Here is a 57,671-nt window from a genome sequence, read left to right on the forward strand (position 1 = left end):
CTGCCAATGAACTAGGGCATTGGTCTGGAGTGCCGGCTAAGTTCCATTTTGTTATTAATCCTCCATTCTGGAAGACCTGGTGGTTTACACTTATTATTCTTATTGCTTTAACAATAGTATTGTGGTTGGCAACTCGGTATGCGCTAAGTCGCTTACATGAACAGAATGAAAGAGAGAGATTAAAACTTGAAACCGACAGAAACCTGCTGGAACTTGAGCAAAAAGCTTTGCGTCTGCAAATGAATCCTCACTTTTTATTTAATTGTCTGAATTCTATAAAAGGCCTTATTGCAGAAGGTAAAAACAATGAAGCAAAGATCTATCTATCTAAGTTTTCCAAGCTTATGAGAACCATGCTGGATAATTCAATGGATTCGATCGTAAGTTTGGAAAATGAAATAGCTTCATTACAAAATTATGTTGAGCTCGAAAAGCTTAGCAGGGAAGATAGATTTGAGTTTAAAGTTGAAGTAGAAGATTTGATAGATAAAGAGTTTACAGGATTACCACCAATGTTAATACAACCATTTGTGGAAAATGCTATTATCCATGGTCTATCGGTAAAGTTAACAAAGGGACTGGTGGTTGTTTTATTTAACATGGAGGGGGAGTATTTGAAATGTTCGATCGAAGATAATGGGGTAGGAAGAGAAAAGGCAAAGATGCTGGAAGATGAATCAATCACGAAGCACAAATCTGCAGCTATTTCCGTAACTCAGGAGCGCTTAAATATTTTGAATAGGAACTTGAATCAGAAAGAAACTAAAATTCTGATTACTGATCTTAAAGATCAGAATGACCAGCCTTCAGGCACCAGAGTAGAATTATTTATTCCATTCCAGCAATTATGATAAAGGCTTTAATTATTGATGATGTAGAGAAAGCCAGAGTGGCTTTAAGAAGTGATATTAAATCATACTGCCCTGAAGTTGATGTAATAGGAGAGGCAGACGGTGTCGAAATCGGCATGAGGTTGATTAAAGCAGTATCTCCTGATGTTGTTTTTCTGGATATAAAAATGTCAGATGGCAGTGGTTTTGACCTGATAGACAAACTGAAGAAAGAGAATATCATTAATTTTCAAGTCATATTTACGACAGCATATAACGAATTTGCAATCAAAGCTTTTAAGTTCAGCGCTATAGATTACCTTCTTAAACCTGTGGATCCGGACGATCTTATGCAGGCTGTAAAGAAAATTAGAAAAAGCGAATCTAAAGATCAGCTCTCTGAAAATCTTAATTTGCTTCTTGAGAATATAAAAGGCATGCAGACTGTCGGTAAAAGGATTGCTTTGAATAGTATTGACAAAGTTCAGTTGGTTAATGTTTCAGATATTATTCAGTGTGAATCACAAAAAAACTATACAATATTTTATTTGCAGAATCATAAACAAATCCTTGTAACGAAGACTCTAAAAGAGTTTGAAGAAATGCTTGAAAGCGATGGCTTTCTACGTGTTCATCATTCGCATTTAATCAATCTAAAACATTTAAAGGAGTATATAAAAGCTGACGGAGGCTATGCTGTCATGTCTGATAGTTCACAAGTTCCTGTTTCTGTAAGAAAAAGAGAGCAGTTACTCCGAATTTTAGGGGTATAGACCCTAAAGGCAGGCGGCTTATGGGGGAAAGTAAAAGATAAAATAGATTCTATTTTTATTGTAACAAAATTGGATATTGAGCGACTATATATAAATAATGTTTTCTTTACTTTTTTTCGAAAAAAAATAATATGAAAAAAAATACTTTTTTATCAACCGTTTCATTAATAATGTTTTTGATTGGTGGTTTTATTTCTTGTAAACATTCTAAAGATCCGATGCCCGAAAATGATCCTGGCGTCGAAAAAAGATTTCTGACAATAAGGCAAGATGCTTCAAACGATGGTGATGCCTATATATATAAGGCAATTCCCGACATAAGTGCTTTTCAGTCACTATACAATATTCAGGCAAACTGGACCCGCTTTGGAGAACCAACTCTATATCGTTCTCTCTTAAAATTTGACCTTTCCTCAATTAAGAATAATGAAGAAATTAAATCAGCCAAACTAATCATAACAACCAGACCACAGCAAGCTGAGGATGAGGTTTCTCCTGATATTACAAAATCTGTAAATAACAATTTTCAACTATGTCTTATTAAAAATTCATGGGACATCAGAACTGTATCATGGAACAACCAGCCTGTATTTTCGGTATTACCAGATGAATCACAAGTTTTTTTAATACCCCAGGCAATTACGTCAATAATGGAATTCGATGTAACTGATTTACTAAAGCAAACAGCTGGTAAAAAGAAAAAGTTTGATAATAATGGCTTACTGATGAAAATGGCAGTGGAGGCAGAAGCACCGCCATACGAAGCTTTTGTATTTTATTCTATGAATGCAGAACATTCAAAACGCCCATATTTAAAGCTTGAACTAGAAACGGTAAAATAACAAGAAATTAACCTTCAACTTTTATTTTTAAACTTTTAACTTTAAAAATACACTTAATCATTTTTTCCATACAGTTAATAACCGGACTATTCCGGTTATTTTTTTGCCCCTGATTTATAGAAGCCATTTGTATAGTTTTAGGTTTTACTTAAAAGATAAACATATGAGTAAAACTATTAACTTCTGGTTTGCAATTATATTTTGTTTCTGCTTCAATAACGGATATTCCTGTATTAATGAATATGAAGAGGATTATACAACACTGAATGGTTCTTATAAGCATATTACCAAAGAATCAGAAGGGTCCGATGGTTATTACTTTTATAATGAAACAGATAAGTTTGCTTTATATGATCGGATACGTGCATTAAAAGAAAGAAAAGATTTTAAAGGCAAATCAGATTACGCTGTTGTATTAATGAGGCTGGGCGAGCACAAAGAAGCCCTGAATGTTTTGGAGTCCTTGATTAAAGATCATCCAAATGAATATAACGTTGTTGTAAACTTGGGAACAGCTTATGAACTGAATAATAAACCGGAACTCGCTCTCAAATATATAAGCAAAGCCGTCAAGCTAAATCCGCTTTCTCACAATGAATCTGAATGGATCCATGAGGAAATACTTAAGGCAAAGATAGCTTTGAAAACAAATCCGGATTATTTGATGCAAAATAGCATTCTTAATCTTCAGATACCACATGACATTAAAGCATATTATAAATCATTGGATGAAAAAAAGAAACTACAGTTATTTGAAGTAAAGAATCAATTGTTATGGCAGTTGAAGGAGAGGATTTCTTTAGTTGCTCCTCCTGATCCAATTGTAGCTGACCTCCTTTTTGATTTCGCCAACCTTATAGCTATAACAGAATCTATAGAGATTGCTATTCCCCTTTACAATCAATCATTACGATATCTTCCCGATAACTTTAATGAAATCCTTGAAAGACGTGATTCATTAATCCGCATGACCTATTGGACCGGTCTACGAAGATATGCTTACCTATTGTCTGTGATCTCATTTCTGGCTATGGTTTTATTCTTTTTCATTAAAAGAAATAAGAAGCTGAAAGCTAAGAAGGAGTTGACAATGCAAGCTATAGAAACGTTATGAAGAGAAAGCTCTTATGTGAAATTCATCCTTTTTTGTATTACTTATCAGTAAGGGAAAAACGATTAAGAAGATATATAGACTGGCATTTTGGTAAAAGAGAATATGCTGGGATATTATCTCATTATAATCTTCCATACCGTGTGAAAAAGCATCAGTCTGTACTTATCAGGAAATTGGGTGATTCTGAAATGGTATTGCAATATAATAAAGTCGAAAACATTAGAATTGCAATTAGGAATATCAATGGAGTTGTAATAAGACCTGGAGAGACATTTTCATTTTGCAGGCTTGTAGGTAATCCTACATCAAAGAGAGGTTTTCTTAAGGGAATGGAGCTTTCAAGAGGGGAGGCCAGGGCAGGAGTTGGTGGAGGGATTTGTCAAATAGCTAATTTGATTCACTGGCTTGTGTTGCATAGTCCACTTACTATTACTGAAAGACATCATCATAGTTTCGATCCTTTTCCTGATGATGGGCGTGTTTTGCCTTTCGGAAGCGGAGCCTCCGTGTTTTACAACTATATCGATTATCAGTTTGAGAATAGAACATCGCATACTTTTCAGTTAAAATTGTGGCTTTCTGAAAAGCTTCTTGAGGGTGAACTAAGAATAGATGAAGAACTTCCTTTTGCCTATCACATTTATGAACGAAATCATGAGTTCTTAAAGAAGGATAAAAAATATTATAGAAAGAATGAAATATGGAGAAAGAAAATCGATAAGCATAGAGGCGGCGTACTTTTGCATGATGAACAGTTATATCAAAATTTTGCCGAAGTAAAATACATACCTGAAATATTTAAATCTGAAAGTAGCTTATGAAAATATTAATAATGCCTTTGATCTTGGTCTCTACTATTCTTAGCTCCATGTTTTTTATTGTCAAAAATAAAGGTCAGGATAAAATCAAAAATATCAGGATTGATAAAGTTCTTGTGTTAAAGTCCAAACGAGAAATGTATTTGCTTAGCAATGGCAAAAAGATTAAAACTTATAAGATAGCCTTGGGAGATAATCCTATTGGTCATAAAGTGCAGGAAGGAGATGAGAGAACTCCGGAAGGAAATTATGTACTTGACTGGAGAAATAATAAAAGCTCCTGTTATAGATCCATTCACATCTCTTATCCCAATGCAGTTGATGTAAAAAATGCAAAGAAGTTAAAAGTATCTCCAGGGGGAAGCATCATGATACATGGACTGCATCCTTCCATTAATTGGATGGGAAGCTTTCATACAAAGCAAGACTGGACAGACGGTTGTATTGCAGTATCTAATGATGAGATGGATGAAATATGGGATTTGATTAAATATGGAACACCAATAGAAATAAGAAAGTAATATTTTTTAGGGGATCTGTTGATTTAAGAGGTTCTATTTTTAGAACCTCTTATTTTTTTGCTTTTAAGATTTCAAATTCATGAGCGACATAGCCACCATTATTATCAAATAAGGTGAGCTTATGTTTACCTTGTAGAGGATTTACAGCTATTTCATGTGCATCATTTGTTGTGCCGATAAATTCTTCATCGAGATGCCAGTACAGAGTTTTTCCAGAACCTTTTATGTTAGCCTGAAGTACTACCTTTTCGGTGCTTCCATCAAGATTGACGGGAATGTAAATCTTGGAATTTTTATTAGGGTAAATGATTTCAGGTCTTTCTTCATCTGAAGATATTTCTGAGCAATCTGTTTTATATGGAGGAAGAGTGATATAATCTGCATTCTTATTTTTATAATAATATTCTTGAATCGGGGGCAAAACAAACCAGGATTTAGTCATCATCTCTGAGGGTGAATAACAAGATCCTTTTACCTGATAATGTTCAGTATTATCCATAAAAATTTGTTTGTGATAAGGACAGGTGCCTGTTCTGGTTCCAGCTTCCGGAGCTGAAATAGAATAGGAATCTGTGCAGTACTCACTTGCCTGATAGCCACTTTTTTTGCATACCTCAATTTTGACCATTTCTTTCTCAGGCATGTCAAACCAGTTGTGGTCAGTTTTTAAAGCATTAAATAAATCGAACAATACCGGGGCAGCGGCTGTAATGCCGGTGAGCATAGGTCGTCCTTCTCCACTTGCGTTTCCAGCCCATATAACAATAGTGTATTGAGGAGTGCATCCTACTGCCCAGGCATCTCTGAATCCAAAGCTTGTTCCTGTTTTCCATGCAATCTTATTTGTATTCTCATATGCCTGCCAGTTGCTTTCTATTGCAGGCCTCACCACATCCGCCATTGCTTCAAATGTATACCAGATAGCAGGTGGGGCTATTTCATATCTTTTATTATTTGCTCTTGAATCTGAGATTTCTTTCTTGCTATAGTTGATTGTATATCTATTTGCATAGTGACTATTATAAAGCTTATTAGAAAGATTGGAGTAAATCAATGCAATGTCTTCAATGCTCGCTTCCGCACCCCCAAGTATCAGTGACAATCCATAGTGTGACGAATGCCTGTTCAAAGTTCCCATCCCTAAAGCTTTAAGGTTTAGCATGAACTTTTCTGTCCCATACTGATCGAGCATATGTACAGCAGGAATATTCAGAGATTTGTATAATGCAATATTGGCAGGTACTGCACCATCATAATTTTTGTCAAAATTTTTGGGAGTAAATCCCCCGAAATTACATGGAATGTCAGGAAGGAGCGTGTGAGGCAAGATGTATCCATCATTCAGCATCATAGCATAAAGCAAGGGTTTTAATATGCTACCTGTACTTCTCTGAGATGTAATCATGTCTACAAAGCTACCATCTTTATTTAAGTCTGCACCTGAATTCCCTACATAAGAAATCACGCTACTGCTCTTGTTTTCAATTATCAGTGCAGCAATATTTTCAATACTGTTTTCACTTAATATTGCATGATGTTTGTCAAGAATTTTCTGTGTGCATTCCTGAATGTTTTTGTCAATTGATGAGTGAAAAATGGAAGGTTCACTTTTAGTATATTTATTTTTTATTCTGATACGTTCAGCAAAATGGGGAGCTCTGTCCACAAGCCTGACAGGCTTTTCTGGTAATGTTTCCTGTTGAGAAAGTACGCATGTCAGGGAATCAATTACTCCGTTTTGCTTGAGTTTCTCAAGCAGGCCATCTCTTTTTACTTTCAGAAGTTTTCTGTTTTTTCCAGGATGTATCAATCCAGGAGCATTTGGTAATACAGCAAGAGTTGCAGATTCAGCCCAAGTCAGTTGCTCAGATGATCTTCCGAAATATTTCCATGCTGCTGCTTCCACCCCAACAACATTTCCTCCAAATGGTGCATGAGAAGCGTAAAGAGCCATAATTTCACTTTTTGTATATCTTATTTCCAGTCTGGTGGCAAGTATCACTTCTATGATTTTTTCTTTGATGGTTCTGGACTTACCTTTTCTGGATAAACGTATTACTTGCATGCTGATGGTGCTGCCTCCGCTTACAATAGATACTTTTTCGACATTAGATTTAAAAGCTCTGAATATTGCAATGATGTCAATACCTGGATGACTATAAAACCTTTTGTCTTCAAAGGCTATTAATGCTTTGCTGAATTTGTCAGGCGCATTTGCAATGATTGGGAATCTCCATTGCTGATCTTCTGCTATTCTTGCACTTAATAAAAAACCTTTTCTGTCTGTTATTACTGTTGCTACAGGATCAGTGAATAAATCCTCAGGTAGACAGTTGATATAGAGAAATGAGATGATAAGAAGCAGTATAATTAAAATACTGCTCTTCTTTGTTGGCAACTTGGAGTAATTCATATTATTGAATAGAATTATTTTTTACCACTTGTACCCATTTCCCGGCTTTCAATGCCCGTATGGAATGATCATACATGGCTTCCGCATAGACAGAAGGATGATAGTATTTCCCTTCATAACTGGCATTTAACATTACTGTGAATGTTTTAGTCTCCTTTGCTTTTAAATCAAAGAAAATGTTGACTCTGTCATCTCTTATGTCCTGATAAGTATAACTGGAAGATTCTTTTATTCCTGAATGAGACATTCTGTTATTATGAATCTCCCATCCGGATGGGAAAGCTGCAGATAGAGCAATATTCTCATAGTTACCTTTAATGCCAGGGTTCTCTAAAGTTACTCTTGCAATAAAGTCCGTTCCTTGAGTCAGATTCAAAATATTGAGCAGTTTACCATCCATGGTTGTATATTGTATATCCATTTTAATATTCATTGCATATTCAATAGGTTTATCTTCTGATGGAATTCCTTTGGTAGTGTATTTAATGTATAAATTTCGTTCTCCAGAGTTATTTATTTCTAATCCAATGCTGTTGTCATTTTTGAATCTGTTCTGCCATATCAGTTTATTACTTATAATTTTTTCAGTATATCCTGAATGTGTATAGGTAAATCTTGTCATTCTATCCTGTCTGTTTTTCTCTGCATAGTTAGCCAGAGCTAAAAGACAATAAGAAGTTTCCTGGGTATTTAAATCTTGTTTAGAAGACAATGTTGATGTTATTTCTGATGCTAAAGTATTTGTAGACTTATTGTCTTTAATTTGATTCAGCGTATAAAGCATAATGGCTTTATCTCTGATTTCAGATCCATAGGTATATGAGTGTTCCTTTGTTCTTGTAACCTTAATTTCAATTCCTTTTAGCATTTGTACAGCCAGTTCTTTCTGGCCTGACAGATAATAGGCGGAATACAGAAAGCATTTGGCAATAGGTGATTTTGGAGCGTTTATCCTCATTCTATTCATTGAGCCCATCTCAGGTGATTTGCATAATGCAAGAAGGTATATTCTATAGGCTTGAATTTCTTCATCAGAATTATCCGGATAGTTCTTTACAGTTTCACTGATGTATTTGATCCATTTCGTTTTAAAGTTGAGAGGTAGTGTATATCCGGATTTTTCTGCTTCCAGCATAAAATGGCCGGCATAACAGGTCCCCCAATTATTGGTTTCATTCTGTCCTGGCCAGTATGAAAGGCTACCATCAGTCAGTTGAAAACTTTTAAGTCTTTGAATGGCAGCGCGGATATTTCGTTCAACTTCTTTCTTTTGTTCTTTTGTTAGATCAGTAAGTTTATGAAGAGATAATTGAGGAAAAACAGAAGATGTAGTTTGTTCAATACATCCGTAAGGATAATGTATCAGATAGTCCAGTCTGCTTTGGAGGTTTAGAGGAGGCATTGATGATATTTCAAATATACCTTCATTTGTTCCTTTTATTCCAATAGGAGAGGAGCTTAGCTTCCAGGATTGACCTGGTTGTAAGACTTTTTCCCAAGGTTGTTCGACAAGTGGATTTGGGCTTCTTACATTTATTTCTGCTGTATACTCGGCTGTTTCTCTGCCAGATTTTGCAAGTACTTTTATTTTGGCAACTCCTGTTTCATTACTGACTTTTAATGGCAGATAAACCAATTGTTCTCCGGGATATGAAAAAGGTATACTGACTGAAGATTTGGAGGCTTTAATCAGTTCGTTTGTATAGATTTCTAAATTTACATTCTTCAGAGATGCGTCCTTTAAAAATATAGATATCGGGAATGAAGTCTCTTCGTTTGGACTAAGTATTCTTGGAAGTGTTCCCAACAGCATTAATGGTTTACTTACTTCGGATCTAATTTCTGAACTTCCATAAGTACCTTCATGAGCAGCAATTACCATTGTCTTGACCGATCCAATATAGTTTGGCAACTTTACTTTATGGTTTTTAATTTCCCCTTTTGAGCAATGAAATGGGCCAAGAAAAATTACCACAGGTTTAAATCTATTTGCCTTTGCTGCATCCAGAGGACCATTACTGCCATCTCCTCCAATAGATATGATGTTTCTATAATGTAATGCATCAGCTGCAATTACTTCATTATACATATCCCATGTTCTTACATCCAATGCTTGCTTTTGATTAAAGGCAGTCCAGATATCCGGGGTTTTATAGCGTGTAAGGTCTAATAATCCTTCATCTACTATGGCAACAGTATAGGTCATAGGAAGATTATTTTGTTCTTGTATCTTAATATTCACTTCCTGCTCAGGTTTGAGTTTTTCAGGTATTGAAATGATTGGATGCAACTGTGTTAAAGGGTTAATAACTTTAATTGGCAGAATACCATACATTCTGACCGGCAGGTCGTTTGCAGTTTGTCCATGTGGCTGAATCATCGTGATATGCGCATATACATTGGGTGCCATCATACTTTCAGCGGAAAACGTATATTGAGTTATTCCTTTCTTAGCCTTAATCCAGTATGTCTTTAATACTTTAGTTCCTGATTCCAGACTTAGCAATGCAGAACCTGCATATGGAGAGGGAATGCTGAGTGTGATGTTTTCACCTACAGTATAAACGTCCTTGTCCATGCTGAAGTTAAGCATCTTTGTGCCTTCCGGATTATCAGATGATTGTCGGTCAGTCCATCCTTGTGACTCGAAGTAAATGATTTGTCCTGAACTATGTCCACCTTCTGTTGTTGCTTTAATAAAATACCTTCCCCATTCAGGAGCATCCAGATTAAGTTTCCAAACGGAATGACCATTTATTGTAATGAGTGTATCTGTTAGTATTGGTTCAGAAAATAGTTTTCCATTGTAGGAGAAATCATCATTATCTGAAGATTCCCACCACCATCTCCAGCTTGTCTTATAAAGCTGCATGATCACTTTTTTACCTGAAACAGGTGAGCCTGAAGAATTGATTGTTACAATATCTATCAGATTATCCTTATTCATGAAAAGAATCTGATTCTGTTCTGTTTTAGGAATATGAATACCTGTGTATGTTTGGTATGGATAAACAGTTGTGCTGAAGTAGTCTGTACTAAAAGAGCCTCCTGGTTCAAATACTTTCGTCTTAAAGGTAGCACGGAGCACTCCGGTAGCTAATTCATTAGTTTCCAGACGAGCTTTTATTTCTGCCTTGCCATTTTCATCAATGGTCCCTTTGAATATTTCTTTCCTCTCTGATTGAAATTTTTTATAAGGATCGTTGAAATTATATGCTTTATATTTCTCGAATTGTGCATGACTTTCTGATAAGATCATGCTAACATCGGCCTTCATATTTTTAGCAATACTTCCATGAAGCCATCTTGCAGAAAGAGTTCCTTGGATTTCTTTATCTGAAGGGTGAAATGAATCCTTATTCAATTTCAGATCTATTTTTAGTCTGTTGGGAATGATGGATTCTATTTTAATTGTTTTCTCATATATAGAACCACCTACAATTACTTTGGCTGTATAGCTACCAGTTTTTGCTTCATCATCAGTTTTTGTATGAAATGTATAAATGTTATTTAAAGATGACGTCTTTACTATTCTTTGCACCATTTCCAGCTGAGGGTCATATAATTCAAAAACCACAGGATGTCCGGGAGGAAGTGATTTCTGAAGGTCTTCAAGGATAAAGTTCAGAAATAATGAATCTCCTGGTCTCCATACATCTCTTTCTCCGAAAATAAAACCCTTTACACCCTTGATATATTTATTTCCTTCAATATTAAATCTACTGAGTGATAAAGAATTGTTATTGTCTACTTTAAGATATCCTCTTTGTTTACCGTGACTAGCGACAAGAAGAAATGGTTTTCTGTCTGCATTGAGGTTTGCAATGCCATTTATAGTAACTGATGAAGAGATTAACTGTTGTTGATAATCGTATAGTTCAAGTTTTACACCGGAAAGGGGAGCTGTAGAAAGCAGATCATTTGCGGCAGCCAGCATTTTGCCTTCAGATCCTTTTTTTGCTATTAGACCAATGTTGCTTGCCAGAATGTTTTTAATTATAGCTTTATCAGTTGAACAATATTGCTGTTCACAGGGCGTGTATGAATTTCCATAATAATAAGACCAATAATTTTCGCCATATTCATAACCTGGTTCATTCCACGATTCTGACATCTTTAGCATGTCTCTTTCCCCATCATAAGATGTATCGGAAGTGTCTGTACAAGTAAATAATGAATAGGATTTTTTAAATCCAATAGCTACCTGATAAATTGCCCCAGGTTCTGTCCTGAATATTTTACTAAGATCAATTGTATGTTTGTTCCAGTTTTTTAAATCAAGGCATTTGTTTTGATTTAATTTTATTTTCTTTGAAACAATGAACGTTCCAACCCTCTTAAGCTCTTCAGCTCCGCTCAGGTTATTGATCTGTAGAAACTGGGGAATATTGTTCTCAGTTATTTTTATGATTCTTATATCAACTGCCGAAAGGTTGATTGCTTCAAAAGTAAAAGGAAGAATATCTGATTGAGGAAGAATGGTGCCTTGTCTGACTTCTTTTAGCTGAGGGTAGGGTTCTTCAAAGATCAAGTCTTTTGAAACCTTTTTCATAGTCAGCATTCCTTTATTGCTTGTTATGCCAGCTTCAACAGTTATTCTGATATTTCCAGAAATTCTTTTTCTCGGATAAATTAATATCTTGTTATTGTCAATTACAGATTTGAATTCAATGCCGGATATGCTGATGAGGCCTTGCAGATCCTGATTAACTTTTAATGGATCTGTGAATTCAAGCATTACAGATTGTTCTGGATAAGTATGATTTTCTGTTTTAATCAATGCAAAATTATCTAAGGGTTCCAGACGAATTACTTTTCGCCCGCTGATGAGCGTATCATCTTCATATTTATTCCAGGAGACAACAATGTTAGAAGTCTTGTTTTTTCTCAAAAGACTGTCAATGACAAATCTGAATTCGGTGCCATCTGCCGAGTTATGCCATTTTATTTCTCTCGCATTACCATTAAAGGAAACTTCAAAAGCCTCTTTAATCCTGTAAAAACGTTCATAGTCTGAGGTTTTAACAATGCCTTCAATCTTTTGCCAGTGTGGATTTTCCGGATCCATTGCTGTTGGATTTGTAATGTCAACTCTTATGGAGTTCTTTCTGGTTTTGAATTTGAATTGAAAAGCACTGAGAGAATCAGGAATGTTTGGAATGAGTTTTTTAAGGTCAACGGTGGCTTCATAGACTTCATTTTCCATGAATCCATAATCAGGGTTAAATTGAAGTGTTCTGGTGTCTATCCATTTAACTTCGCCATATGCATTAGGTGAAAAACTTAAAATCGAATTCTGGTATTTTGAAGATAGGTCTCCATGTTTAACAACTTCATCCACAAATCGGATTGTGATGGGAGACTTTTTAGAGATTTCACCACCGGTATAAGCGGAGATGAATTTTGCATAAGAATCTACAGGTTTTGAAATTTGATTCTTCCTGTTTGGTAGATAGGCAAATACAGAAATGAAAAATAAAGTAATGATTGTGATAACACCTGGATGTTTCAGCACATTGAGTTTCATACAAAATCGGGAGTTTTAAAAGACACTGAAAAAGTACCTCTTTAGAATTCCCTTTTTATTAAAAAATAGTAAGTGTAGTTAGTGAATGATTAAGTGTATGAAAAGACTGATTAATTAATGTTTAACAAACATACAAGGACTTAACAAAATTGCCATTTTGATCTTTGTGAACGACTCTTATTGCCAGTTTATAAGGGGAAGGCTCCTTTTTCCATTAATATTCCACAAACCAATCTGAACTCCTTTATAATGCTTGCATTTATTTACCAATGCAATCTGAAGCCCTTTTCCCACTGTGGATCTGTTTCTGACAGCAGCAATACATACCCCTTTCATGCTATATGAAAAATTGCTTATTCCTGAAATAGAAAAGCCATTGAGTTCATTGACCATTGTATTTCCTCCACCTATGTTTACTCCGTTAATTTTTGCCTCTAGCACAGAACCAAGCGCACTAATATTTAATCCATTTATAGATGTCTCCCATTTATTTGCAATGATATTATTATAATATTCCAGGCTATCTTCATGGGGAAATTTCTCTAAAAAGTTTGTAAGCCAAATCATCGCAAAAGGATTGATTTCTATTGCTACCCCTTTAACTATCAAAGAATCTTTTTCGTCGAATCCGATATTTTTAATGTTATCAGTCATTATACCAAATGCAACTCCGGCAACTTCATCTACTTCACATGGTGTATACCAGATACCTTTTTTCTTTTTATATATTTTGTTTTCTTCTTTTTGAATTGGCTTAAAACTGATACAACCCCAGTAATAATAGGTTATTCCGTTTTCTTCATACAGATAATCAATGCCTTGTGAAGTCTGGTAAGGAACAACTTCGTAAATCTTAGGGTCATTGCTATAGACTTTTATAAACTGACTTTCGATTCGGCAATTTGAAGAGTCTTTTATATACTGAAATTTATAATTATCAAAATGAATCTTATTATAAAGTCCAAGGGACCTGTCAGAAATAAGCTCCATGACTTCAAGCTCAGAGGTATGTATCGTAATTGTGTCGAATTCAAAAGAATTCTTTTTGGCATAGTTCTGATTAATTGCATTTGTAAAGCTCAATGTATCTGGCTTTATTTCAATTAATCTGCCCAGAATAGCTTCTCTGTTCTTAAATTTTATATTGTAAAGACAATTGGCATACAGGTAATATTCTTTTTCACCGAAAACGGAGGAGATATTAAATGAGTCCTTTCGAGCTAATTTTAATGACCAGCATTGATTGGCCTGGAGAGAAAAACAAATAGTGACTGAAAGAATGCAAATCAGAAAGAAGTTTTTCATAGAATATATCTTGTTGATTTATAGCAAAATTACCTGTTTGAAATTTTCAAAAAATCAGTTGATAAGCTTTCAAGGACTATTATTTTTGTATTGGACATTTGTAATTATTTGTATATTAGTTTATTATATGACCTTATGCGTGCTTGAATAAAATGGACCTTATCGTTGAAATTATTGAAACTTTGTCGCCAGACGATAGGAAGGATTTTTCAGTTTTCCTGAAAAGACATAAAAACATTAAGGACAGGAAAGATTTGGAGCTTTTTGATCTTCTTTCTCGAAAGGGAAAAATCAAAAGAGATGATTTGCTTTTAAAACTCTATCCGGGAGATAAAAACCTAGAGGCTTATCATGCCACCCGGAAAAGGCTTATACGCCAGTTGATGGAGTATCTTCAGCTTAAGAAAAAGAAAGGAGAAACTGTATCGGAAGGATATATCCTGAATCTTATTTCCACTGCTGAATATCTTTTGGATAATGAGAAACTTGAAGCTGCATGGAACATGCTGAAGCAAGCAGAAGAGCTGGCCAAGAAGGCGGAAAATTATAGTATCCTGAATACTATTTTCAGTATCGAAATTGAAAATTCTCAGCGTGAATCTGCTCCTGATCTTAAAATATTATTGGAACAGAAAAGAAAGTATCAACAACTTGCAATTGAAGATGATAATGCAAATATCGCAAATCAGCTCATTCGATACGAACTTAATAAGTCTTTAAGTACAGGCAAAGAGATTAATATTGACGCTATTATTAAAGACGTTTTAAAGCAATATGGCCTGGAAGATATTGTTATTCAAAGGCCAAGGCTTATGTACAATATAGTCTCTATAACACGCTCTGCAGTGCTGGCAGGCAAACAGTTTTATACTTTTGAACCATATCTTATTGCAAAGTATAATGAAATTGAAAAAGGTACTGGTTTTAACAAATATACCCATTTTTATAAGGTAAATTTTATGTACATGATAGCTCATGTACTGTATAGAAATAAAAAGTTCGAGAAGGCAGAAAGTTATTTAAAGCTTCTTTACGGAGGTTTGGAAGAATATAATAGAAGTCATTATTCTTTACTTTATCCTAAGTATGTGTTGCTATTAGCCGCTGTTTGCAATTATTCAGGAAGAAGTGCTGCTGCTATTGAGCTGTTGGAAAAGCTTGTGAATAACAAGAAAATAAAACTGAATACAGCTCAGTTATTGAATGCCTATCTGAATCTCAGTACATACTATTTCCAGCAGGAAGCCTATCAGAAATCTATTCGTGTATTCCAGAATGTGCAGCATAGCGATCAGTGGCTTATGAGGGTAATGGGATTTGAATGGGTATTTAAGAAAAATATCATTGAATGTATTAATCAGTTCGAGCTTGGGAATTCTGATATAGTTGAGCAACGTTTAAAAGGCATCGATAAAAACTTTAAGGAGTATTTTAATAGAGATTTATATAGGCGGGTGGGAGTGTTTTTAAGTCTTGTTAGAAAGTTAAATGATAAGCCTGATATTGCTACAACTAAAGAGTTTCAGATTCTCGTTGATAATTCCTTTGAGTTCATTGATATTAATCGGGAAGACATTCAGGCTATAACCTTTTATGGCTGGCTCAAAGCTAAGATGCAGAGAAGGAAGTACTATGAGGTGTTGCTTGAACTTGTTAAAAACTGAAAGGATGAAGCTTAGAGCGGAAAGCAAAAAGCTTAAAGTTAAAAGTTAAAAGTCGAAAGTTTAAAGTTTGGAATATATATGTCCGATTTACAGTAGATAATAGATTCAAACAGCAAAACTAAAGTCCCTCTCCTTTAGGAGAGGGACTTTTAGGGTGAGGTTTTTTTTATTTCAAAAACCTCTTTAGTTCTGCCGCAGCGTGTAATACAAGAGATTTTGTTTCAGGTATCTCTGCAAGACCGTTCAGCATACCAAAGTCATGTATGACGCCATTATAGCGTATAGTAGTAACTTTTACTCCGGCCTCATCAAGCTTACGGCCATAAGCTTCTCCTTCATCTCTGAGGATATCGTTTTCAGCAACCTGAATTAATGCAGGTGGTAGCCCTTTTAATTGATCTTTAGTTGCCTGCAATGGAGAAGTATAAATCTCTTTACGTTGCTTAGGATCTTTGGTATAGAGATCATACATCCACATCATCAGCGACTTTGTGAGGAAGCGTTGTTCTCCAAATTGTTTATAAGAATCTGTTTCAAAATTTGAATCAACTATAGGCCACATAAGTACCTGTAGTTTTATATGCGGTCCTCCTTTTTCTTTAGCCATCAATGTTGTTACCGTACTCATATTACCACCGACACTATTGCCCACTATGGCCATATTGGTGCCATCAACATTGATCTCATCTCCATGTTCGGCAACCCATTTAGTAGCAGCATATATTTCATTGATTGCCTGTGGATATTGAGCTTCGGGTGTACGTGTATAATTCACAAATACAGCCGCAAATCCTGATAGTACTACCAGATCTCTTACCAAACGCTTATGTGTAGGAAAATCTCCAAGAATCCAGCCACCGCCATGGATGAACATGAATACAGGCAGTTTTCCTTTAACACTTTCCGGACGCACTATATTCAAATCAATCGTGAAACCATCTGCTTTGATTGTTTTGTCTGTAACTTCGATACCTGAAAGATCTACTTTAACAGATTTCTGAGCTTCTACCAAAACATTTTTTGCATCTTCATATGAAAGGCTTTCAACAGGAGGACCTCCTGAATTCAATGCCTTTAAGAAATTTTTTACCTCTTTTGTTAGACGCGGATCAACTGCATAATCCTCTTTCTCTTTTTCTAAAATTGTTGTACCCATTCCCACTTAATTAAAATTCAACTTCACCTCTATGCCTTACTTTACAGGTAAAGCATATTCATTATTTAAACCTTACCTTAATTTTAAATGTTCTGACTTGATTTTTCTACAACATAATGTTCGGAGCTTCATCTATTTACCTGAGCGATTATTTTTGGAAATCAAAATAGGACTTAATTATGTTTTCATTTTTCTTAAAGCAGTTTATTTCCTTTATTTTGCAAGAGATTATTGTGGAAATATGGATTCAATAACTCAGATAGTTTTAGGAGCAGCAGTAGGCGAAGCTGTTTGTGGAAAAAGAGCAGGAAACAAAGCGTTGTTATGGGGAGCAATAGCCGGTACGATTCCAGACCTAGATGTACTAGCAAGCCCTTTTCAGGATCTGGTAGAAGAATTGACTTTTCACAGAAGTATTACACATTCTATATTATTTGCAATTGTTGTACCTCCACTGCTAGCATATCTATTGAAGGCAATTTACAAAAGAGATGCTACAACTTTGATGGACTGGTTCTGGCTGTTCTTTCTTGGCTTTACAACGCATGCATTACTTGATTGCTTCACTACATGGGGGACTAAGATCTTTTATCCTTTTAGCGATTATGCCGTTTCCTTTCATAATATCTTTGTAATAGATCCTCTTTATACTTTTCCATTTATTTTATGTCTTATGCCAGTTTTCTTTTATAACAAAGAAGATAGAAGAAGGCGATTGTGGACCTATGCAGGTATAGGCATCAGCTCTGCATATATGATGATTACTTTGGTGGAAAAGTTTGCTGTCAACAAGGTCTTTGAAAAGAATTATAAAGATCAGCATATATCAGTTATAAGATATTCGACAAAGCCGACACCATTTAATACCCTTCTTTGGAACGCAACAGCGGAAGTAGATTCCGGGTATTACATAGGATATTATTCTTTATTAGATACGAACACCATAGTAAAATTTAAATACTTTCATAAAGATCATCAATTGCTTCATAGCTATTTGCATGATGAAAAGCTGCAAACACTGATAGGAATTACCGAAGGATATTATACTGTTGAAAAACAGAATGGAAGTTATATCATTAATGATCTTCGTTTTGGGCAGTTGGACGGATGGGGAGAAGGAAAGGAGGCATTTACATTTGCTTATAAAATAACTCCTGACAATAATACTTTGAAGTTTTCTCAAGCACCCAATAACCTTAAAAAAGCAAAATCTTTGATGGGGAAATTATGGAAACGAATTTGGGGAGAAAAATCTCAAGCAGGCTGAGTATCCTATAGAATAGTTAGGGTAATAAATGAGGAGATTAATTTTGTATTGTTTTAATTTTTTGTTTGATTATAAAAGGAGTATATGAGTTTTATGCTATTAAAAATTAGATAATAAGCTGAGTCTGAAATACATTTTTTAAATGGATATTTTTAAGAAAAATAAGCTCAAATCCTTTTCGTTTTCATAGTATCATTACCTACATTAGGTGCATAGATTGAAGCTTTGAAGAATGAGCTTTAACCAGTTTTTTTGTTTTTGGAATTTAAAGATGTACCACTATGAATATACAAATTCCTGAAAGCAATCTTAAGAGAGTCGTGATTATCGGCGCCGGTTTCGGCGGGTTAGCCCTTGCACGCGAGCTTGCTTCCAAAAATTTCCAAATTGTCCTTATTGATAAAAATAACTACCACCAGTTCCAGCCTTTATTTTATCAGGTAGCCACTTCGGGATTGGAGCCTAGCGCTATTTCATTTCCTTTGCGAAAGGCATTTCAGTCTTATTCGAATGTTCATATTCGTATTACTGAAGTAAAAGAGATATATGCTCAGAGCTCTGAAATAGTCACATCTCTTGGGACTCTTAAATACGATTATCTTGTACTTGCTATGGGAGCAGATACAAATTACTATGGCAATAGATCAGTGATGCAAAAGGCAATGCCAATGAAATCTGTTGGAGAAGCACTTGCCATACGTAATACTTTGTTGCAGAATCTCGAAGATGCCTTATCTGTTGAAGACCAAAAGGAAAGACAAAGACTGCTGAATATTGTCGTAGTAGGTGGTGGACCTACCGGCGTAGAGGTTTCAGGAACTCTGGCTGAAATGAAAAGGACAGTACTACCAAAGGATTTTCCTGATCTTGATTTTTCAGGAATGAATATATTTCTGATAGAAGCAGGGAAGAAGGTCTTAGGTCCTATGTCTTCCATAGCATCAGAGAAGGCTACAGAATATTTAAAGAAACTTGGTGTAATTGTTCATACAGGAATTGGAGTAAAAGACTTTGACGGGGAAACTATTTATCTGAGTGACGGTTCTACTATTGAAAGTAAGAATCTCATCTGGGCTGCAGGTGTCAGGGCCAATAGTATATTAGGTATTCCTGAAACATCTAAGCACAAAAACGGAAGGATTATCGTAGATAGGTATAACAGAGTGCAGAGCTTTGAGAACATCTTCGCCATAGGGGATCAGGCTTTTATGGAAGAGGAGAAGTTCCCAAATGGCCATCCTCAGGTGGTGCAACCAGCAGTTCAACAGGCAAAACTACTTGCCAAAAATCTGGTGAATGGTCAAAAAGGAAAAGCATGGAAACCATTCAGCTATAATGACCTTGGTTCCATGGCAACTGTGGGAAGAAACCTTGCTGTGGTTGACTTGCCATATGTTAAATTCCAGGGCTTTCTTGCCTGGTTATTCTGGATGTTTGTCCACTTGATGTCTATCGTTGGAGTTAAGAACAGACTTTTGATTTTTATCAACTGGTTCTGGAATTACCTGACATATGATCAGTCGCTTCGATTGATTATGAAGCCTAAGGAGAAGGAAGTGGAGTTTAAAGCTGAAAGCTGAAAGCTGAAAGCTAAAAACGGAAGGCCAAAAGCTTAAAGTCCTAAAAAAGGATTTGGGTATGAGGTTTATTAAGTTTAATATGTTAAGTTATAAGTTTTAAAATATACAGAATAAAAATCTAGAAGCTTAAATCGGCTTTTAAAAATAACATAGGAGTGCTTTTAAGCTGTTTTAAAAGTTTCCTTAAATGGGAAGGATATCAATATCCTCAACGGAAGGCTTTGTAAATCAATTTTTAGCTTTAAGCTTTTTGCCTTCTGCTTTAAGCTTAAAGCTTTTTTGCTCTTTCCGCTTTAAATCGTTAACTTGAACTGATTTAAATTGAGAAATTTTTATGAGTGATGATATTATCGCTAGTTTGAGAGAAGCGTTAAATTTTTCTCCTGAAAACCTGCCATTAAGAATATACCTCGCCGAGAGTTTGCTTAAACTGAACAATTTTGATGAAGCTGAGAAAGAGTTTAAGCTTGTTTTAAACAGAGCATCTGACAATGCAAAAGCTAAAATAGGCCTGGCTAAAATCTACTTAAGTCAGGGCAATTTTTCAACAGGTATAGTAGTGCTGGAAGATCTGGTACATTCAGAAAATGCTGATTCTGAATCTTTACTTTTATTTGCCAAACTTCTTCTTAAAGAAAACTCAATAGAGGAAGCTATGAAATACTATAAGCGCGTGCTTGAAGTAAACCCAGCATTACTGGATGAGGAGCTTGATAGTCTTAGAAATCCGAATCACTATTTTGCATCTGAAGAAGATGATTTTGTGGCAGAAGTGGAGAGGAATTCAATGCCTGTTGAAAGACCAAAAATAACGTTCGAAGATGTAGGAGGGATGGACCATGTGAAGGAGGAAATCAAAATAAAAATCATCCATCCAATGCAACATCCTGAGCTTTATAAAGCTTACGGTAAAAAGATAGGTGGAGGGATATTGCTTTACGGTCCTCCTGGTTGTGGGAAAACACACCTTGCAAGGGCTACAGCTGGCCAGGTCGATGCAAAATTTATTTCCGTAGGAATAAACGATATATTGGACATGTGGATAGGAGGTAGCGAGAAAAATCTCCATCACCTGTTTGAAATGGCTAGGCAAAATGTACCATGCGTATTGTTTTTCGATGAGGTTGACGCATTGGGTGCCAGTCGATCAGATATGAAGCAATCTTCAGGGAGACATCTGATCAATCAGTTTCTTTCAGAACTGGATGGAATAGAAAGTTCGAATGAAGGGCTCTTAGTATTAGCAGCAACAAATGCTCCATGGCACCTTGATTCTGCCTTCAGAAGACCCGGAAGATTCGATAGAATAATTTTCGTACAACCTCCTGATGAAGAAGGCAGAAACGGCATCTTAAAAGTTTTGCTGAAGGATAAGCCGCTTAAAGACATAGATTATAATAAGATTGCAAAAGAAACCAAAGACTTTTCAGGTGCAGATCTGCAAGCGCTGGTGGACTTTACAATCGAAGAGAAACTGCGTGAATCCTTTAAGACTGGAATTCCCGAACCAATAGAAACAAAAGATTTACTCAAAGCTTTAAAGAAAGTAATACCTTCTACTAAAGAATGGTTTACAACAGCAAGAAATTACGCTTTGTATTCTAATGAATCCGGTTTATACGATGATATTTTAAAGTATTTAAATATTAAGAAATGATCTTTAATTCCAGCGAGAGAGCAAGGTTACTGATAGATCAGAGGCGGTTTAAAGAGGCGGAAGATGAACTTAAAAAATGTCTGTCTTCTGACCCCAATAATCCTGAAGTTTTTTCCTTACTTTGCATCTGCAAGTGGCACGAAGGTAAGTATGATGAAGCTGAAGATTTTATAAAAAGTGCTATAAGTCTTGCTCCTGCAAATCCTTATCTTCTATATATTTATTCTAAAGTCCTGCTTGATCAGGATAAGCTTGATCAGGCTGAAAAATATATTATAGAGGCTATCTCCATAGATCCTCTGGTGGCTGACTTTTTTGGATTAAGGTCCTCTGTTTTTCTGCAAAGAAAAAATTGGGAGCTGGCGTTGCACTATGCAAACAAAGGACTTGCCCTGGAACCTGATAATCTCACTTGTCTTAATATCCGTTCTACTGCGCTCTTGAAACTTGACAGAAAGCAAGAGTCTTATGATACCATTCATGAAGCGCTCCATTATGATCCTGAAAATCCGATCACTCACTCCAACCTTGGTTGGGGATTACTGGAGAAGGGAGATCATAAAAAGGCTTTGGTTCATTTTGGCAAAGCACTTCAAATAGATCCTGAACTAGAGTATGCCAAGCATGGTCTCGTAGAAAGTCTGAAAGCAAGATATTGGATATACAGAATATTTTTGAAATATGCTTTCTGGATTGGAAATATGAAAAGTGGTGCTCAGTGGGGCATTCTCATTGGATTTTTCTTCGGATCCAAGGTATTAGGTTTTCTTGCAGACAGGTTTCCTGCTTTAAATCCATTCATACTTCCTTTTATTACGCTGTATATCCTATTTGCAATATCTACTTGGATCATCCGTCCAATTACTAATCTCTTTCTGCGTCTCAATGTATATGGGAGGTATGCTCTTACGCAAACAGAAATCCAAACATCAAACTTTGTCGGTATATCACTATGTATAGGTTTAGCTTCTTTACTGATATATCCTTTTTTTCTGAATGATCTGTTGCTGTTTACAGGAATCTTTGGTTTGTCTATGATGATTCCATTGTCTAGTATGCTAACCCCTCCTAAAAAGAATAATAAGAGAGTTCTTGTCATTTATACTTCAATACTTGCTCTGATTGGAATTACAGGTTTATTCTGTTTCGCATCAGGACTGGAAATAGCGCAAACTATGGGGTATATATACCTGATAGGTATTATGGTATTTCAATGGGTCGGTAATGCAATGATAATAGGACGATAAAAAAACACAATCCGGCCAGAATAAGCTCTGAACCGGATTGTTTCCATCCCTGAAATAAAATCTTATATATTAGCTTACGCTGTAGCCATATTTTTTAAAAACACTTTTTGCCTTTTCTGAAAAGAGGTATTTATAAAATAACTCTGCTTCTTTAAAGTTTTGTTCTTTACTCTTCTTTAAAAGAACTATTCCCTGTGCAATAGGACTATAGGATTTTGCATCAAGTTCAATCCATGTACCCTTGTTTGTCATCTCAGGACTTAATACTACTGATTTGGCAGTAAAGCCAAGGTCTGCAGCCCGGGATATCACATATTGATTTACCTGGGAAATGCTTTCTCCATTCACAATCCTGGGTTCAATGGTTTTAAATATCTTATAATAGTTCAGCACTTCAACAGCTGCCTCCCCATATGGAGCTAACTTTGGATTGGCAATAGCCACTTTATCAAATTTGTCTGATATAAGTATGGCCTTTATATTGCTCTTTTCTAGCTTACTCATTGACCATAATACCAGGCTTCCATAAGCATATACTTCCGGTTTCGTTACAGTAAAGCCTTCTTTATATAATGCCTCCGGAAATTGCATATCAGCAGAAAGAAAGATGTCAAATGGAGCACCTTCTTTTACCTGCGCTGTTATCTTCCCAGACGAGTTTATAATCAACTCCAGATTAATGCCTGTTTCCTTTTCGAAATTTTTTTCAATTTCTTTCATTGCAAACTGGGCATTGGCAGCAACAGCCACAGTTACTGTCTTCTGCGCAAAGCTATTGCAGGTCAATATTAATAGAAATAGTATATGAATATTTTTTTTAAATATCATTTTCATAGAGCTATTCCTTTTTGGGAATAATGATAATTAAAAAAAATCAAAATACTATTTTCGAAGATTGTTCCTGAAGAAATTCATTAAATGCTCTTTCCAGATTGTCGAACTCGTGAATAGCCTTTTCTCCTTCTTCTGTAAGAAATGCTCCTCCACCTTTTTTACCCCCGGTTTTGGTAGAAACCAGTTTAATAGCCGACATTGTATTCATAGAGTCAATAAGTCTCCACGCGTGTCTATAAGCCATATTCATTGATTTGGCAGCTTGGGTAATTGATCCGTACTCTTTAATTTTTTTCAAAAGTTCTACTCTTCCGGAACCTAAAAAGGCTCCATCTCCGCTTTGAACCCATATACGGCCACTCACCAGATAGTCTTTTTTCTCCATCGTCATAGTTCTGTAAACATAATGAATAAAAATAATAAGTAAAAATACTTAATTTAAAATTAAGTAAATAATAAGTATAAATACTCAATTTTTGATTTGAAGGTTAAAGAACTCCAGGGAATGCTCTTGTTTGTAGTTTGTTATGGGATTGTTTTTTGTATTAAAAATCTGAATCATCTACTACGGATGAAGATTCTTCCGAAATTTGCTGACTGATGATCATTTTGATTTTTTTAAAGATGAGGAGATTAACTAAGAGGTTGAATATCTAAAAATAGCATTCCAATAAAAGTTCCCGTCCTCCGTCCCTTGAGGGATTCATAATGGTTTATCACAACAATTTTTAATCCTTGAGACTTAATTAATTAGGAACAAATTAATTGGCTATGTGTAATAATCATGATCCTAATCACAGACATTCAATTCACTGTATTCTTGCTCCGCATATTCTCAGGGCCATCGTAAAAAATGGCACTTCGGAACAAAGGCAGAAAGCGATCACTACTCTTGCTAATGACAGTACTTTCAGGGCATTGAGAAATTATACCAATGCTACTTTAGCAGGAACTGGTCCAGTAACTATGATTAGTCCGGGTAATAAACAGAGAACTATAATAGATGCTAAGAACTTGCAGAGCACAGAAGGAAAAATAGTGAGGTTTGAAGGTGATCCTGCTACCAATGATCCGGCTGTTGATGAAGCATATGATGGACTTGGCGTTACGTATGATTTCTTCTGGAATATATTCGAAAGACATTCTATAGATGATGAAGGTATGCCATTGCAAGGTATTGTACACTTTGGGAAAGAATACAACAATGCTTTCTGGGATGGTCAGAAGATGACATTCGGAGATGGTGATGATGACCTCTTTAAGCGATTTACAATATCTCTCGATGTAATCGGACACGAACTTGCTCATGGCGTCACGGAAGATGAGGCTGGGCTTGTATACTTTAACCAGGCCGGAGCTTTGAATGAATCTATGTCAGATGTTTTCGGTTCGATGGTGAAGCAATATAAACTTAACCAATCATCAGATAAAGCGGACTGGCTCATAGGAGCGGAACTCCTTTCAGACAAAATAAACGGGAAGGCATTAAGATCTATGAGTGATCCTGGCTCTGCCTATGATGATCCTGTTTTGGGAAAAGATCCTCAGCCAAAGCATATGAATGATTTTGTGAATACATTCGAAGACAATGGTGGAGTTCATATCAATTCCGGCATTCCAAATCGTGCATTTTATCTGGCTGCAACCAGCATAGGAGGCTTTGCATGGGAAAGAGCAGGTAAAATCTGGTATGAAACACTTAAAGATGCGAGATTAAGAGCAAACACAGGATTTAAACGTTTTGCAAATCTTACAGTGTACAATGCAGTAAGGCTATTCGGACAAGGAAGTCAGGAAGAACAAGCTGTACTAAACGCCTGGAATGAGGTTGGTATTAAAACATCAGTTAAAGAACCATTGCAATATGCTCATTGAATTTAAATCAGATGGAGGGATTGCTTATTTCCCGGGATTGAACAGATCCAAACTGATTAATACAGACTCATTAAATAATGAGGATTCAATGAAAGCTAGGGAACTTGTGCATAGGTGCAGGTTCTTTAGCATTTCTTATAATGAAGTTCCTCAACGAGGTGCAGATAGAAAAACATATACAATCTCTGTGACTGATGGTGATAATAAAAATACCGTTAGAGTTTCAGATCCTATTGAAGATGAAGCATTAGGTGAATTGATAGGTTTTCTAAATAAGCTAAGCAAGAAAATCTGAAGTGTTTTCTTAATAAGAAGAATCAACCTTTTCAACTATTCATTGAAAGGAGCTTTAACTTTTTTACCTTATCAATATCCTTTCAAAAAACATCTTATTACCAACTGCTACCTGAATAACATACACACCTGGCTTAAATCGTTCTTTAATAGGTAAAACTGTTCTGGCAGATGTTATATCACATGTGGTTTTTTCATTATACTGTTTTTTTCCTTTTGAGTCAAACACCGAAATATGAACTCGCGGATCATCCACGTAACCAAGTAAGCTAAGAGTGATAATGCCTTTGTCAGTAGGGTTCAAATAGGCGAGAATTCTTGCAATAGTATCTGCTCCCGAAGCTTGTATTAATTCTACATTTTCAGTTTCTTCATAAGGTGTAATATAGGGAGAAAGCCTATTGCCCGGAATAGGCCGTTCCAGTGTACCATCTGGAAGCCTCCAGCCTACAGAGATATGATCGATCTTCAGACTTTCTTTGTGAAGGGCTTCTATATAGTATTTTTTGCCACCTTCGAGATATATCCCTTCAGATTTTTGTTCGGGAAATTTTGACCATTCCTGAAAGAAAGAGGATGTAGGCACATGAGCTATTTTTGTCTTATGTTCAAGACTGTCATCTTTGCTGAGCCACAATTCTCCTTGCTCATCTGAAGCAATCCAGAAATGGTAGATTCCGGAAATTGGAGGATAAACATATCCGCTTATTCTCGTGCCATAGTTGTCCATCAAATTTTCTGGTCCCTCGAATTGGCTTATTAGAATTTTTCCATTAGGAGGTAACTGGTATGGTATTTTATCTACTGTTGTTCCTCTCACGCTGGTCCAGAATTCCCGCAGAATATAGCCTTTGTTCGAATACACATTATGTGTATCCTTGAATGATGTAACCATCGTAATCTCTTCAAGGTACTGATCGTCTGAATTATTACTCAGATCCTTTGATTCAAAAGTAAAATTGTTTGCCAGGACAGTATTTGCTTCTGGAACTGGTGTATAGACAGCTGTATATGCCATATTTTCATCAGGTGAAATTTTCGCCTGCTCTGATAAGCCTGCAGGCTCCCAGTGATCAAATCTATATCGAATCCCATCCATCGTTTGATCTGAAACACTACCGATAGTTCGATACATTCCTGCAATATCAGTAAAGCTATAGGGGGCGTCTACGATTGAGCCGTCCAGAGATATTTTTAATCCGGGAGGATTGGTTAGTAATTTAATCTGTACCTTTTTGGGAAGTATATCAACATATTTTGTATCTGTAAAACCGTCCTGATCTCTCACTGTTAATGACAGCCTGTAATAGGCTTTATCATCATAGATCTGTTGGTTTGGGACAATGAAGTAACCTTCTCTTATGCCTTCAGTTGTTATAATGGTTTTGAAGGATTGATCTTTTGAGTTTGCTTTATAATGAAATTCAAGCTTCCAAAGAAAGGAAGATTTGTTTAGTATACCATTTTCAAAATCATTTCCTCCTCCTAGAAACCTTATGGTATCTCCAATTCTAAATGTATTCCCAAACGTCGGATTAATAAGCATAGCATTGGGAGGAAAATTATCCGCAACCTCCAGCTTAACGGAATCACTCTTTATAGTACCGAAATCATTATTGATGTCGACAAGATAGTATCCTGTATCTTTCATCTGGACAATAGAAAGAAGCAAATTTCGGGATGTAGCTCCTTTTATGTTAATTCCGTTTTTTTTCCATTGGAAAGAGTATGGGGGCTTGTCTTCAATATCAACTGAAAACATTACATTGGAGGTCTTCGCTGCTCTTTGTCCTGTTGGCTGAAGTGTAATTTTGGGAAGACGATAGGCGGAATCAGTTAAATTGCCGGTATTTCCGGAAACATGGTCAGTGTATACTTTTATTTGTGCAGATAAATTTAATGTAATCGCAATAAATAAAATTGAAATCAAAGATGTTAACAGATACTTCATTTTGTCACCATTATGAAGTAAAAAACCATAGGAAATTGTAAAAGTTAAGCAGCTGTAGGTAGCTAAGGGAAAGGCTTTAAAAGATTTTATTTCTTAGGGAAAAAACTAAAACAGGCAAATATAAAGTAAAGTAAAGTGAAAATTAATATCTGCTGGTTATCTCTAATATAAAAGCCTGAAGGTCTTGATTCATAAGTCTGGTAGATGCCTGTACTTCATTAAGCATACTTGACCTGGTTCGAAGCATGCCTTTGGTATAGGTTCCGCCCGACCCAAAGAGAAGTTGCTTTTCCTGGTCAGAGACTTCAGAACCTTCTGCTTCAAGTTTTAACTCCTTCCATCTGTGTTTGATATTATGTACTATGGAAAACTCATGTGCATTGCTGAAAAAAGGTTCGTTGAGGAGATACCAGATAGATGGAGGAAAAACTTTAGAATTTACCGGTTCATTCCAGATCTCCGCAAGCAAATTTCTTTTATGGTAATATTTAACTTTAGTCTTAAAAATTAATATGCTAAGCCCGAATGAAGCACTTATCACTCCTCCACCGATTGCAACTGCGTCCTGTTGTGTATCATTTAGTTTTTCGTTTGCAAGGGTACCTGCAATCGCTATTAAAGCCCCGGAGGTTATGGAGAGCACAGTTAATATGCTATTTCTTCTGTTTTCTCGCTCTGTAAGATAGTCTGCCAGTATTTCTGCCCTTTCACCTTCGCAATCCAGTTCCGCCGCAATGCTTTCAATTTCAGTGGAAATGAGCATTACCTGAGTAAGTACAGTATTTTTAGAAGCAATATATTTAATTCTGATAGAGTCAACAGGGCTCTTATCGTAAATTCTCCTGAGACTGTCCAGGGTTAACAGTTCTTCATATACTCCTGCTGCATTGGCAACCAGTAGGGTGTGAGCACTAAAGGCTCCTGTATTCTTTCCACTCAAAACTTCCTGTGTAGGCTTAGGATAAAGTGTTGAACCATAGTGATAAGTAATTGCGGGTGAACAATATCCGGAATCAAAATGACGGGCCACTTTTTTGCTTTTGGATCTCACACAACTTGCTGAAATTAAGAAAAGAAACCCAAGCAGAAGTAGAATTTGTCCCTTGAACATTGTTTTAAGCTTATTTTAAAAAATAGCATTACAATTCTGATACAAGGAATAAATTGAAATTATAAGAGAATGTTTAATCGGCCAGGAAAAATTAAGGTTAGTTTGTTTTATTGCTCAATTTGGCCTTCATGAATTAGTTGTAGAAAGGAGGGTAAGTCGCAATCCTGGTCTTTGTGACATTGTTTCAAATATGCCAGCCATTTTTCAAAATCTAAATCCCAGGAAAAATCACCTCTAAGGATAGATGCAAAACTTTCTTTAATTTCATTAGCATGACAGCATAATTCTTTCAGATTAGATTCACCTTCAGGCTGTTCAATGATCGTCTGTCCTTTAAGCCCAAAAAATGCTGAAAGGTAAAATTTTGGATACCATCTGCTTTTTCCTTTCGGACTATAAATTGATATGGTCAATTCGTTGTTTTCTTTGCCTAAAAATATACCTGCCCAGCGGGATTCAAGATAAATTTCATCTTTTAATTCCTTGTTTACATTCATAGAAAACTGAGTCATCAGCTGCTCAAAAGCCATTTTTACTTCCTGACAAAAATGACTGTTGTTTTCAATTTGTAGATCCTGGGTATTCATATAATTATGTTTATTAAACTAACCTGGGAATGGGCATAAGAGTTTTTTACTCAAAAGCGCTCCTTCAGGTTTCACGAAAATGAAATAAGTACTTGGAACAATAGTAATCCTCAATCATCGGACAAAGTTTTTCTTTGACATATAGAATTTTCTGAAAGCTGCCAATATGAAAATTAAACCTTTCCATTTCAAATTTTCAAGCTTGAACAGGGTTTATAAAAGGCCACTATCAACTATTCAGATTATTTCTTTTCCATTAAATATAAATTAAGAAATTTTCGTCAATCATTTTCTTTCTGTTTTTTTCGTCATGTAAAAAAAAGAGGCCGCCCAACGGACGACCTCTCCCAAAACTATTTAACTGTTAACCACTATTCTTTAATAATTCTGATTGTTTCAACTTTGCTTTCATATGCTACTTTTAGCAGATAAACACCTAGTTTAACATCACTTGCTGGAATTGAGAATTTACCATTTGTAATATTCTGGCTTCCATCCTTAAATTTATTACCGAAGCTGTCATATAGTTCATATGTAGCAAGGGTTGAAGCTTCAGTAGTCTGTACTGTTACGTTGATGAAATCACCAACTGGGTTTGGTACTACTGATATTGCAACGACTGGTGCAGCAAATGCCGGCTCAGATATAGTATCTTGGTTATTCTGAGCACCATAAGGATTAGTCACTTGCAGAGCTTTAGCCAAGGTATTGTTGGCTTCATTTGTTTCGCGTACATAGTTGTAATTATCCGCTACAAATAATAATTTATAACTTCCTTCAGAGATGTAATATGGCACTTTAAACTCTCCTGAAACAGGTATTGAAGATTTTGAAAGCATGCCAGGAATGCTTGCTGTTCCAATAAATAAATCTTCTGAAGAAAGGGTTTCATCATTTGATAGGTAATATCCAAGATTGAAATAACCTATATCTGAATTTCCAGAATTGCTTATTGTAGCTTTGAAATATACTGTTTGCTCTACTGTAGCCTTTGAACTTACAGATGCACTCTTCACAAACAGCTCTCTAGTTGCAGCTTCAATAGAAATTTTCTTAGAAACAATATTATTGTTTTCATTCATCTCAGGCTGATTCTTGCTACCATCAGCGACAAATATTATGTAATAATCTCCAGCAGCAAGATATTCAGGAAGGTAAAGTGATTGATTAAACGGAATAGATGTTTCTGGAGATACACTGCTAGAATAATAAAAACCTAAATAGGTAGCAGAGTCGGTCAAATTTTCAGATTTAGAGATGTAGAAATCTAAACCAGTAGAATATGAACTTTCCGTGCCATGGTTGTACAAGTAACCTGAAACATTAATATTGCTTCCTGCAACTGCTTTTGTAGGGTTTACCCTTTGAGTATTTACAGATAGATCAACATTTGGAGTAATGATTCTTATTCTGGTAAATGAAGAATTATTATATTCATTAGTCTCCTTGAATTGGTTGTATGAATCCGTTTTTGCAATCAGATAATAATTTCCCGCAGGAACATGGGATGGTATGAATAGATACTGGTTGTAATAGTTTGTATTTCCAGGATACAGGTCATATCCATAATAGTTGCCAACGTTAAAGTCGGTGGAATCATTATAGATGGTGTCGGTAGATAATACAAATCCTGAATAGTGGTAAGGGAATGCTACATCACCAAGGTTAGTTTCACTAAATGAAACATAGATGCCCGATCCTACAGTTGCTATTTCAGCAGATTTGGTTAGATTACTGATAGCGATATCATAAGATGGAGCTTTTACCTGCACTTTAATGAAGGCTTCATTATTGGACTCATTGGTCTCAATTACGTAATTATAAACATCTCCTTTAGCAATCAAAAAGTATTCTCCTTCGGAAACTGAAGGTGATATGTAAAATCCTGCAGAGTTATAATTTGAGCCGCCAGGTGCGAGAGAGTTTTCGTAGTTTTGGCCCAAGAAATAATCACTATCATCCGCAATAGAATCTTTAGAAAGATAATAATTAGTATAACTTGATCCTGCATAAGATGTACCGCTGTTGAATATAGAGTAAGATAAATAATTATAATCACCAGTTCTTAATACTGAATTATTAGAATACAGATTTGTAATAGATAAATCAATACTTGGTTCAACTATATTTACTCGTAAAACCGCGATATTATTCTCTTCATTAGATTCAGAAACATAATTCAGGTAATCAGCTTTTGCTATAAGATAGTACTGACCAGCTCCTGTTCCTCCTGTATAGATAGGCGTATAAAAATAACTTAAGTTATTCGGATACAGATAATCAAAATATTGGTACTGTACTAAAGCGTCGTTGTCGTCAAGTTGAGTGTCTTTTGATAAATAAAAGCCTACATAACTTGAAGACGCAAAGCCAGTTCCTATATTGCTCAAATATCCATTTACATAAAAGTATTCACCCTGATTAATAGTAATAGTACTATCAAATAATACAGTAGTTAAATCTGCATTGGAAGAACCAATTGTAAGAGGTAGAATCAATGTATTATTTTTTTCATTACTTTCTGATACATAGTTATAAATGTCCGATTGACCTAGTAAAAAATAATCTCCCGCTGCAACGTTTGGAGGAATGGTAGCAGTTTCGTATCTGTAAGTTCCCTCATTAGGGTTAATTTCATATACATAGCTTGAGCTTAAGACAATATCACCACCATCCAGATAATTATCTTTAGAAAGATATAAATTAGTATAGTGTTGACCAGCCACAGTGGTTCCTATGTTTCTTTCTGTAAAGCTTAGGTATATTTCTCCTCCTGGTATAACTCCATTCTTAGTTGAGTAAGAGATACTGTCGAGAACGAGATCAGCACTACCACCACCTGAAGAAATATAAAAAGGTTTAGCAATGGTGTTATTATATTCCTGAGTTTCTGATACTGTATTGTACACATCCAGGGCAGCTATCATGTAGTACCAGCCCTGTAAATCCGAAGGGACTGTAAGACCGAAGTCTGAATAAGTTGAGCTATTACCAGTCAGACCATCAGATTTTCTGGTTCCAAGAAGGTAGTCAAAACTATCCAGAGTGGAATCTTTTGAAATGTAATATCCCACTTCATAACCTCCTGAAAAATCAGTTCCTAAATTATTTTCTTTAAGGATTACAACAGCCTTTGAATTAGTTGTGCTGTCAGAAACTGAAATGTAACTAGGGTAAAGGTCAACTGAAGATGATTGGCCAACATTTAATGATGATACAAATTTGTTGTTGAATTCATTAGTTTCATAAACTTCGTTGCCTGCATCTGTAAAAGAAACGAGAAAATAATTGCCAGCGATTATATCTTTCGGAATCGAAAGATAGGTACTGTCTAATACTGAATATTGAGGTTGAAGAGAAGGCAGGTAAGAAGAGCCCAAAAAATATGCTTCCCCTTTATTCGGAAAAGACCATGAGGTATCTGCCGTTAGGTAATAGTCAGTCCTGCTGGAACCGGCTGTACCAAATCCTGCATTTAATACTTTACTAAAAACTGTGATTCCTGATCCCGGCTCAACAGTCTGAGGATATATGTCCTGACCTGCCCGGTAAAGGTCGGCTTGGGGAAAATCAATGGTATCCACCTGGGCCGCCGATTGAAGCGAATTCCCGCCCTGGAAAAGAGCCAGCAGCAGAAATTTTAAGATAAAAATCTTGTTTTTTTTCATGTGTTTAAATGATTTTAAAAATTGGTTTTAAAATTATCTTGTCTACAACTAATTGAATGACAAGTAACCCTTACTTTCTGGTAAATTGATGGATTTTATAAAGAATAAGTTGGAGAAAATTAATTCCCTCTCAGGTTCTTTGTTTTGTTGCTTTACCTAATTCTCATATCTTTAACTTCTTAATCATACTCATATCGCAATGCGTTACATTTTAGCAGGAACTTTAGTCTGCATAGCTTTATTTGCCATATTTTCATTTAATTCATCGGTACCTTCTGAAAGGAAAAATACTGATCCTCGTGTAGAAGAATTGTTGGCCAGAATGTCTCTGGAAGAAAAAATTGGTCAGATGACCCAGATTAATATTACCAAAATTATTACTGATTCACTTGCTGCAGCTTATGATTCAGCTACCACTCTGGTCATAGATACCAATAAAGTCATACATTATGTTACAAAATATCATGTTGGTTCTTTCCTAAATGGAAGGGCAATGACACCTGATGTCTGGTACAGGTTTACCAATCAGCTTCAACGTGTCAATATGCGGTATTCAAAGAATAAAATTCCAATCATATATGGCGTAGATCATGTTCATGGTAGCAGTTATTTAAGTAATGGCACCATATTTCCTCACAATATTAATATTGCCTGTTCCTTTGATACAACCTTTGCTTATGAAGAAGGATGGATCACAGCTACAGAAACTGCCGACTTATACCATCGCTGGGTATTCGCTCCTGTATTCGATCTTGGAAAAAATAAATATTGGGGAAGGTACTATGAAACTTTTGGAGAAGATCCTTATCTGATCTCTAAAATGGGGGCTGCATACGTGCGAGGACTACAGGGAAACACTGAAATTGCACCATACAAAGCAGCTGCATGTGCAAAACATTTCCTTGGATATTCAGATCCAAAATCCGGTTGGGATAGGTCACCTGCTGAAATTCCCGATCAGGCACTAAGAGAGTTTTACCTTCCTCCATTCAAAGCCGCTGTGGAGGCTGGTGTTAAGACAGTCATGATCAACAGTGGTGAAATCAATGGAATACCTGTGCATGCAAACTATGACATTCTTACTAAGCTTCTGAGAAATGAACTCGGCTTTGAAGGCATTGCAGTAACCGACTGGATGGACATTATCGCATTGCAGAAAATGCACTATGTGGCAGAAAACGAAAAGGAAGCTACCTTCCTTGCCATAAGTGCTGGGGTTGATATGGCAATGGTTCCGTTAAATACGGACTTTTGTGATCATCTGCTTGCATTGGTAAAGGAGGGAAGAATCAGTGAAGAAAGAATCAATCAGTCGGTACGTCGTATTCTTAAAGTAAAGTTTGATATAGGTCTCTTTGATCAGCCTTACCCGAGAAATGACAGGTTTTATAAAATTGGTTCTAAAGAGCACAGAGCAAAAGCTCTGAAAGCAGCAAAAGAATCTTTGGTGCTGATGAAAAACGATCAGAACTTGCTACCAATTAAACCTAGCCCAAAGACAATACTGGTAATAGGCGAAACTGCAGATAAAAAGATTCCTCTTTGTGGTGGATGGACATACAGGTTCATGGCTAAAAGTGAATACTGGTTTCCTAAAGACATGAAGACAATTTATGGGGCTCTTAAAGAAGAGTTTGCTGATTCAAAGGTCATATTTGCAAAAGAGAATGAAATAAAAAAACTAGCTCCTTCTGCAGATATAATTATAGCAGCAGCTGGCGAAGAAAGCGCATATGCAGAAACAGATGGCAGTATTAATGATCTGGAACTTTCCGAATCTCAGGTCTCATTGATAAAGACTGCAATAGCTACAGGAAAACCTGTTGTATTAGTACTTACAGAAGGTAGGCCAAGGATTATTAGTAAGATTTATGATCAGTGTAAAGCTGTTCTGTTTGCAGGCCTTCCCGGAGTGGAGGGAGCCCAAGCCATAGCAGAAGTTCTTAGCGGAAAGACCAATCCGAGTGGAAAGCTTTCTTTTACTTATCCGTACAAGCAGGGGCATATTATCCCATACAATCACAAACAAAGTGAATATTCAATATTAAGACCGGTAGGAGAGGAATTAAAAAGATTTGCTATATGTGAATTCGGTCAGGGATTAAGTTATACAAGGTTTTCATATACTAAAATAAATCTTAGCGATACAGTGATTAGTTCTTCGGGAAAAATAACGGCAAAAGTAACTGTTTCAAATGTTGGTAAAATAGCAGGTAAAGAATCAGTACTTTGGTTTCTCACTGATGAATATGGATCAATAACCAGACCTGTCAAAGAACTTAAGTATTTTGAGAAAAGGGAATTGCAGCCAGGACAATCCATGGAATTTAGTTTTAACATTGAACCTGGAAAGCATTTGGGGTTTCCAGACAAAGAGGGTAAAAAACTTTTGGAACCTGGATATTTTACTCTTACTGTAGGAGATCACAAAGCAAGATTCAGATTGAAATAAATAGTAATAAACCTTAATAATTAACTTCTATGAATGTTAAGATACTTTTAAGAATTGCTTCCGGGCTACTGATCTTTCATTTGGTTGCTCACACCTTAGGTCATTCGGGATGGAAACGCGCTGAAGAACCCTTGAAGCAGGAAATAATAAACAAAATGGTCGGTCATGAATTCCCATTTATGGGAGTAAACAGAAGTATGGGCGATTATTACGAAGGCTATGGCTATGCATCAACAGTGGCTCTGGCTTTTATGGCTGCTGTTTTGTGGTTAATTTCCGGCGCTGTAAATTCCAATAAAGAATTAAGCCATAAAATTCTCTTATCATTGTCTCTTGCACTTCTATTCTGGGGAGGAATAGAGTTTATATATTTTTTCCCCTTTGCAGCATCTATTACTTTGCTTGCCTGCCTTCTCACTCTTGCATCTGCTATCCAGCTAAGAGGAAATAAATAATTACAATAAAGTCCGATTCTATTAAAACATAGATCTTTTCAACAGATGAAAGGATCTATGTTTTTTTTATACTTTTATGTTGTGGTTCGAAAGCCAAACAATAATGATTTTTGAAAGTTCTTAAAAGTAAGAATACCTCACTGAGAATATCGAATTCAGATGTTTAATGAATTGACCAGCCTGAAAATACAGGCTGCTGAGCTTACGGCTATTATTGAATGCATTCCTGATGCAGTTTATATTGGCGGTCCTAACGGAATCCTGAGAGCAAACAGGAAAGCTTTGGATATGCTTGGTTTTGATACATTGGAGGAACTCAATCAAGAAATAGAGGTGCTAGCAGATAAGATCAAAACCAGAGATCTATATACTGGAAGGAGACTGACTACAGAAGAAGAACCTTTTTATAAAGCTTTTTTCGGTGAATCTAATGAAAGAGATGTTTTGATAACGCATATAAAATCTGGGAAAGAAATAATTGTAAGATGTTCTGCAGCCCCTGTAATTGCTGATGGTCAAATTATTGCTGCAATAGCTATCAATACTGATATTACCGAAAAGATCCAATATAAACGCGAGCTTGAAAGTGCTATCAAAAAATTGAAAAAGCAGAATGAAGAGCTGGACAAGTTTGTTTATACCACTTCTCATGATCTCAAAGCTCCACTTAACACTATTGACCCCATACTCCAGATTGTAAAGGATGAGAATAAAAGTGTGCTTAAAAAAGATTCTGTACATTTGCTTGATATGGCAATAAAGAAGGTGCGCGACATGAGCGATTTTATCCATTCATTGCTCAAATCTGCAACTACCTTAGAAAAAGTAAAAGAGCTCGTTGATCTTAACAAAATTCTCAATAAGGTTATAGCCTCGCTTAACGTACCTTCACACATAAATATTTTTGTGAGACATAATCTTCCTGCTGTATATTTTCATAAATATTCACTTATGCAAATTTTTCAAAACCTCTTATCCAATGCCATCAAGTTTATGGATAAGGAAAGTGGTGTGATAAAAATTGACTGCAGAGAATCAGACGGAAAGTATATAATATCTGTGAGTGATAATGGCCCAGGCATTGCCAAACATGAATTAGAAAAAATTTTTGAAAGGTTTGGTCAGGCGAATAAAGATCCTTCAAAGGACAGTTCTGGCCTCGGGTTATCTATTGTCAAAGATATTCTGAAAGAAAATAATAGTTCGGTTTGGGCCGAATCTGAAATTAACGAAGGCACTACTTTTTATTTTATGATTTCCAAATCGTAAGTTTTTCTTGATTTGACTTTTTGATTAAACAAATAACTAATTCCCTTGTTGACTTTGCTGTTCAAGCTTAAAGTATGACTATAGTCAAAAAGAAACACCCTCTGGCAATAAGATGGTTTCACTGGATAAACTTTCCGATACTTGCGCTAATGCTTTGGAGTGGCCTTTGGATCTACTGGGCCAATGATGAATATCGTATTGAAGCAGGAGGTAAAGTGATTTTTAAATTTTTTCCTGAAGGTTTTTATCAAGTCTTCGATATACCATTTAATCTTGCTGAAGGCATGGCATGGCACTTTGTATTCATGTGGGTATTTATGTTGAACGGATTTGCTTATGTATGTTATACACTCTTCTCTGGTGAATGGAAATATCTGGTTCCGGGCAAAGACTCTTTTAAGAATGCAATAAAAGTGACACTTCATGACATCGGCCTTAGAAAAGAACTTCCGGCAGCAACAAAATTTAACGGTGCGCAACAGATAGCCTACACAAGTATTATAATATTCGGAGCTGGTTCAATTATCACAGGTATGGCTATTTACAAGCCTGTGCAGCTGTCTTGGATTACTTCTTTTCTTGGAGGCTATAAAACTGCAAGGCTAATTCATTTCTGCCTCGCTCTAAGTTATGTTTTCTTTTTTGTTATTCATGTAGTGCAGGTAATCAGGGCAGGATGGAACAATTTCAGAGCAATGGTTACAGGTTTTGAAGTGGTGGCTGTAAATAAAAATGCTAAAGAAAATGAAGCCTAACGTTGATGACAATCTTAAAGATATTTCTAATCAAGAGATGCGCAGAGCAACCATCAAGTCTCTTGCTGGATTTGCCTTTGGCGCTTTGGGCTTGTTGGGTAGTATCAAATGGCTTGTTGCAGGTACAGACGCAGATGGCTTGTCACGACCGTTGAGAAAGATCCTCGAAGCTAATAGAAAAGTTGCCGGTATAATTTTTAGCAATAAAAATCTTGCACCGGTTTTCCCAAAGGAGAGGGCCGCTTCAGAGCCTAGGCTTAACGGTAACATTGGCCTCGAAAGTTCAATAGACGTTGATGATTGGATATTGAACGTTCAGAACAATACATTGATTCGTGGCATGAATAAATCATCCATGAAATTGACTCTGGATGAAATTAAAAAACTTCCTAAAACTGAAATTACTTTTGAGTTTAAATGCATTGAAGGGTGGAGTGAAATCTCAAATTGGGGCGGTACTAAATTCTCCGACTTTATGCTTGCTTATGGCTTGGGAGGGTTTACAGATCACGGACATGATAATTTGCTTACTGAGCATGTAAGTCTTGAGACTCCAGACGGAGGTTATTATGTAGGGCTTGATATGGAAAGTGCTTTACACCCTCAGACTTTACTTTGTTATGAGATGAATGGTAAACCTCTCCTTGCTGAGCATGGAGCACCGCTGCGACTGATGGTACCTTGTAAATATGGAATCAAAAGTATCAAGCGAATAGGGAAAATAGCCTTTGTAGGTAATCGGCCAGCTGATTATTGGGCTGAAAGAGGGTATGATTATTATGCTGGGTTATAATTTAATCTATAACTTCAAGCAGATCTTTTTCCAGACTGTTGTGCGGGCTTTCTACAATTCTTCCGGCTTCTTTGCCATTCACAAAAATAATAAAGGTTGGTATAGAATGTATTTTATGTTTTTTTTCCAGCTTTTCCGGTGATTTCTTATCGTGGTTGAGTAAATACAATGCTATCTTTTCTCTTTTGATATTGGCCTGATCTGTGATTTTATAAAATCTTGGAAGCTCTCTTTTTGTATCTCCGCACCATGTGCCTCCGAAGACAATAAAGGTAAGTTTACTTCCATTGTTTGATAATGATTTTATAACTGTGCTGTCGGGTTTATAAAGATTATAACCTTCTGAAAACCATGGGAAATTTGCATCAACATCTTTAATATCTGTTTTACCCGTCAGATCTTTTTGTCCGGAGCTTTGTGCTATGCAGGAATAAATTGCAATGGCACTTAGTAATAAAATAAGACCAGATATACGCATATTAATTTAACCTCATTAATGTATTTGTGTTTTGATTACCAATTTAAAGTGGTAAGATAAATCATCATTTTAAATAATGAGAAGATAAGTTTTCCACGAGCTTTAGAGTTTTATCTCGGAGTTCCGAAGGTGATATTATTTCCACTCTATCTCCCATCATCAATATCCACCTTGAGAAATAGTCTAGACTATAGGTAGCAAACCGCATTTGTGCTCCATCTTCTTCCACGTTTTCTTCGATCAAGCCAAAGTTATATTTGCTTTCCTGAAGGTGGGGGAGAATATCTTTGCTGACTTTAATTTCTACAGAAAAAAGTTCTTCTTCATGCAGCATTTTATCAAAGTATTCTTTGAGGGTAGGATGTTTGATTCTCAGAAAGGTTTCTGAGGAAACATTTATTTTGTTGATTCTGTCAAGGCGAAAATCTCTGTAGCCCTTTCTTAACCTGCAGTATGCAATCAGGTGCCAGTTTGTGCGATAAAAACAGATACCTAATGGCTCTACATGACGCTCTGTAGTTTCTCTGGCAGTGGAATAATCCAGTTTTAAAATCTTATTATTAATCAAAGCGCCCTTTATGAGCGTCAGATTTAAATCCTCAACCGTTGGTTTGGAGTTTGGGTATGGTTGAATAAGAATTTTTTGATTCAAGCTGTCCAGCTCATCTTTTTTGTCGTTGTCAATGACTGCCCTGACTTTTGTGAGTGCATCATTAAAACTTTTAGCTGTTCCCTGATCTGTTTGCTGTTCAATGAGTTTTCCTGCAAGCAGCAATGCTCTGGCTTCTTCGTGGGTAAACATAACTGGAGGTAGGTGAAAACCGTCTGTTAGAAAATATCCGACTCCTGCTTCTGCCCCTATAGGAATCCCGCCTTCTTCAAGTGCTCTTATATCTCTGTATACGGTACGAATGCTGAGATTAAAGTGGGTGGCAAGCTCTTCAGCCTTTACCACCCTCTTGCTTTGCAGTATTGTAAGTATCGCATGAAGACGATCTACTCTGTTCATAGTATTAATTTATTCCGATCTGAATTTCGGTAATATTATCATTAGATTCCATACCTGAAAAACTTTTATAAACTTCTCTTACCTGGTTTGTAGGCTTGATTCCGCTTTTATATACTTTTTCAAAGAGTTGCTGATAAATGCCTGGAAGGTTCAATAAATCCCCGTTGTGGGTATGAGACAAGCATTTAAAGTTTTCAATTTTTTTAATTTTGTGAATTTCGCTTTTAAATTCCATACCGGTCTCTACTGGTAACGCAATTTCCAGCGTAAATTCTTTGTCTCTGTCGTTCGAACAATCGAAGTAGATGAATTCCATCGGGCCGACAGCTTTTAACCCGCCTTTTGCGACTGCTTCATATACCCCATCGACAGCTTGATCTGCAAATTCATGTAATTTGTTTAATGTTGTTTGGGTAGTATAACAAAGATAATTTTTGGATGGGATGAGTTTGGTTTCCATTGTTGCTATTAGTTTATGTTAATATTAACACAAACCTAAAGCCGGGTTATGACAACCTTATGTCAGTAGGAATTTAAATCCGAAAAATTATGGTTAATAGAGAACGCTGATCCGGATATAGTTAGCTCCATTATTAATATTTGCAATGTAGTAGCCTATAGGTACAACATTACCTTTATCTGATGTGCCGTTCCATTCTGAAGGAATTGACAGCTCTTTAATTTTATTTCCGCTTTTATCATAGATTACAGCCTTCCCGGTTTCAGAAAAGTAGAATGCGTCTTTATCTCCATCACTGTTGGGGGTGATAAAGGTTTCATCACAGGGTTCAAGTGGGATTTTTATGACTTCCGGAAAATCCCTTTGGCAGTTGGCATCCAGAGTTACCTTAAGGTTATAAGATTCATCAGAAAGACCTGTAAATGATCCAAAGCTCGATTGGTAGGTATTGGCAGTGCTTTGGGATTTCAATTCGTATACAAGTGTTGCCGGATTTTCACCTTCCAGTTTAATCAAAACAGATCCTGAGCCCAGACAATTGACTCCGGATATGCTGAATGTAAGCTTACTAAAATCAAGACAAGGAGATACTGAGACTAAAAAAGTATCGGTTCGGAGTGTCATACCTGGGAATGATGAGTTGGTAATTTGGACAGTATATTTACCTTCATTAGCAGCTGTAAAATTTGGTATAGTAAGGATGTCCTCATTTGTAGTTGCTATTTTATTTCCCTTAAAATACCATTCATAAATGTTATTTGTCAGAGATGAATCAATACCTGTATGAATGGTAAAATCTGAAAATTCTTTGCCATTCTGATTATTGACATATAAGTCTTTCTGTGGCGAAATTATAAATACATTTTGGAAATTTGGATATCCTTTAAGAGGAATGAAATCTTCAAATGAAAAATGATTTAGATGAAACTCAACTATCTTTAGTTTTGTAAGGTTACTAATATCAGGAATTGTGGTTAAAAGATTTCTGTCAAGTGAAAGCTCTTGAAGATTGACATTTTTACTTACATCAGGTGTTGATACTAGATTATTAGTACCTGCATTGATCTTAATAAGGTTCAGATTGTATTGCAGATCGGGGAGAGCCTGCAGTTGGTTTTTCCAGACAGTTAGTTCTTCCAGCAAAGTGAGCTTTTCAATAGATGGCAATGATGTTATTTGATTGTTTCCTACATCTATTTTTTTAAGACTTACCAGACTATTCAATTCAGGAAGGGTGATTAAAAAATTGTTTGATGCAATAAGTTGGCTAAGTGCCGTATTTCCTTTTAAATCAGGTAAAGTTGTAAGACTGTTGTTGTAAAGAAACAGGGTTTTAAGATTTGGCAGACTACTTAAGTTAGGAATAGAAACAAGACTATTAGAAGTGAGTTCTATTCTGGTTAATTCTTTCAGCTCTGAAATATCCGGAATTGTAGTAAGCAGGTTACCATTAGCTTTCAAGACTTCAAGGCCGGTGAAATACTGTATACCTTCTAATGACTGTATATTCTTTTCCGAGCAGTCCAGAGTTCCATCGATATCTTTTGCCAAGTCAGGAACCAGGCTATCATTTTCAATGACATTAGAGAATTTTTTTTTCAGAAAGGCAAGAAAGTTTTTGTCAGGAATTGCAATATTCTGTGCATTTAGAATACCTTGAATTCCCAGAAAGAGAATAATAAATATGGAGGCCTTTTTTGTCATTTTACTATCGTTACACTGCCCTGTATCAAACTTCCCTTACCTCTGTCAATAACAAAGATATAATATCCCGGCTTAATTTCCCCGGTTTTTCCTTCTCCGGACCAATGTTCTTTTTCACCTTCAGCAACTTGTTTTTCAAAATATATATTTCCTGAGGCATCATATATCGAGAGCTTGCCTGCTTTGCCATGTGATGGTATCTCCCAGTTTTCATCTATATACGGGTTAAAGGAGTAATCTTTAGGGCAGTTTTTATTTTTCACCGAAAGATGATCATAAGTTTTTCTACATCCATTTCCATCTGAGATTACGAGTTTATAGATCCCTGATGGTAAATGAGCTGCATCTTTTATTTCTTCTCCATCAAATACTGAATATGTATATGGCTCAGTTCCTCCTTTGATTTGCTGTACCCTGATTGCGCCTTGGTCTTCCCCTTCGCAGGTTTCAATCGTCTTTACGGATGCTGTGAGCTCTGTCTTCTCACAAGGGGTCAGACTTATTTTTTCAGAAGTTATATTTTTTTCGGAAGTATTTGAAATGATATTTTTATTTTCTTGTTGTACAGGTGCTTCCATTTTGACTGTCTGACTGTCGATTATAATGGAGGGAGCAACTCCCATTAAAACCACTTCCTGCTGTTTTTTCGTATTTCCTGAATTTTTTTGAGCAGGAACGGGGCCACTTTTATGCGAAGACTCTGATGAATAATCTTGTTTGCTTTCGGGAATAATCTCCTGGTTTGCCTGCTGTAATACTTGTTCTGATTTTTCAGAGTTATATTGAATCCAGAGCCATCCGCCTAAGCTAAGAATAGCTGCAGCAAAGATTGAGATAGCTGTATATTTAATCTTGCCGGAAGAAGAATTGCCAGGCTGATTTTTTATAAGTGCACTTACTTCAAGTAATCTGTTTTCTATTACAAGATCATCAGCCAGCTCATGAAGTTTTACTTGTCTGGCAAGAGCAGGATCATTTGACAGCTTCGCTTCGAATGCCAATAGCTCCTCAGTTGTAAGCCTTCCATGGAGATAATCCTCAACCTTACTGTAAGTAGAATCTTCGCGCATCATATTCCTTTTAGCTTATCTGCAAGAGCAGGGTTATTTTCTATCTCTTTAATCAATTTTTGTTTACATCGTTGCTGTTGCATTTTAACAGCATCGACAGAGCTGAAGCCCATTCTGATCATTATGTCTTCCATCAGAAGATTATAATAAACAGTATTGGTAAGCAGCTCCACACATTTTTCTCCTATTCCGGAGAATAATGATTTAATGACATTCTCATCTGTACGTTCTGGCGGTCGGTCCCATGGAGAGGGCTCTTCTTCAAAGGCCTCATCACCCACCGCTTCAAGGTATTGGATTCTTTGTTCCTTCTTAATTTTATTAATCCAGAGATTAATACTTATTCTGTAAAGATAGCCGTATACCTTGTACTTAGGATCAAATGTATTCTTTATCACTTGCTTATAGAAAAGCAGAAGGCAGTCCTGAAATACATCAGAAGCATCTTCTTTTCTCCCCGAATTTTTTCGGATATAATTTTCAACAAGAGGAAATACTTTTTTATAAAGATGAGGAATAACTTCCTTATCTTTACCATTGCGTATTAATTCCGGTATTTGATCTTCTGAAATTTTCACAAGTTATTTTTAATACATTTCAGGAAACGACAGGTAACGAAGTTGGGTAAATAATTTAAAATGTTCACTTTTGAATTTTAAACCGGATGCGCATTTATCTTTTAAATATTTTCTTTTTTTTATATCTAACTGTATCTGCGCAGGTTACAGACATATTTCCTGAAAACTATACAACCTACTTTAATAATACGGCAATTGTAAATCCCGGATTTGTTCCGGAAGATTCCAAAGCAGAATTTTTTTCCATGTACAGACAAAGGACCGGAGCATTTCAGAAAATAGCCAGCTATTCAGTGACTTGCAGTAAAGTTTTCAGAAAGGAAAACAAAGCAGCGCATCTTGCCAGGGTATTTTTTTTCAATGAAAAAGAAGGTCCCTATATCGATAAGCCCAGAGCTTATTTTAATTACGCTTATGCCATTCCTATTTCGGAGGAAACTTCCCTGTCTGCAGGTTTATCTGCAGGGTTTACCCAAGTTTATTTTTCTGCGCCCTCAGCGACAGCATCTGGTAATTCAACGATGCCAGACGGCGCTTTCGGTATTACCTTCAGTAGAAAAAAGTTTTTTACAGGAATTTCTTCTCAGCAGGTTTTCAATGCGGAGTCTAATCCTATAAAGGCAAACGTAAAACTTAGAAGGTACTACAATTTTTTACTAAGACAGGAAAAAGACTTAAGTCCTTCTCTAAAAATAAGAGGTAATTTTATGTATCAGCTTTTGCCATCAAATTCAGATCTCTTAAACTTTGCCCTGGAAGGGAATTATAATGACATCCTTGGTATCGGCGGAGCTTATAAAAGCAGGGAAGGTTTGTCTTTACTGGGCACTGTAGAAACTAATCTGGGGGATGATAAAATTTTTATTTGTTTTGCCTACAACACAGGTGTTTTGAGTAAATTGAAATATGGCTTTAACTCGATAGAGATAAATTTCGCCTATAAATTTAACTAACAAGAAATAAGTACTTATTTTCGGTGAATTGTTAAACTATTTATTGAAATAGTTAAAAAACAATAGAAGGGCTTTTGAGTTATGAGTTTCTAAAATACTTAATTTTAGGTATTGTTTAAGTGTTTAATTATTAATAAGTTGGCTTCTGTAAGGTCGAAGAGTTTTTTTTACTTTTATCTTTAAAGTCTTTTAAATTCAATTAAACAAATCTTTTAAAGATTCAATTATGTTGAACCCTTCCGAAATAATGATAGATGAATCAGTTTTGTGGAAGGAGACCTTCATCAAAACACTGAAAAGGTCTTCCGATGGAATATTCGCTTTTGATGAATTCGGGAAGATATTTTTCTGGAATAAATCTCTTGAATTATTGACTGACTATTCGCCGCGACTGGCGGTGAAACTTAGTTACAATGATGTTTTTTGGCCCGATTCTTTTGCTGTCTTATATAATAAAGTTAAGGATGGAGAAATTGTAGAAATTCCCCTAACTAGATATTCATTTAAACCAGGTAAAAAAGTTTATTTCAAAGGAAATCTATTTCCTGTTTTAGATAATGAAGGAAAATTCTTCGGAGGTATAGGATGCCTCACTCAACTGACGGGCCCTGGTTTTGTAGAAGCGGAAGTCCTAAGTGAAGACGATCTTATTGAAGAGGTGGAATCGCTCGCCAGAGTGGGTCGCTGGGAGATGGATATAATGACAGGCTATACTTTTTGTTCTAACCAGATTTATGAGATATTCGAAATTACTCCTGAGGGCCCAGTGCGTCTGGAAGATCTTTTTTGCTATGTTCATTCCGAAGATATTTCAAAAGTTATTCAGGTTATTGATTGTGCCCGTGAAGAAAAGAGATCTATTGATTTTAACTACAGAATTATAACTCCTAATGAGAATCTGAAATATATACTGGGAAAGGCCAAGCCCGTACTTAACGAAGCCGGCAACCTTGTCCGCCTCCTTGGATATTTTCAGGATATCACCTATAGAAAACGCACAGACAGCCTTTTGTCAGGTATTGTGCATTCTTCAGGAATGGGCTTTATGATGCTAAAGCCTGTAAGAAATGAAGATAAAGATGTTATAGATTTTCAACCTGTGTTTTTTAACCATTTTACCGAGAAGTTCCTTAATAAAAAGTTTAGGGAATTGCGTGGGAAATGGTTTTTTGCAGAATATCCGGGTCTCGTAAAACTGGGCATTCTGAATCAGTTCAGAGATGTAATGACAACGGGAGAGGCGAGTACTAACGAGGTCTATTATGGAGAAGATGGATTTTCAAACTGGTTAAGAATTTCAGCAGTGAGAAATGAAGATTCCTGTATTATAAGTTTTGAAGATTATACCGAGAGGGTTGATGCCCTTGAAGAACTTAGGAAAAACCAAATATTTCTTTACCAATCTCAGGAAGCCGCAAATATTTGTTCTTTTGAATGGGAATTAAAATCTGATAATTTCAAAGTCACTCCGGAATTGCGAAAGATGTTTGACTATCCTTCCAAAGGAACTATTACTTTTAAGGATATTCAGAATTGTGTTGAAGAATATGACAGGTCAAACATTATGACCTTTGTTGAAACGATCATTGAGACTAACGAACCATGGGAGCTTGAATGTAAAGTGAAGACGATCATGGGCAGGGAAATTTACTGCTGGATGAAGGCAACTATATTCATTGATAATGCCGGTGAGAAAAAACTTGTTGGAAGTATCATGGATATTACCAAAAGAAAGAAAGCTGAATTGGACCTGGAAAAGTCAAAGCTTCAGCTGGAGAGGATTTCCAAAGCGCTTAAAGAATTGAATGAGGAACTTGAGATAAAGGTGAAAGAAAGAACTCTTGATTTGTCCGTAAGCAATGAAAGGTTCAGGCTGATATCCAATGCTACGAATGACTCAATGTGGGACTGGGATTTTATTACCAATGAATTCTGGTTTAACGATGCTTATAAAGTACATTTTGGTTTTGAAAATCTTGAAGGTAAAGCCGGGCTTGACTACTGGAAAACCAGAATACATCCAGATGATCGAACACGTATCCTTGATAGCTTTGAATCAATATTCTTTTCTCAAGAATCAAACTGGAGAAATGAATATAAGTTTTGTAAGAATAATGGAACCTATGGTTATGTGATAGACAGAGGCTTTGTTATAAGAGATGATAAGGGGAAGGTGATAAGAATTGTAGGATGTCTTACTGAAATCACGGAAATCAAGGCCATAGAATCAAGACTTCTGGAAAGTGAAGAAACATACAGAACACTTGCCGAATCAATGCCGCAACTCGTCTGGATTACAAATGAAACGGGAGAGATTATTTTTACTAACAGAAAATCGGAAGAATATTTAGGTAAGCCTTTTGATGACCTCAAGGGTAATGGTTGGTTCAATTTTATTCATCAGAATGACATTAGTAAAGCCCTTTACAAATGGAATCAAAGTCTTGCAACTGGTGCTGAGTACAGCGTAGAGTACAGGCTTAAAAATTGCCTGAACGATTACAGATGGTTTCTATCAAGAGCAGTGCCTATTAAAGGTGAAAATGGAAAGAATGTAAAATGGGTTGGGACGTCCACTGATATACACGATCAAAGAATGATGCTGAATAATTTTGCATCTGCTCAGGTAAAATTGAGTGATATCAATAACCAACTCAATACAAAAAATGAAGAGCTTAAGAAAATAAATAAAGAGCTCGACAACTTTGTATACATGGCATCTCACGACCTTACCTCACCTGTAAGAAATCTTGAATCATTAATGGAACTACTCCTGAATGAGTTAAACCCTGATCCTAATAATGTAAAACTGAATTTTCTCATTAACCTTGTAACAAGGTCTATCAGCATTCTTAAGAAAACAATAAGCGATCTTTCCGAAGTAGCCAAAACAGAAGAAGATCCTTTTCTTATCCAGGAAGTAAATCTGGATGAGGTACTTGAAGAGGTGAAAGATAGTATTAAAGATCTGATTGAAGGAAGCGAAGCTATAATCCTGGAAGACTTTAAGGTTAAATCACTTAAGTTCAGAAAGAAGAATATGAGAAGTATCTTATTCAATCTGCTCTCCAATGCAATAAAATATAAGTCGATAGAGCGAAAGCCTGTCGTGGGGATCAGGACGGAGTTAGTATCAGAAGATATTATTCTTCTTACAATTCAGGATAATGGAAAAGGGATAAGAAAAGAAGATTATCCAAAAGTGTTTGCCCCATTTAAAAGAATAGACTATGGTGTGGAGGGTACTGGAATCGGAATGTCAATAGTTAAAAGAATTGTAGATAATAATGGTGGTAAAATTGAAGTAAACTCCAATCCGGGAGAGGGAACCGTTTTTAATATCTTCCTGAAAATTTAATCCGGTCTTTAATAACAATTGAATCCTGAGATTAGTCTTTATTCTATAATGACTTCTCAGGATTTTTTTATTTTCTTTTAGGGAAGTATTTCTTTTAATGGCAGTGTTGTATAATTAATAAGTGGATCGAATGAAAAAGAATAAGAAAAGCAGAATCTCGGGAAAAGACACGGAATTAAGCAGTCTGAAAGAAAAAAAGAACAAATCAGCAAGTGCAAATGAACAATCTCTCGGAGGTAATTCCACTACATTCAAGATAGATCTTAACTATACATCAAGTGTAGAATTTTCATTTGACGATCTGCAGGAGGATGATGATTAAAATCAACAAAAGGAGAGAAGTAATATGGAGGGAAGATCAAGAACTTTTAAGTTTAAAACCAATATCGATTGTGTTCCATGTATTCAGCAAATCAGATCTGTTTTTGATGACAGTCCAGATATTGATTACTGGTATGTAGAACCATTTGGGGAAGAGCCTGAACTAACTGTGACAAGTCAGGAGCTGGACGCACAGTCAATCATAGAACTCGTTCACCATGCTGGTTATGAGGCACGAAGGATTTGATATCAGGTATTTAGATTGAACTGAAATCTAAACGTTCAATTTGTTCTCAATGATGGATATTTTTCTATAAAAGATGTCAGGACCGGAAATAACTATTTAAATGTTTGATGTGATTTCAAACTAATTTCCGGTTGCCTGATGTTCCTTAATAAAGGAGGATATACTATATGAAAAATATAGCAGTAAGTTCTGTAAATGCACTTAATGAGATACTTTCATCCAGACAGGAAGCTTATAGAAAAGCTTTCTCGCTCACGCTGGCAAGACCGGTTCATGACCTTATGCATAACCATTTCAGAAAATCTCTGATATTAAAAGAAGAATTGAATAAAATGCAAGGTAGCACGAACATTGATGATCGCCTTGAAATATCATTTTCTAAGAATATTTGGACCGACCTTGGCAGTGCTATAGAAAATGGTGGTATCAATAAAGAACAAACTGTGCTTGATGCATTTGTTCAGGCCGAGGAAGGAACTATAGAAGAAATTACTGAAATCATTGAAAATTCTCCGAATGCTGATGATGACTCTAAAGCTGTGTTGTTTAGAATAAAAAAAGAAGTTTCAGCTGATTATAAAGAAATTAAAAGTTTGTGGATTTCTGATTAGCATTATTGCCAGCTGCCTCCTAAAGCTTTTATCAGGTATATCGTATATGTAAACTGATCGCCCCGAATCTGTATTGCAATACTTTGTGTATTCAGTGCTGTTCTTTCATTGTTCACTACTTCATAATATGTTACCAAACCTTTTGAATATCTTTCTCTTGAAAGCATTGCGGTTAGCTCAGCAGTTTTAATGATTGAGTCCTGAAGAATGGACTGTTCTTTTCTTTGAGCTAGCGTGTTCAATGCATCTTCTACTTCTCTGAAAGATGATAAGATAACTCTTTCATATTGAGCAGTGGTCTGAAGATATCTTGCTTTGGCCATTTGAATCAAGGCTGTATTTCTTCCTCCCAAAAAAATAGGTAAAGAAAGAGTAGCTCCAAGTTGCCATGTCTTACTATCAGAAGAAAGAAGGGTATTCACCTCTCTGCTTAATGTGCCAGCAGAACCAGTAAGGATAAGAGATGGAAATTTGTATGCTTTATAAACTCCAATAACTGCATTGGCTGCTTCTGCACGTTGTTCCTGACTTTGTATATCAGGTCTTCTTTTTAAAAGGTCAGAAGGAATTCCTTCAGGTATTTGTGGAAGTTGAATGTTCCAGTCTTTTTTTGGTAAGGAAAAGCTAAAAGCAGGAAGTCCACATAGCATAGCAAGGGCGTGCTCTGCAGCGTTTCTGTAGTTCTGAAGGTCATAAAACTGCGACTGTATAGTTTGGTAATCACTCTGGGCCTGGCTTAAGTCAAGTAAAGTTATTAACCCTACTCTGTATCGCTCTTCAGTGAGTATAAGGTTATCTTTTCTGGTTTGAAGAGCTTTGGTATATATGTTAATCTTAAGATCAGTAACCCTTACCTGCATGTAATAATATGCTACATCAGTTGTTATGGATAATAAAACACCGTTCATATCTGCAGTGTAAGAGGCATAATTATGTTTTGCTGCCTGTACATTATTTCTGTATTTGCCCCATAAGTCAATCTCATAATCAAAGTCCAAAGGAAGTTGAAAGGTATTAATAATCACCCCAGGAAGCTGATTTCCTGTGGTCTGGAATGGGTTGGGTCTGTTTTGGGAAAACTGATTTCTTGTTGCTGATGGATTAAAACGTATTGCAGGAAACAAATCTGAAGCTGATAGTTTTACATTGGCTCTTGCTTCGTCGAGCCTTGCAATCGCAGTTATGATATCAGGATTTGCTTTTACAGCAAGCTCTTCAAGGGAATCAAGTGTTGGATCATTGAATATAGTCCACCAGGCTTGAATGTTATTACTGTTAGTGTTTCTTATAGTGTCAGAAAGTCTTTGAGATGAATAGGTTTTCCATTTTCCACTCTCATAATTTTCTCTGATCTCTTTTAATCTTTTATTATTCGGTCGGAAGGAGCAGGATAGTAAAAGATAAATGCTCAGTACAAGCAGATTCGAGTAAGGACAATGACGAATAATATGTACACAGGCTTTCATTTGTCTTTATTTTTGATTACCTGTATCTTGAGTGAAAGATGCTTGTTGTTTTCCAACTACATTTACTTTGGTCCCATTTGTCAACTTATCAGTAGGGTTTGTAACAAGCCATTCATCACCATTGATTCCGCTATAGATTGCAAGAAACTTTCCATAATCCCTGGCTATCTTAATTTCTTTTAGTTTTATTGAGTTATCCTTATTCAGAGTGGCGACTTCTGTGCCTTCCGCTCTTACGATAAGTGTATTCGCAGGTATCAATACGACTTCTCCTTCTCGTGAAGGTTTAAACCTGACTTGCACATACATGCCTGGCCTTAATTTAAGATCAGAATTCCTGACATGAATTTCTGTAAGCAAAGTTCTGCTGGTAGGGTCCAGAGCTTCAGCTGTTCTTGCAACATTTCCCCTGATAGAATATTCAGGAAATTTTTCAAGAATAATTTCTGCAGGAATGCCTGATGTGATATTGGCTGAGTATACCTGTGGAACATTTACATAAGTTCTTAATATGTCAATCTGTTCTACTTTAAACATCGGTATAGTATTCGAGGGACTAATGAGGCTTCCGAAGTCAACATTTCTAGCAGTGACAATTCCTGCAAAAGGAGCTCTGATTATTTTAAAGGAAAGCATGGCTTCTGTTTGTCTTACAATAGCCAGATTAGCCTCATAGCTCGTTCTAGCCTGATCTATCTCTTGTTTGGAAACAGCGCCGGGAATCTGAACACTGGAAATTCTGTCATAGTTTGCTTTTGCAAGGGATAATGAGGCTTTGGCCTGAGCGAGCTGCTGATCTATTTCGGGTGTTTCAATCTCGGCAAGCAATTGATTATTATTAACAGAGGTGCCAATATCTGTGTACCATTTTTTAATGTATCCGTTTACACGAGCAAAAATCTGGGTCTCTTTAAAGGCTCTTACCTCACCTGGAAGTTCTATTGTGGTAGTATCTTTGGTTCTTATAGCTTTTACCAGAATTACAGGTTGTGTTGAATTGATTTTTTCATTTGCTTCTTCATTTAGCATTTTTTTATTTCTCAGCTTTGGTAGAAGGCCGATAAGGAAAAGACCGGCGAGTATTATTATCAATATGAGTATTGGTAATAATTTTATTTTACGCTTCTTCATTCAATACTTTCTTTTTTCCTTTGAATACATTATAAAATACCGGAACTATAAAAAGCGTAGTAAAAGTAGCAACAATAAGTCCTCCGATTACTGCTCTTCCAAGTGGAGCGTTTTGTTCTCCTCCTTCTCCAACTCCTAATGACATGGGAAGCATTCCTATGATCATTGCCAAAGCGGTCATAACGACCGGTCTTAACCTGGTGTAGCCCGCAGACAAAGCTGATTCGTATGCATTTTTACCCGTAAGCATTTCATCATTTGCAAATGTTACAAGCAGGATACTATTAGAGGTCGCCACTCCCATGCACATGATAGCGCCCATAAGCGCTGGCACACTTATCGGTGTTTGTGTACAGAATAACATCCAGGCTATTCCGGATAATGCTCCTGGAAGTCCAAGCAATATGATAAAAGGATCAAGCCACGATTGAAAGTTGATGACCATAAGCAGATATACCAATAGTATAGCAAAGATCAGGCCCAGGGCCAAACCCTTAAAGGAGGAGTTCATACTTTGGACTTGTCCCTTAACTTCAATAGAAGTGCCTCTGGGCAGCTTTGATTGTATTCCGTTTATGATTTCATTGATCTTGTCTGATACACTTCCAAGGTCGGTATCCTGAACGCTGGTAAATATATCAATTACAGGTTGCACGTTGTAATGTGAGACAAGACCTGCAGTAACAGATCTGTCAAATTCAGAAAGGTTAGTAAGCAACTGTGGCTGTTTTAACTGACTTGATGTTATCGTTGTTTTACCCAGATCTTCTATAGAATTTATTTTGTACTGAGGTGTCTGTACTGCAACAAAATAACTTATCCCGTTTTTAGGATCTAACCAGAAGTTAGGAGCTGTTTGACCGCTGGAGGAGAGGGATATTAATACACTATTGGCAACATCTCTTTGGGTTAAACCTATTTGTTGTGCTTTGGTGCGGTCTACATTTACTTTAACCTGAGGAATATTAAAAACCTGAGGAATATAAACATCTGTAGCTCCTGGAATTTTTGAAATCTTATTAGCAATGTCAAGTGCTATTTTGTAATTGGATTGTTGATCCCTACCTGTTACTTGTATGTCTATTGGGGCAGAGATTCCAAAATTAAGGATCTGAGTTACGATGTCAGAAGGAGGGTAGCTAATCTCCAATCCAGGTATCCTGTCGTTAACAACCTTTCTGATTTTTTTCATGTAAACTTCAGAAGGAACACTTTGGTCCTTTAATGAAACCTGTATTTCGCCCTCAAAGGATCCTATTGATGAATAGCCTCCCCAGGCAAGGTTAATTCCGCTATTGGGCAATCCCATATTATCGAGCATCAGATCCAGCTCTTCAGGAGGTATGACTTCTTTAATAATGTCTTCAACTTTACCGAAAATTATTTCTGTTTGTTCAATCCTTGTTCCACTGGGAACTCTTATGTGAAGCCTGAATTGTCCGGCATCAACTTTTGGGAAAAAATCTTTTCCAAGAAATGGAAACAACAAGGCGCTGATTATGCAAAATAAAATAAAGAGAATAATTGCAAAAGTTTTACCTGTAAGAGCACTGTCTAAAATTCTTCTATAGCGCTCTCTCATTTGCTCAAATCTTTTGTCAAATCGTTTATGTATTTTCCATACAGGAGAATTTATTTTTTTATCCGGATATCGATGTGGCTGATAAAGGTGTAACTCTTTTCCCATAAGGTATTGAATGGCGACAGGTACAAATGTTCTTGAGAGAAAATAAGACGCCATCATTGCAAAGATTACTGAAATAGCGAGAGGAGAGAATAATGATTGAGCAACTCCTGAAAGGAAAAAGATAGGAAGAAATACTATGCAGATTGAAAAGGTACTTACAAGGGCAGGCAAGGCTATTTCTTCGGCACTATCGAGAATGCCCTGTTTCAAGGGTTTCTCAAGTATCAGATTCCTTGTAGTATTTTCTATCTCTACTGTAGCATCGTCTACGAGTATGCCCACAGCCAGAGCCAATCCTCCAAGGGTCATGATGTTCAATGTTTGTCCAAGTGCATATAATACAATTATGGAAGTTAGAATACTTAGAGGAATAGAAAGTACAACTACTAAAGTGCTTCTCCAGCTTCCTAAAAACAGAAGAATCATTAGTCCTGTGAGACAAGCAGCAATCGCAGCTTCTTTTACAACATTGTTTATGGAAGCTCTCACAAAAAGAGACTGATCAAAAAGCAATTTTAATTCAAGCTCCTTAGTTACTGTTGACAGGACTTTCGGAAGGGCTTTTTTTACCCGATCAATAATGTCAATTGTTGATGCGGAACCTGCCTTTAATATGGTAAGAAAACTCCCTCTTTTCCCGTTAAACCTGACAATGTTGGTTTGAATAGAATAACCCTCATGTACATATGCTACATCTTTTACATAAATCACTGCTCCATTGACTTCCTTTATGGGCATGAAATTGAGAGCATCGATGACATCTGTACTGGAGTTAAGTTTTACATCATATTCTTTTTCACCCATTTTTACGGTTCCGGCTGGCAAAATCAGGTTTTGTGAGACCAGGGCATTTGAGACATCCGTTGGAGAGAGATTTTTAGCATTAAGAGCTTCAATGTCCAGATCGACCATTACATTCCTTTGTTTCCCTCCATAAGGCAGTGGTATTTGTGCACCTTGTACCGTTGCCAATCCTGTACGGATAAAATTTGTTGCAATGTCATTAATGGCTTGCTCTGGTAATGTTTTACTGCTAAGTGCGATCTGCAAAATAGGCACATTGGAAGCATTGTACCTTAATATCAAAGGTGCTGTAGTTCCAGGTGGAAGAATACGCAATAAGCTCAGGGAGCTGGATGCAAGCTGAGCAACGGCCGCTTCTACTTCTGCACCCGGTTGAAAATAGATTTTGATCACTGAAACTCCCCGGTAGGATTGAGATTCTATGTGTTCAATGTCATTTACAGTTGTTGTATAAGCCCTTTCACATACTGTTACAATTCTTTGCTCCATCTCTTTAGGAGAAATGCCATTATAACTCCATATAACACTTACTACCGGAATGTTTATGTTTGGAAATATATCAACAGCCATTCTGCTGATAGCCACGAGTCCAAGTATCAGAATCAGCAGAGAAACTACTACAAAAGTATAAGGCCTGTCTAATGCTAATCTTACAATCCACATTTGGGAGTGAGTTTAATTTTCTGCATTAGAAGTAACTTGGGAAAAATGTAAAGGTTTACCGAGGTTAGAAGATGAAAGATTTTAATGCACCATTTTTAAATTATTTTCTTTAAAAAAATGAAGTTTCAAATAAAATTGAATACTAAAATTAATATTCAGGCAAAACTATAATTTCTCTGTTTATGCTTATGATCTTTAGTTGGCTGCAAAATCAATTCATTCACTAAGATTGAGGCAGATGTATAACACCCCGGGAAGCAAAAGAAATTTATGGGACCAACAATACATCATTCGTCGTAAAACTTAACTACAAATTCAGACTGTTATAATAAACAACAAGATAACAAGGTGGAAAGCTTAAAAGGTATGATTTGCTAAGTGAAAATGCAAAGACCTGAAAAAAGGCATTTTGCGCCTATTGTTTTAAAATTTTTTAGAACAAGTTTTGCGTAAATGATTGAAAAACTGAAGGTAAATTTTTTATAAAATGCAGAAATCCTTAATAAAAACGAAAAAATACTGACGACAAGTTGAAATAATTATCTCTTGTATTTAATGTATTGGTTTTTAGGGTATTGTCTTATTTTGTGGAGAAATAGTATTATTTTTTATTGTTTTTTTACCCAACCTTTTCTTTGGCCTTTCAGATTTGGAGTCTGTATAGACCAACTGGTATTTTTTGAAGACTATTTTGGAATTTTTGAGCTTTATTTGTTTGCATATTTTCAATTTTTCTTACATGGTATTTTTGTGGCTGTTTAACCCATATTTAACCATTGCCAGAGGTGAGCGTAAAAACCGACCACGAACAAGTATCAGAAAATTAACCAGATAGCAAATATGAGTAAGAAACGAATTGTTGGGATGGCTATAGCAATAGCGTCTCTGACAAGTTTAGAACCTACAAAGGTTTTCGGTCAAAACCCGGCCGAAAGCACAGAAACAGCGCAGGGAGACCTACTCGAACTCTCGTTAGAAGAATTGTTGAACATGAAAGTGACTTCCGGGTCATTCTTGGACCTTGATCTTAAAAACTCAGCCTTGAGTTTGACAGTGATTAATCAGGAGCAAATCCATCTTTCAGGAGCAAGACATCTTTCCGAGTTGCTTGAAATTTATGTACCTGGCTTTCAATACATGTACAATAAATGGAATGGTGTTATCTGGGGTATGCGTGGTGTTGCTGCCGATAGAAATACTAAATTCATTTTCCTTGTAAATGGTCACAAAATGAATACCGAAGCAAGAGACGGAGCCAACATGGAGCTGGATCTTGGTATGCTTGGTGATATAGAAAGAGTTGAAATTATCCGTGGTCCATCTGGTCTTATTTATGGTTCCGGAGCTATCGGAGGTGTGGTTAACATTGTTACAGAGCGTTATAAGAAAGATGAGATCAAAGCTTCTACAACTCAGGGAAGCTGGAATGGTGAGAACTTTAGCCATCAATATGAAGCTTCTGTTGCTCAGAAAATTAATGAGCATTCTAATTTATTGGTTACAGGAGGTTTCAGAAAATCAGATGGTATCGGTATGGAGAGAGGTCGTCTTTTGGGAAGACCATCATGGCCTTATCCTCAGTGGCTTGAAAATCCTCCCGCAGACGGAGTACCAACTTCCGGAAGTGCATGGTCAACACCAGGTAACTATAGATTTGGGGTAGATTTTAACTATAAAAATTTCAGATACTATAGCCGTTATACACACCAGGTAACCAATGCTTCAGGTTATTTCCCAGTAGATCCATGGCCTGATTATGCGCAAGGAGACACTTTGGCACCTGATAGAATGGTTGATGGAAAAATGCAGAGTCCAAAAGGTTTTTACGGACAAATTGAACCATATGCTACAAACAGAAGACAATATGTAATAAACAACTTTACTAATCAATTTTCTTACGAACTTCCTGTTAAAGATAACAGCGTAATGCTGAATGCGGGATTTGATATGAATACAAACCGTATTCAGATTGAAGATATTAAAAGTGGCGTGGTCGCAAACGCCAACAGTTACTCTTCAGACAGAACTGTTCACAGAGTTGAAACATTTGGGGAGCGCAGGTATAACGCTTCAGCAATGTATGTATTAAAGACTGTTCCGAAACTTCAACTTGCTGTAGGTTATCAATTCAGATTATTTGATATCGGTAAAGACATGGCGGGGTACAACTCTCAGGATGAGAAAGCTACGCACCCAATCGTATCAGACGTAATTTACACTAACCATGCGTTGTTTGCAGAAGGTATCTATAAGCTGACAGACAAACTAAATGCTCAATTTGGTCTGAGATATGACAGACATACTCGTACTGCACAATTCGGCGGCGTTGTAACTCCTAAGATTGCTCTTGTAGCAAAAGCTAATGAGAATAAT

The 57,671-nt window shown here is 36.3% G+C and carries 43 protein-coding genes (2 of these 43 running past the window's edge); 24 read left to right on the top strand and 19 right to left on the bottom strand.

Going from position 1 to position 57,671, the window contains the following annotated elements; genetic code table 11:
• The 6 genes from K350_RS0121970 to K350_RS0122000 all read left to right on the top strand — a co-directional run.
• A protein-coding gene (locus tag K350_RS0121970) for a two-component regulator propeller domain-containing protein (protein ID WP_028981740.1) crosses the window boundary here: on the top strand, window positions 1-851 show its final stretch. The gene continues 2,206 nt to the left of window position 1, outside the view; the window shows 851 of its 3,057 coding nt (coding positions 2,207-3,057); the start codon falls outside the window, past its left edge; the stop codon is at window positions 849-851.
• Window positions 848-1,603: a LytR/AlgR family response regulator transcription factor gene (locus K350_RS0121975; RefSeq protein ID WP_028981741.1), complete on the top strand. Its 756-nt coding sequence runs from the start codon at window positions 848-850 to the stop codon at window positions 1,601-1,603. Before K350_RS0121970 ends, K350_RS0121975 begins: the two co-directional genes overlap by 4 nt.
• A 131-nt stretch (window positions 1,604-1,734) precedes the next feature.
• Window positions 1,735-2,445, top strand: coding sequence for a DNRLRE domain-containing protein (locus K350_RS0121980; protein ID WP_028981742.1), 711 nt, complete (start codon window positions 1,735-1,737; stop codon window positions 2,443-2,445).
• Window positions 2,446-2,608: 163 nt separating this feature from the next.
• Window positions 2,609-3,559 (top strand): tetratricopeptide repeat protein, encoded by a 951-nt coding sequence (locus K350_RS0121990; RefSeq protein WP_028981743.1) that lies wholly within the window; start codon window positions 2,609-2,611, stop codon window positions 3,557-3,559.
• The gene (locus K350_RS0121995; protein WP_028981744.1) at window positions 3,556-4,380 is read left to right on the top strand and encodes a VanW family protein; all 825 of its coding nucleotides are present in this window, start codon (window positions 3,556-3,558) and stop codon (window positions 4,378-4,380) included. Before K350_RS0121990 ends, K350_RS0121995 begins: the two co-directional genes overlap by 4 nt.
• Window positions 4,377-4,898: a L,D-transpeptidase family protein gene (locus tag K350_RS0122000; RefSeq protein ID WP_028981745.1), complete on the top strand. Its 522-nt coding sequence runs from the start codon at window positions 4,377-4,379 to the stop codon at window positions 4,896-4,898. The genes K350_RS0121995 and K350_RS0122000 overlap by 4 nt, the downstream gene beginning before the upstream one ends.
• A 49-nt stretch (window positions 4,899-4,947) precedes the next feature.
• Here the strand turns inward: K350_RS0122000 and pbpC are convergent, their stop codons facing one another.
• From pbpC to K350_RS0122015, 3 genes are all read right to left on the bottom strand, one after another.
• Window positions 4,948-7,311 (bottom strand): penicillin-binding protein 1C, encoded by a 2,364-nt coding sequence (gene pbpC, locus K350_RS0122005; protein ID WP_037576598.1) that lies wholly within the window; start codon window positions 7,309-7,311, stop codon window positions 4,948-4,950.
• Window position 7,312: 1 nt separating this feature from the next.
• Window positions 7,313-12,838 (bottom strand): alpha-2-macroglobulin family protein, encoded by a 5,526-nt coding sequence (locus K350_RS0122010; RefSeq protein WP_028981747.1) that lies wholly within the window; start codon window positions 12,836-12,838, stop codon window positions 7,313-7,315.
• 177 nt (window positions 12,839-13,015) lie between these two features.
• Window positions 13,016-14,143: an LA_2272 family surface repeat-containing protein gene (locus K350_RS0122015; protein WP_028981748.1), complete on the bottom strand. Its 1,128-nt coding sequence runs from the start codon at window positions 14,141-14,143 to the stop codon at window positions 13,016-13,018.
• A 152-nt stretch (window positions 14,144-14,295) separates the two neighbouring features.
• On the opposite strand from K350_RS0122015, the gene K350_RS0122020 reads away from it, so the two are divergent.
• The gene (locus K350_RS0122020; RefSeq protein WP_028981749.1) at window positions 14,296-15,807 is read left to right on the top strand and encodes a tetratricopeptide repeat protein; all 1,512 of its coding nucleotides are present in this window, start codon (window positions 14,296-14,298) and stop codon (window positions 15,805-15,807) included.
• 166 nt (window positions 15,808-15,973) lie between these two features.
• Here the strand turns inward: K350_RS0122020 and K350_RS0122025 are convergent, their stop codons facing one another.
• Window positions 15,974-16,963, bottom strand: coding sequence for an alpha/beta hydrolase (locus K350_RS0122025; RefSeq protein ID WP_028981750.1), 990 nt, complete (start codon window positions 16,961-16,963; stop codon window positions 15,974-15,976).
• 241 nt (window positions 16,964-17,204) lie between these two features.
• On the opposite strand from K350_RS0122025, the gene K350_RS0122030 reads away from it, so the two are divergent.
• The 4 genes from K350_RS0122030 to K350_RS0122045 all read left to right on the top strand — a co-directional run bounded on the left by K350_RS0122030 (window position 17,205) and on the right by K350_RS0122045 (window position 22,714).
• A complete protein-coding gene (locus tag K350_RS0122030; RefSeq protein WP_028981751.1) occupies window positions 17,205-18,230 on the top strand; it encodes a metal-dependent hydrolase in 1,026 nt (341 codons plus the stop codon).
• Between the two features lie 281 nt (window positions 18,231-18,511).
• Entirely contained in the window at window positions 18,512-19,810 is a 1,299-nt protein-coding gene (locus K350_RS0122035) for an NAD(P)/FAD-dependent oxidoreductase (RefSeq protein ID WP_028981752.1), read from the top strand.
• Window positions 19,811-20,144: 334 nt separating this feature from the next.
• Entirely contained in the window at window positions 20,145-21,467 is a 1,323-nt protein-coding gene (locus K350_RS0122040) for an AAA family ATPase (RefSeq protein WP_028981753.1), read from the top strand.
• On the top strand, window positions 21,464-22,714 hold the full coding sequence (locus K350_RS0122045; protein ID WP_028981754.1) for a tetratricopeptide repeat protein: 1,251 nt from the start codon (window positions 21,464-21,466) through the stop codon (window positions 22,712-22,714). The genes K350_RS0122040 and K350_RS0122045 overlap by 4 nt, the downstream gene beginning before the upstream one ends.
• Window positions 22,715-22,783: 69 nt before the next feature.
• On the opposite strand, the gene modA is transcribed toward K350_RS0122045, so the two are convergent.
• Together modA and K350_RS0122055 are read right to left on the bottom strand one after the other, a co-directional pair.
• On the bottom strand, window positions 22,784-23,548 hold the full coding sequence (modA, locus tag K350_RS0122050; protein ID WP_028981755.1) for a molybdate ABC transporter substrate-binding protein: 765 nt from the start codon (window positions 23,546-23,548) through the stop codon (window positions 22,784-22,786).
• 40 nt (window positions 23,549-23,588) lie between these two features.
• Window positions 23,589-23,933, bottom strand: coding sequence for a winged helix-turn-helix domain-containing protein (locus tag K350_RS0122055; RefSeq protein ID WP_028981756.1), 345 nt, complete (start codon window positions 23,931-23,933; stop codon window positions 23,589-23,591).
• Window positions 23,934-24,319: 386 nt separating this feature from the next.
• Between K350_RS0122055 and K350_RS29935 the strand changes: the two genes are divergently transcribed.
• Together K350_RS29935 and K350_RS0122065 are read left to right on the top strand one after the other, a co-directional pair.
• A complete protein-coding gene (locus K350_RS29935; RefSeq protein ID WP_037576601.1) occupies window positions 24,320-25,423 on the top strand; it encodes a M4 family metallopeptidase in 1,104 nt (367 codons plus the stop codon).
• Window positions 25,413-25,718 carry a protealysin inhibitor emfourin gene (locus K350_RS0122065; protein ID WP_028981757.1) on the top strand — a complete coding sequence of 102 codons (306 nt, stop codon included), beginning with the start codon at window positions 25,413-25,415 and terminating at the stop codon, window positions 25,716-25,718. The genes K350_RS29935 and K350_RS0122065 overlap by 11 nt, the downstream gene beginning before the upstream one ends.
• A gap of 63 nt (window positions 25,719-25,781) precedes the next feature.
• On the opposite strand, the gene K350_RS0122070 is transcribed toward K350_RS0122065, so the two are convergent.
• The 4 genes from K350_RS0122070 to K350_RS0122085 all read right to left on the bottom strand — a co-directional run bounded on the left by K350_RS0122070 (window position 25,782) and on the right by K350_RS0122085 (window position 33,034).
• Window positions 25,782-27,668, bottom strand: a complete 1,887-nt coding sequence (locus K350_RS0122070; protein ID WP_028981758.1) for a PA14 domain-containing protein — start codon at window positions 27,666-27,668, stop codon at window positions 25,782-25,784.
• 142 nt (window positions 27,669-27,810) lie between these two features.
• Window positions 27,811-28,779: a hypothetical protein gene (locus tag K350_RS0122075; RefSeq protein WP_051313486.1), complete on the bottom strand. Its 969-nt coding sequence runs from the start codon at window positions 28,777-28,779 to the stop codon at window positions 27,811-27,813.
• Between the two features lie 107 nt (window positions 28,780-28,886).
• Window positions 28,887-29,366 (bottom strand): hypothetical protein, encoded by a 480-nt coding sequence (locus tag K350_RS0122080; RefSeq protein WP_028981760.1) that lies wholly within the window; start codon window positions 29,364-29,366, stop codon window positions 28,887-28,889.
• A 371-nt stretch (window positions 29,367-29,737) separates the two neighbouring features.
• On the bottom strand, window positions 29,738-33,034 hold the full coding sequence (locus K350_RS0122085; protein ID WP_028981761.1) for a CARDB domain-containing protein: 3,297 nt from the start codon (window positions 33,032-33,034) through the stop codon (window positions 29,738-29,740).
• Window positions 33,035-33,233: 199 nt separating this feature from the next.
• Here K350_RS0122085 and K350_RS0122090 point away from each other — a divergent pair, with 199 nt between their 5' ends.
• The 5 genes from K350_RS0122090 to K350_RS0122110 all read left to right on the top strand — a co-directional run bounded on the left by K350_RS0122090 (window position 33,234) and on the right by K350_RS0122110 (window position 38,758).
• Complete coding sequence (locus K350_RS0122090) at window positions 33,234-35,486, top strand: glycoside hydrolase family 3 N-terminal domain-containing protein (RefSeq protein WP_028981762.1); 2,253 nt, start codon at window positions 33,234-33,236, stop codon at window positions 35,484-35,486.
• Between the two features lie 29 nt (window positions 35,487-35,515).
• On the top strand, window positions 35,516-35,941 hold the full coding sequence (locus tag K350_RS0122095) for an LIC_13387 family protein (protein WP_028981763.1): 426 nt from the start codon (window positions 35,516-35,518) through the stop codon (window positions 35,939-35,941).
• Window positions 35,942-36,100: 159 nt separating this feature from the next.
• Complete coding sequence (locus K350_RS0122100; protein WP_028981764.1) at window positions 36,101-37,210, top strand: sensor histidine kinase; 1,110 nt, start codon at window positions 36,101-36,103, stop codon at window positions 37,208-37,210.
• A gap of 74 nt (window positions 37,211-37,284) precedes the next feature.
• On the top strand, window positions 37,285-37,965 hold the full coding sequence (locus K350_RS29940) for a cytochrome b/b6 domain-containing protein (protein ID WP_051313488.1): 681 nt from the start codon (window positions 37,285-37,287) through the stop codon (window positions 37,963-37,965).
• Window positions 37,955-38,758 carry a molybdopterin-dependent oxidoreductase gene (locus K350_RS0122110; RefSeq protein WP_162144202.1) on the top strand — a complete coding sequence of 268 codons (804 nt, stop codon included), beginning with the start codon at window positions 37,955-37,957 and terminating at the stop codon, window positions 38,756-38,758. The genes K350_RS29940 and K350_RS0122110 overlap by 11 nt, the downstream gene beginning before the upstream one ends.
• Before the next feature lies 1 nt (window position 38,759).
• Here K350_RS0122110 and K350_RS29945 read toward each other — a convergent pair whose 3' ends face one another.
• The 6 genes from K350_RS29945 to K350_RS0122140 all read right to left on the bottom strand — a co-directional run bounded on the left by K350_RS29945 (window position 38,760) and on the right by K350_RS0122140 (window position 44,057).
• Window positions 38,760-39,236, bottom strand: coding sequence for a thioredoxin family protein (locus K350_RS29945; protein WP_051313490.1), 477 nt, complete (start codon window positions 39,234-39,236; stop codon window positions 38,760-38,762).
• A 64-nt stretch (window positions 39,237-39,300) separates the two neighbouring features.
• A complete protein-coding gene (locus tag K350_RS0122120; RefSeq protein WP_028981766.1) occupies window positions 39,301-40,245 on the bottom strand; it encodes a helix-turn-helix transcriptional regulator in 945 nt (314 codons plus the stop codon).
• Window positions 40,246-40,249: 4 nt separating this feature from the next.
• Window positions 40,250-40,705: a GyrI-like domain-containing protein gene (locus K350_RS0122125; RefSeq protein WP_028981767.1), complete on the bottom strand. Its 456-nt coding sequence runs from the start codon at window positions 40,703-40,705 to the stop codon at window positions 40,250-40,252.
• 93 nt (window positions 40,706-40,798) lie between these two features.
• The gene (locus K350_RS31590; protein ID WP_028981768.1) at window positions 40,799-42,409 is read right to left on the bottom strand and encodes a leucine-rich repeat domain-containing protein; all 1,611 of its coding nucleotides are present in this window, start codon (window positions 42,407-42,409) and stop codon (window positions 40,799-40,801) included.
• Window positions 42,406-43,482, bottom strand: a complete 1,077-nt coding sequence (locus K350_RS0122135; RefSeq protein WP_028981769.1) for a hypothetical protein — start codon at window positions 43,480-43,482, stop codon at window positions 42,406-42,408. Before K350_RS0122135 ends, K350_RS31590 begins: the two co-directional genes overlap by 4 nt.
• The gene (locus tag K350_RS0122140; protein ID WP_028981770.1) at window positions 43,479-44,057 is read right to left on the bottom strand and encodes an RNA polymerase sigma factor; all 579 of its coding nucleotides are present in this window, start codon (window positions 44,055-44,057) and stop codon (window positions 43,479-43,481) included. The genes K350_RS0122135 and K350_RS0122140 overlap by 4 nt, the downstream gene beginning before the upstream one ends.
• 86 nt (window positions 44,058-44,143) lie before the next feature.
• On the opposite strand from K350_RS0122140, the gene K350_RS0122145 reads away from it, so the two are divergent.
• The 5 genes from K350_RS0122145 to K350_RS0122165 all read left to right on the top strand — a co-directional run bounded on the left by K350_RS0122145 (window position 44,144) and on the right by K350_RS0122165 (window position 49,547).
• Entirely contained in the window at window positions 44,144-45,010 is an 867-nt protein-coding gene (locus tag K350_RS0122145; protein ID WP_028981771.1) for a PorP/SprF family type IX secretion system membrane protein, read from the top strand.
• Window positions 45,011-45,236: 226 nt separating this feature from the next.
• Window positions 45,237-48,368 carry a PAS domain-containing sensor histidine kinase gene (locus tag K350_RS0122150; protein WP_028981772.1) on the top strand — a complete coding sequence of 1,044 codons (3,132 nt, stop codon included), beginning with the start codon at window positions 45,237-45,239 and terminating at the stop codon, window positions 48,366-48,368.
• Window positions 48,369-48,498: 130 nt separating this feature from the next.
• Window positions 48,499-48,690: a hypothetical protein gene (locus K350_RS0122155; RefSeq protein WP_028981773.1), complete on the top strand. Its 192-nt coding sequence runs from the start codon at window positions 48,499-48,501 to the stop codon at window positions 48,688-48,690.
• Window positions 48,691-48,714: 24 nt separating this feature from the next.
• Window positions 48,715-48,936, top strand: coding sequence for a hypothetical protein (locus K350_RS0122160; protein ID WP_028981774.1), 222 nt, complete (start codon window positions 48,715-48,717; stop codon window positions 48,934-48,936).
• 167 nt (window positions 48,937-49,103) lie between these two features.
• Window positions 49,104-49,547 (top strand): hypothetical protein, encoded by a 444-nt coding sequence (locus K350_RS0122165; protein WP_028981775.1) that lies wholly within the window; start codon window positions 49,104-49,106, stop codon window positions 49,545-49,547.
• Between the two features lie 2 nt (window positions 49,548-49,549).
• Here K350_RS0122165 and K350_RS0122170 read toward each other — a convergent pair whose 3' ends face one another.
• The 3 genes from K350_RS0122170 to K350_RS0122180 are packed head-to-tail and all read right to left on the bottom strand — an operon-like array spanning window position 49,550 to window position 55,298.
• A complete protein-coding gene (locus K350_RS0122170; protein ID WP_028981776.1) occupies window positions 49,550-51,013 on the bottom strand; it encodes an efflux transporter outer membrane subunit in 1,464 nt (487 codons plus the stop codon).
• Between the two features lie 6 nt (window positions 51,014-51,019).
• Complete coding sequence (locus tag K350_RS29955; RefSeq protein ID WP_051313493.1) at window positions 51,020-52,144, bottom strand: efflux RND transporter periplasmic adaptor subunit; 1,125 nt, start codon at window positions 52,142-52,144, stop codon at window positions 51,020-51,022.
• Window positions 52,131-55,298: an efflux RND transporter permease subunit gene (locus K350_RS0122180; protein WP_028981777.1), complete on the bottom strand. Its 3,168-nt coding sequence runs from the start codon at window positions 55,296-55,298 to the stop codon at window positions 52,131-52,133. The genes K350_RS29955 and K350_RS0122180 overlap by 14 nt, the downstream gene beginning before the upstream one ends.
• Before the next feature lie 840 nt (window positions 55,299-56,138).
• On the opposite strand from K350_RS0122180, the gene K350_RS0122185 reads away from it, so the two are divergent.
• A protein-coding gene (locus K350_RS0122185) for a TonB-dependent receptor plug domain-containing protein (protein ID WP_081671105.1) crosses the window boundary here: on the top strand, window positions 56,139-57,671 show its 5' portion. 1,053 nt of this gene lie beyond the right edge of the window; 1,533 of the gene's 2,586 nt are visible here — the first part of the coding sequence; its start codon is at window positions 56,139-56,141; its stop codon lies off the right edge, out of view.

The organism is Sporocytophaga myxococcoides DSM 11118, assembly GCF_000426725.1.
Classification (GTDB): domain Bacteria; phylum Bacteroidota; class Bacteroidia; order Cytophagales; family Cytophagaceae; genus Sporocytophaga; species Sporocytophaga myxococcoides.

Bases quoted from the DNA above. Each gene is read 5' to 3' on its own strand.
- K350_RS0122025 (WP_028981750.1), bottom strand. From the start codon at position 16,963: ATGGGTACAACAATTTTAGAAAAAGAGAAAGAGGATTATGCAGTTGAT.
- K350_RS31590 (WP_028981768.1), bottom strand. From the start codon at position 42,409: ATGACAAAAAAGGCCTCCATATTTATTATTCTCTTTCTGGGAATTCAA.
- K350_RS0122170 (WP_028981776.1), bottom strand. From the start codon at position 51,013: ATGAAAGCCTGTGTACATATTATTCGTCATTGTCCTTACTCGAATCTG.
- K350_RS0122030 (WP_028981751.1), top strand. From the start codon at position 17,205: ATGGATTCAATAACTCAGATAGTTTTAGGAGCAGCAGTAGGCGAAGCT.
- K350_RS0122065 (WP_028981757.1), top strand. From the start codon at position 25,413: ATGCTCATTGAATTTAAATCAGATGGAGGGATTGCTTATTTCCCGGGA.
- K350_RS29935 (WP_037576601.1), top strand. From the start codon at position 24,320: ATGTGTAATAATCATGATCCTAATCACAGACATTCAATTCACTGTATT.
- K350_RS0122110 (WP_162144202.1), top strand. From the start codon at position 37,955: ATGAAGCCTAACGTTGATGACAATCTTAAAGATATTTCTAATCAAGAG.
- K350_RS0122160 (WP_028981774.1), top strand. From the start codon at position 48,715: ATGGAGGGAAGATCAAGAACTTTTAAGTTTAAAACCAATATCGATTGT.
- K350_RS0122180 (WP_028981777.1), bottom strand. From the start codon at position 55,298: ATGTGGATTGTAAGATTAGCATTAGACAGGCCTTATACTTTTGTAGTA.
- K350_RS0121995 (WP_028981744.1), top strand. From the start codon at position 3,556: ATGAAGAGAAAGCTCTTATGTGAAATTCATCCTTTTTTGTATTACTTA.
- K350_RS0122010 (WP_028981747.1), bottom strand. From the start codon at position 12,838: ATGAAACTCAATGTGCTGAAACATCCAGGTGTTATCACAATCATTACT.
- K350_RS29955 (WP_051313493.1), bottom strand. From the start codon at position 52,144: ATGAAGAAGCGTAAAATAAAATTATTACCAATACTCATATTGATAATA.
- K350_RS0122035 (WP_028981752.1), top strand. From the start codon at position 18,512: ATGAATATACAAATTCCTGAAAGCAATCTTAAGAGAGTCGTGATTATC.
- K350_RS0121990 (WP_028981743.1), top strand. From the start codon at position 2,609: ATGAGTAAAACTATTAACTTCTGGTTTGCAATTATATTTTGTTTCTGC.
- K350_RS0122165 (WP_028981775.1), top strand. From the start codon at position 49,104: ATGAAAAATATAGCAGTAAGTTCTGTAAATGCACTTAATGAGATACTT.
- K350_RS0122040 (WP_028981753.1), top strand. From the start codon at position 20,145: ATGAGTGATGATATTATCGCTAGTTTGAGAGAAGCGTTAAATTTTTCT.
- K350_RS0122135 (WP_028981769.1), bottom strand. From the start codon at position 43,482: ATGATGCGCGAAGATTCTACTTACAGTAAGGTTGAGGATTATCTCCAT.
- K350_RS0122085 (WP_028981761.1), bottom strand. From the start codon at position 33,034: ATGAAAAAAAACAAGATTTTTATCTTAAAATTTCTGCTGCTGGCTCTT.
- K350_RS0122095 (WP_028981763.1), top strand. From the start codon at position 35,516: ATGAATGTTAAGATACTTTTAAGAATTGCTTCCGGGCTACTGATCTTT.
- K350_RS0122100 (WP_028981764.1), top strand. From the start codon at position 36,101: ATGTTTAATGAATTGACCAGCCTGAAAATACAGGCTGCTGAGCTTACG.
- K350_RS0122080 (WP_028981760.1), bottom strand. From the start codon at position 29,366: ATGAATACCCAGGATCTACAAATTGAAAACAACAGTCATTTTTGTCAG.
- K350_RS0121975 (WP_028981741.1), top strand. From the start codon at position 848: ATGATAAAGGCTTTAATTATTGATGATGTAGAGAAAGCCAGAGTGGCT.
- pbpC (WP_037576598.1), bottom strand. From the start codon at position 7,311: ATGAATTACTCCAAGTTGCCAACAAAGAAGAGCAGTATTTTAATTATA.
- K350_RS0122150 (WP_028981772.1), top strand. From the start codon at position 45,237: ATGTTGAACCCTTCCGAAATAATGATAGATGAATCAGTTTTGTGGAAG.
- K350_RS0122155 (WP_028981773.1), top strand. From the start codon at position 48,499: ATGAAAAAGAATAAGAAAAGCAGAATCTCGGGAAAAGACACGGAATTA.
- K350_RS0121980 (WP_028981742.1), top strand. From the start codon at position 1,735: ATGAAAAAAAATACTTTTTTATCAACCGTTTCATTAATAATGTTTTTG.
- K350_RS0122015 (WP_028981748.1), bottom strand. From the start codon at position 14,143: ATGAAAAACTTCTTTCTGATTTGCATTCTTTCAGTCACTATTTGTTTT.
- K350_RS0122075 (WP_051313486.1), bottom strand. From the start codon at position 28,779: ATGTTCAAGGGACAAATTCTACTTCTGCTTGGGTTTCTTTTCTTAATT.
- K350_RS0122055 (WP_028981756.1), bottom strand. From the start codon at position 23,933: ATGGAGAAAAAAGACTATCTGGTGAGTGGCCGTATATGGGTTCAAAGC.
- K350_RS0122070 (WP_028981758.1), bottom strand. From the start codon at position 27,668: ATGAAGTATCTGTTAACATCTTTGATTTCAATTTTATTTATTGCGATT.
- K350_RS0122145 (WP_028981771.1), top strand. From the start codon at position 44,144: ATGCGCATTTATCTTTTAAATATTTTCTTTTTTTTATATCTAACTGTA.
- K350_RS29945 (WP_051313490.1), bottom strand. From the start codon at position 39,236: ATGCGTATATCTGGTCTTATTTTATTACTAAGTGCCATTGCAATTTAT.
- K350_RS0122120 (WP_028981766.1), bottom strand. From the start codon at position 40,245: ATGAACAGAGTAGATCGTCTTCATGCGATACTTACAATACTGCAAAGC.
- K350_RS29940 (WP_051313488.1), top strand. From the start codon at position 37,285: ATGACTATAGTCAAAAAGAAACACCCTCTGGCAATAAGATGGTTTCAC.
- K350_RS0122045 (WP_028981754.1), top strand. From the start codon at position 21,464: ATGATCTTTAATTCCAGCGAGAGAGCAAGGTTACTGATAGATCAGAGG.
- modA (WP_028981755.1), bottom strand. From the start codon at position 23,548: ATGAAAATGATATTTAAAAAAAATATTCATATACTATTTCTATTAATA.
- K350_RS0122020 (WP_028981749.1), top strand. From the start codon at position 14,296: ATGGACCTTATCGTTGAAATTATTGAAACTTTGTCGCCAGACGATAGG.
- K350_RS0122000 (WP_028981745.1), top strand. From the start codon at position 4,377: ATGAAAATATTAATAATGCCTTTGATCTTGGTCTCTACTATTCTTAGC.
- K350_RS0122125 (WP_028981767.1), bottom strand. From the start codon at position 40,705: ATGGAAACCAAACTCATCCCATCCAAAAATTATCTTTGTTATACTACC.
- K350_RS0122090 (WP_028981762.1), top strand. From the start codon at position 33,234: ATGCGTTACATTTTAGCAGGAACTTTAGTCTGCATAGCTTTATTTGCC.